This is a genomic window from Agromyces albus, from assembly GCF_004134825.1.
In the GTDB taxonomy this organism is placed as follows: Bacteria; Actinomycetota; Actinomycetes; order Actinomycetales; family Microbacteriaceae; genus Agromyces; species Agromyces albus.
The window spans coordinates 1-47,297 of record NZ_SDPN01000033.1; the positions used below are offsets into that span (position 1 = coordinate 1).

Genomic DNA, 47,297 nt, shown 5'->3' on the forward strand with positions numbered 1-47,297 from the left:
CTTCGGTTCAAGGTTCTCCCATAACGATACCAAACTCGTACTGCGATTCGAGTTTGTGATATCGTCTCTGGAAAGTCGAAACATGATTCGAGTTGTGCTCGATGATGAACACATCTATCCGATGGATTCATCTCGCGGCCCGGCTCGGTCGAATTAGCAGTAGAAGTGTTCTCACTTACGTCTTGAGAGCTTCCGAGCAGAAGCCTCTCCGACTGGCCCACGAAGGGGGCCGGTGAACCACTCAGCTCAACTTCTGAACGAAGGAGTTCCGTTGTCCAATCGCCATTACCCCGAGATCGCGGAAGCATCCGGGCAGACCGGCCCCCCGTTGTCGCTACAGGCCAATATCGCCCTCGGCTCCGAAGAAGTGAGCGAGGCCGTGAGGGGCTTCGAAACGGATCCTCCGAAGATGCGCGCCCGAGAGCTGCTGGCACTTTTTCTGGCTCAGCTCACTGTCTTCATGGCTCTTGTGGTCCCGATGGCGTTCTCGCTCGCCATCAAGATCGGCGTGATGGACCCGGAAAATAAGGACACTCTCCTGGCGGTGGCGATCGGCACCGCCGGAACGGTGGTGCTGTTTACCAATCCGATCACAGGCGTGCTCAGCGATCGCACACGGTCGCGCCTCGGCCGCCGCCGCCCCTGGTTCTTCGGCGGTCTGATTGTGGGAACTGTCGGTTCTGTGATCATCGGCCTCTCGGCGTCGCCCTTGGTACTTATCGCCGGCTGGACCGTCGCGCTTGCCGGCTATTCCATGAGTAACCAGGCGATTCTCACCTATCTCGGGGACCGGCTGCCGGAAAGTCAGCGCGGCAAGGTGATGGGTGTCAGCGGCGCGATCACTCAGGTTGGCCCGATCCTGGGCATCGTCCTGGCAGGGGTCTTCACTTCACACCTCCTGCTGATGTTCCTCATTCCTGCAGGAATCGCGCTGCTGGGCAGCCTCTGGTTCACAGTCGCGATGAAAGACACGAAGTTCGAGGGTGAGCTTCCCGCTTTCCGTCTTGCGAGCCTCACCCGGGGCTTCTATTTCAACCCGCGCAAGCATTCGAACTTCGCTTGGGTGATCCTAAGCAAAGCGTTCATCTTCGTCTACCTTGCATTCACTGCCCTATACGCCCTGTACCTGCTCATGTCGCGGTTCGAACTCGATGCGCCTTCGGCTGCACCACTGATCAGCATCATCAGCCTGGGTGGCATCGTGTTGGGGATTGTCGGAGCGATCGGCGGCGGCATCCTGTCAGACAAGCTGCATTCGCGTAAGCCGTTCCTGATCATCAGCGCGGTTCTACTCGCGGCAAGCGCCGTCATCGTTGGAACCTCGGCCGACGTCGCAGTGTTCATTGTCGGGAGCCTCTTGTCCTCTCTCGGGATTGGAATCTATGGATCGGTCGATCAGGCTCTGGCTCTGGATACGTTGCCTAGCCAAGAGAACGAGAACGGCCGGTACCTGTCGATCTTCGGTCTCGCGAACGCGATCCCGCAGGCTGTCGGCCCGTTCCTCGCAGCCCTCGTGCTGTCCTTGGCTGGTGGTGACTACACCTGGGTCTACTTCGTCGGGGCAGGCGCCGCCGTGCTCGGAGCCTTGGCGATCATCCCGATCAGCGTCGGTCGGCGAGCGCTGCTCTCCACCACCAGTGTCAGAGCGATCTCGTGAAGAACCCTGCCCAGCACCACTAGAAGGTATCGCCAAGCGTTGCAACGCGCTGGAACCGCCACTGCTGCCGTCGCGGACCGCTGACGGTCGTCAATGAAATGAGCTCTAAATGACTACCCCGTCCCCTTCATCTCTTGACCGGGCGAACGAACTTCTCTCTCGGATGACATTGCTCGAGAAAGCCCAACAGGTGTCAGCCGTCATGCCCGGGGCACTCCTGGGGCCGGATGGACCCGACAGCCGGGTTCTCGACGGGCTCATGAAAGACGGCATCGGCCACGTGTCGAATCTCGCGATGATGGGCGCTTCGTCGCCACAGAACATCGCGAAAATCACCAACGTCGTTCAGCGGTATCTTCTCGAGAAGACTCGGCTTGGAATTCCAGCGATGTTCCACGCTGAAGCGCTGAACGGGTTCCTCGCGCCCGGGTATACCTCCTTCCCGACCGCCATCGGGCTGGCTGCGACCTGGAACCCGGATGCGGTCGAGGGCATGGCACGGGTGATCAGTCGGCAGATGCGCTCGGTCGGCTCATTCCAGGCACTGTCTCCCGTCATGGACATCGCACGGGACGCACGGTGGGGGCGCGTCCACGAGACCTACGGGGAGGACGTGTATCTCACGACGGCGATGAGTGTCGCGTTTGTCCGAGGGCTCCAAGGCGATGACCTCCGCACGGGGGTCTTGGCCACCGGCAAACATTTCCTCGGCTACTCCATGACGGAAGCCGGCCAGAACATGGCCGCAACCCAGCTCGGCGAGCGAGAGCTCTACGACGTGTACGCGACCCCGTTCGAGGCCGCCATCAAGCTCGCCGGGCTAGGAAGCATCATGAACTCGTACTCCGAGATCGACGGCGTTCCCGCCGGAGCCAGCCGATCGCTCCTCACCGATCTGCTCCGAGGCAGGATGGGCTTCGACGGCAGTGTCGTGTCCGACTACAGCACAGTGGAGTGGCTCGCGACGCGCCAATACGCCGCCGAGAGCCCTGCGGATGCGGGGGTGCTCGCCATCACGGCCGGGTTGGACGTGGAGCTCCCGCAAGTCGTCGGGTACGGTCACCACCTGGTCGACGCGGTCCAATCAGGGCATCTCGACGAGGACGTGCTTGATGACGCGGTCCGGCGTGTGCTGATGGACAAGTTCAAGCTGGGCCTGTTCGAGAACGCGTACGTGAGCGAAGACCCGATCGAGCTCGGCCGTATCGCGGGGGAGGGACATGCGCTCTCGCGGTCCTTGGCGGAGGAGTCGATCACCCTGCTCAAGAACGACGGTACCTTGCCCCTTTCGCGGGGCATGAGGATCGCCGTGATCGGCCCCAACGCCGACTCCGCGATGGTGAACTTCGCCGCATACACTTACCCGTCAAGCTTGGACATGACGAAGGGGATCGTGACCGGTGAATCCCGAATGGCGGGCGTGAGCACCATGTCCAACGATGCCGAGGTCAGCCCTGAGAAAGCCGCGGCAATGGCTGAGCGATACGCCCAGATCATGGCCATCGATACCGAAGCGCTCGTTCGCCTCGCCGACGGGGCGATGGATCTCGGAGAGGCCATCCTCGCCGCCTCGCCGGAGAGCTACGTCACGACCGTGACCGGCGTCAACATCCACCCCGACGACCCGCAGGATGTAGCGGCGGCCGTTGAGTCAGCCGCTGCAGCGGACGTCGTAGTGCTCGCACTCGGTGGTCGTGGAGGCTGGTTCGGCACTCGGATCACTGAGGGTGAGGGTACCGACGCCGCCAAACTCGAGTTGCCAACACATCAGGTCGATCTTGTTCGCGCGGTGGCCGCCACCGGTACGCCGCTGGTGGGAGTGTTCTATCAAGGGCGCCCACACGCCATAGCGGAGGTCGATGAGCTCCTCGCCGCATCGATCGTTGCGTACTACCCGGGCCCGCAGGGTGGCCAGGCGATTGCATCGGTGCTCTTCGGCGACATCAATCCGAGCGGCAAGCTTCCGTACACGATCCCTCGCGCAACGGGGCAGGTGCCGCTGTACTACAGCCAGAAGCGCGGCAGCGGCTACCGTCGCAGCGAGGGTGACATGTTCCGCAGCTACATCGATCTGGAGAACAGCCCGCTCTATCCGTTTGGGCACGGTTTGAGCTACACCTCCTTCGAGTACTCCAACCTGACCTTGGACAATGAAGCGGTCCCCGCCGATGGAGGCGCCGTCACGATCTCGGTGGACATCCGCAACGTGGGAGAACGCGCGGGCTCCGAGATCGCTCAGTTCTACGTGTCGCAGAAAGCCGTCGGGCTGACACGCCCCGCGCTGCAACTCGTCGGCTTCGCTCGAACCACCCTCCAACCGGATGATGCGGTGACCCTGTCGTGCACCGTGCAGGTCTCCCAGCTGGGCTTCACCGGGATCGACGGGCGCTTCGCCGTCGAACCGGGAACGGTTGAGGTAAGCATCGGATCGAGCTCATCCCAGCTCTCCCACCACTCGAGCTTCAGGATCGTCGGCGGCGCGGTCGACCTCGAGGGTCGGCGCGCGTACCTGAGCACCGCCTCAACCGCCGTCCTGGACCAAGCATCGCGATGACGATCGACCGACGAGCGGTCGTCGCCCGCCACGACGTGCGGCTCATCGCGCCGAACCCTCAGCAGGTGCTCTCTGTCGGCAACGGCGACTTCGCCTTCACCGCCGACATCACCGGCATGCAGACCTTCACGGATCATCACGATCCGCTCGCGGCGATGACCAGAGGCGAGGTGGCCGTGAACACCGCCACGATGTCGACGTGGGGCTGGCACAGCATGCCCAATCCCGAAGGCTTCCGCCTCGAGGATGCGATGACGACCTACGACTCACCTCGTGGACCGGTCGCCTACCCGGACAAGTACGACATGGAAGCAGCGATGGCCGGACGCGTCGACGACAAGCATCGCGCGGGGGCCTGGCTGCATGTCAACCCGCAACGCGTCGACCTCGGCCGAATCGGGCTCGTCCTGCGCCCGAGCGCACATGAGCCGGGGATCACCGATCCAGGTCAGATCACGGATGTCAATCAGCATCTTGATCTGTGGACCGGCACGATCCGGAGCGCCTTTTCCTACCTCGGCGAGCCAGTGGAAGTCATCACCGTCGCGTCGCCTGACGACGCTACGGTGGCGTTCCGCATCACCAGCCCCCTTCTCGTCGATCGGCGGGCCGCCGTGCGGTTCGCGTTCCCCTATCCCCATGACGGGTTCTTCCAGACCGACGATTGGGCCGCGACCGACCGGCATCAGTCGATGCTCACGGAGAACCGACCTGGGCACGCGGAGATCGCGCGAATCGCAGACGACACCCGGTACACGGTCACCGTGAGGTCAACGAACGGGGCCGTCGCTCATGAAGTGGACCCGCACGTGTTCCTCCTCACGGCCGACGCGGAAACCGTCGATGTGGTCGTGACCTTCTCATCCGAATCCAACGACGCACGCGTATCCGACCTGGACGCCGTCGCAGAGAGGGCCGTGCGGTCGTGGGAGGCGTTCTGGGTGTCGGGGGCAGCCATCGACTTCTCCGAGAGCACCGACCCGCGAGCCGTCGAGCTCGAACGCCGGATCGTGCTGTCGCAGTACCTCACTCGCGTGCATTCGGCCGGCGCGATGCCTCCGCAAGAGACCGGGCTCGTAACCAACTCGTGGCAGGGCAAGAGCCACCTTGAAATGCACTTCTGGCACGCCGCACATTTCGCCGCGTGGGGCCGACCTGAGCTCCTTGAACGCAGCCTTCCCTGGTACCGGGGGATCCTGGACGCCGCCCGCGCCACCGCGAAGTCCCAAGGTTATGCGGGCGCGAGGTGGCCAAAGCACGTCGGCCCGGATGGGCGGGAGAGCCCCAGCCCGATCGGGTCCCTCCTCATCTGGCAGCAACCCCATATCCTTCACCTCCTCGAGCTGGTGTGGCACGCCTCAAGCGAGAGCCGACGTACGGAAGTGCTCGACGAGTACGCCGAGATCGTCGAAGCGACCGCGGACTTCATGACGTCGTTCGCCGACCGACGCGACGGGCGGTTCCACCTCGGCCCGCCCGTCATGCCCGCGCAGGAGTTCTACGACGCCCGCTCAACCGCCGACCCCACGTTCGAGCTCAGCTACTGGTGGTGGGGCCTCGAGATCGCGCGCCGATGGTGGAACCGGACTGGACGCCCCGCTCGCCGCGATTGGCAAGAGGTCCAGGAGGCACTGGCCACCCCGCGCGTCGTCGAGGGACGTTATGCCGCCGTGGCATCAGAGGACGAAGTACGACGAGACGACCACCCGTCGATGCTCGCCGCGTTCGGTGTCGTGCCCCCGAACCCCCTGATCGACGCCTCGATCATGTCAGCCACCTTGGATGACGTCCTCGCGAACTGGGAATGGCCCTCCGCATGGGGTTGGGACTTTCCCATGATCGCGATGACCGCCATGCGCCTCGGGCGGACCGACGCGGCCATCGACGCCCTCCTCCGTGACGAGACGAAGAACCGATACTCGCCGGTCGGTCACAACCCGCAGATCGGCGGGATCCTCCCGCTGTACCTGCCCGGCAACGGCGGCGTCCTCCTCGCGGCGGCCCACCTCGCATCTTCCTCGGCGCACACCATGCCTCCCGGTTGGGTGCTGCACGCCGAAGGCTTCCCCCCACTTCCCTGACCGACGATCGGAAGCTGCGGAACCTACAAAGGAGAAGGATCAATGACTGAACAACTGCGCTTCGACGGACGTGTCGCCATCGTGACCGGGGCCGGGATCGGAATCGGCGCGGCCCATGCACGCTACCTCGCGGACCGTGGTGCGACCGTAGTCGTCAATGAACTTCCATCCAATCTGGCCCGAGCGGAGGCAGTACGCGACGACATACGTGCAGCGGGTGGCACCGCCATGGCCGTGGGGGCCAGGATCGGCGATGATGACGCTGCAGCGTCCCTCGTCGAGACGACGATTGCAGAGTTCGGGCGGATCGACATCCTGATCCACAACGCAGGCGTGCCCGCCGGTCATGTCATGGATGGTTCCGAACTCGTCCCCAACGCCCCAGCAGCGGGGTTGGACCTCTATTTCGACATCAACGTTCGCGGATCCCTGCAGCTCAACCGAGCCGCGTGGCCACACATGGTCAATCAGAAGTACGGGCGCATCCTGTTCACATCGTCTGCCGTCGGAACGGGATTCTGGTACGGCCCGACCGGTTACGAGCTCGACTACGCGGTCTCGAAGCTCGCCGTCTTCGCCGCCGCTCGACAGGTCGCAGCCGCCGGCGAAGAGCACGGAATCATCGCCAACACGCTCATGCCGTGGGCGTTCACCGAGACCGTTGGCGCCAGTGGCGGAGGCGAGAAGACAGAACTCATCACCTTCATGAGAAGCACGCTTCAGCCCGACAAGGTCGCGATCGCGATCGCGCCCCTGCTCCACGAGAACGCGCCAACCAGTGGCGAAGCATTCACCGCCGGCGGCGGACGAATCGCTCGCGTGTTCCTCGCCGGCACCCGCGGATACTTCAACCCAGACCTGACCAGCGAGGACGTCATGACGAACTGGGACCAGATCATGGGCGCCACCGATCCGTCAGGCGCCCTACTGGACATCTTCGAACAGAGCCAGCCCCGGGAGGAACGACTCTTCTTCAAAGCTCTCGAGCTCGGGCGCACGCCGGACCTGAAGTGGATCGCCGAGCAGCCGGTGAAGGAGTCCACGCGATCGGCCGCCCGCTGAACACCCCCCAGAACAGCTTCGAAAGGAACCGATGTCGTACACACACTCTGAATCCCTCGCCGGCAAGGCCGTCATCGTCACGGGAAGCGGCCGTGGCGTCGGCCGCGGAATCGCCCGTTCCCTGGCGCGCAACGGTGCCCGGCTACTGCTCACCGACATCCTCGCCGAGGCCGTCGCCGACGCCCGAGATGAGCTGACAACGCAGGGGGCGGAGGTGCGCAGCATCGCTGCCGACCTGCGAGACCCCGATGCGGCGGACAAGATCGTCGATGCCGCGCTTGAACACTTCGGTCGCGTGGACGGTCTCGTCAACAACGCCATGGCGATCAAGCCCCCCTCGCCATTCGCCTCCCAGTCTGCTGACGACTTCGACCTGGCTTCCGACACTGGCCCTCGTGCAACCTTCCTCCTCATGAAGGCCGCCTACCCGCACCTCGTCGCCGCCGGTGGCGGCTCGATCGTGAATTTCGGGTCCGGAGCAGGCTCCGCAGGCGAGCCAGGCTTCGCCGCCTACGGTGCTGCCAAGGAAGCGATCCGAGGTCTCACCCGAGTCGCCGCACTGGAATGGGGTCCCGACAACATCCGCGTGAACGTCGTGCTGCCCTTTGCCAAGACCGAGGGCGTGGAAACCTGGGAGCAGGCCGATCCCGTCGGGTTCCGAGCGGTCGTCGACGCTGTGCCGCTCAAGCGCGTCGGTGACACCGAGAAGGATGTCGGCGCCCTCGTATCGTTCCTGCTCGGCGATGACTCGACGTATCTCACCGCCCAGTCGATCTATGTGGCCGGGGGTTCCGGGGTATTCCGCTGACGATCGCGACGCCCTTCCCCACTAACTAGCTCTCACCCATCTCAAAGAACAAGGATTTGACATGAACCACCTTCCCGCCAGCTTCCTCTGGGGAGCCTCGACCGCTCCACACCAGATCGAGGGCAACAACATCAACAGCGACTGGTGGGCGCGTGAAGCGATGATGCCCGGCATGGAGCCCAGCGGCGACGCCGTCGACAGCTACCACCGTTATCGCGAAGACATGGAGCTACTGGCGCACGCGGGCTTCAACGCGTACCGCTTCGGCATCGAGTGGGCGCGGATCGAGCCGCGTCCCGGACAGATTTCACGGGCCGAGCTCGCACATTACCGACGCATGATCGACACGGCCCTCGAGCTCGGCCTGGAGCCGGTAATCACGCTCCAGCACTTCACGACGCCCGCCTGGTTCGCCGCAGAGGGAGGCTGGCTCAGCGACCGAGCGATCGACCGCTTCCAATCCTTCGTAACCACCGCCACGCAAATCCTCGGCGGGGTCAACTGGGTGGCCACAATGAACGAGCCCAACATGCAAGCGATGACAATCATGATCCAGGAGGCATACCAGTCCGGGCACCTCGCAGAGTGGCAGAGCCCGACCGTGGACGGCGAGGCGCAGCGCGAGCGGATCGCCGCGAACTTGCCTGTGCCGGAGCCTCGGATCGGCCACAGGATGGTCGAACTGCACCACGCAGTCCGGGACATCGTTCGTGAACACACCGATGCAAAGGTCGGCTGGACGATCGCCAACCCGGCGCTGACACCCACTCCCGGGAACGAGGACAAGCTCGTCGAGGTGCGCTACGCACAGGAGGACCTTTACCTCCAGGGGTCACGCGGCGACGACTGGGTCGGCGTCCAGTCTTACTCCAGCCAGCAGGTCGACCAGAACGGCATCGTCCCGCACCCCGAGCACCCTGACAACACACAGACCGGCGCGGCATACCGACCGGACGCCCTCGAGATGGCGGTGCGCCACACCTGGGAAGTCACCAAACTCCCAATTCTCGTCACCGAGAACGGCATCCCCACCGGCGATGACGACCGCCGCATCGCGTACACCACCGAAGCCCTTCGCGGGATGATGGCCGCCATCGACGACGGAGCGGATGTGCGCGGCTATCTGCATTGGAGCCTGCTCGACAACTACGAGTGGGGCCACTGGCACCCGACGTTCGGCCTCATCGCGGTCGACCGGGAAACCTTCGAGCGAAAGCCCAAGCCGAGCCTCACCTGGCTCGGTGACATCGCTCACACGAACGGCGCCTCCCTTACCGAAGCGCTCACGAGCTGATGCCCCTTCGTCCTCTGCGAAACGTGTCCATTGGCTTACGCACGCCACGTTAGAGCCAATGTGGCAGGCACCGACCTACACCGCTAACACCGGAATGGAAATACCCTCATGTCATTTCTGCAGAGACTCATTTACAAGAAGTTCCTGGAGCCTGCCCATCAGATGAAGGTGTCTCAGTTCGAAGAACTCACACCCCCGCCCGGAGCCGTCGTCTTCTTGGGCGACAGCATTACTGCCGGCGGCGCATGGCATGAGTGGTTTCCCACGCACTCGGTCGTCAACCGGGGGATCGACGGCGACACCTCCGCGGGTGTTCGCAAGCGGGTCGGAGTCACGCTTAACAACGCTCTCGCTGCGGTGTCGCTGCTCATCGGGACCAACGACATTACTTGGGGGCGAAAGAATGCCGAGATTCTCGCCGATCTCCGGGCGACCCTGGCGACGATCCGCGAACAAGCGCCCGAAGCACGGATCTTGCTGCATGGCATCATGCCGCGCCAAGCGAAATTCCGCGACCGCATCGACGATCTGAACACCGACTATCGGCGGATTGCTGAAGACACGGACGGCGCCGTGTACGTGGATCTTTGGCCGACGCTCGCGAGCGGTGACTCCTTGCGCGCCGACTTCACCCTCGACGGGCTTCACCTCAACGGCGCAGCCTACCGTGCTTGGGCCGATGCGATTCGGCCGCTTCTTCCGCCGATCGAGCGCTGACTAACGTCCGCGCTGACCATTCCCTCCACCCATACGAATCCAGGCGTCTTCTCGTGCTCGAGACGACCCCGACAGACATTCGAGGAATGCAATGTCCACTTCACAGGCTGCTCAATACCCTTACCAGGATTCCTCCGTCCCGACCGATCGTCGGGTCGAGGATCTCTTGTCCCGCATGACGCTTCAGGACAAGGCCGGGCTCATGTTTCAGCCGCTGGCTCCGATGACGATGGATCTGGAAGAGCAAGGAATGTTCAATTCCCCATCGTTGAGGGCGATTCTTGACAGCCGGATCAATCACGTCAACATCCTGCAGGGATCGACGGCGCGCGAGATCGCGCAGTGGCACAATCTCATCCAGCGGGAGGCATTGAAGACGCCGTTGGGTATTCCTTTCACGGTGTCCTCCGATCCGCGTCATTCGTTCTCTGATAACCCCGCGGCCGCGCTCATCGCCGGCCCATTCTCACAGTGGCCGGAACCTCTCGGCTTTGGAGCGTTGGATGACCCAGAACTCACGGAGAGGTTCGCTGACACGGTCCGACGGGAATATCTGGCAACCGGGATTCGACTCGCTCTCCACCCGCAGATTGACCTCGCCACCGACCCCCGATGGGCGCGGGCAAGTGGAACATTCGGAGAGAGCGCCAATGTCGCCGGTCGACTGGGAGCAGCGTACGTTCGGGGCCTGCGCGGAGACGGTGGTTCGACCAAGTCTGTGTCGTCGATGGTCAAGCACTTCCCGGGCGGCGGCCCACAGCTCGACGGCGAAGACCCCCACTTCGAATACGGGCGGGAACAGGTGTACCCCGGCGGTCAGTTCGACCTCCACCTTCAGCCCTTCCTTGACGTGTTCGCCGCGGGCGCGACGCAGGTCATGCCGTACTACGGCATGCCGGTGGGCACTGAGTATGAAGAAGTCGGTTTCAGCTTCAACAAGGGCATCGTCACGGGTCTGTTGCGGGAGAAGCTCGGTTTCGACGGCATCGTCTGCACCGATTGGGGAATCCTGTCGCGAACCTTCTGGGGGGTGGAGCATCTCTCGGTCGAGGAGCGCATGGTCAAGGCCTTGGATGCAGGCGTGGACCAGTTCGGTGGTGACTCCGAACCGTCGATCCTGGTGAAACTCGTGAATTCCGGCGCCGTGGCAGAAGCGCGACTGGACGTTTCCGTGCGGCGGCTGCTGCGCGAGAAGTTCGAGCTCGGGCTCTTCGACGACGCTAGGTTCGTGGACGTCGACGCTGCGGACGCGCTCGTTGGAGCGGCCGACGCTCTCGAGGCGGGACTGGCTGCGCAGATGGCCGCGCACGTCGTCCTCAAGAATGCGGAGGGCGTGGCGCATCTGCCCCTCTCGGGGCAGCCGAAGTTGTACGTCGAGGGCGTGGACCCCCAAACATTCACCGGATGGGCGCACATCGTGCCGTCGCCGGACGAAGCGGATGTCGCCATCATCCGAACCGTTGCGCCGTGGGAGCAACGCGGCAAGCCGGGGGAGCTGGAGTCCTTCTTCCACGCCGGCTCGCTCGAATTCCACGACGCAGAGCTCGAGCACCTGCGCGACATCGCCAGGAGGGTACCGACGATCGTGGACGTGTATCTCGACCGGCCTGCCATCCTTGCCCCCGTCGCCGATGTTGCTTCCGCGCTCACGGTCAACTTCGGTGCATCCGCAGAAGCATTCGCTGCCATCCTCTTCGGTGCCTCGCAGCCGAAGGGCAAGCTCCCGTTCGACATCCCCTCGTCGATGGCGGCGGTTGAGGCGAGTCGTCCTGACGTGCCGTTCGACACCGCCGAGCCCACCTATCGATTCGGCGACGGCCTTCGCTTTGATGCGTGGGCGCCCGCGGAGCGTCCCGATCTGTCGTCAACTTCGATCCGAATGAACTGACCGAGCGAATCATGGCATTTGACCTCTCGTCCACGGAGCGAGTCCCCCTTTGAGCACGGAAAGTAGGTCGAACCTCATGAAGCCCAATGCCGCCGACTGGAAGGCGAGCTGGACGCAAGCCGTGACCGATATCCGGGGCGCGGCACCTACAGTGCGTGACGTCACCTTGCGGCTGGAGGTTCAGCTCGCGCTCGACGCCACTCCGGTGCGTTTCGTGCTGTCCAATCGCTTCGGCACGGAACCGGTGCTCATCGGCCAGGCCGCCGTCGTGACGGAGGATGCGAGTGCGCAGGCGACCTTCGATGGACGACCGACGGTCGAGATCCCTCCAGGCGTCGACTTGGCGAGCGACCCGGTCGAGGTCACGGCGATCGCGGGGCGCGATCTCTTCCTGCCCGAGGAGACTTCGCTCTCGACCGGGAACATCGGGGGGTGCACATGGAGCATCTCCGAGGTGGGCAACCATGCCGGGCGCACGGACCTCGTGACATTGCCCGCGCCGACAGCGACAAGCCCCGACGGAGTGGAATACGCATTGCCGACGCCTCTGCTTCGGGCTGTTGAGGTAGCGGGTGCCGAAGCCCGCAGCGTGGTGGTTTGTCTGGGCGACTCGATCACCGCGGCGGGCTGGCCGAACCGGGCCTCCGTCCTCCTCGCAGGCCGGGGTGTTGCGCTTGTGAACCGGGGTATTCCGGGGAATCGTCTCCGTCAGGATGGTGCAGGTTCGGCCGGTGGGTTCTTCGGCCGTTCCGGACTGGCGCGCTTCGATGACGATGTGCTCGGCACGTCAGGGGTCACCCACGCGCTCATCGCGCTCGGCACCAACGACCTCGGCCACCCCGGCACTCCGAACGCGCCCGGTGAAGCCGTTCCCTCGGCGAGCGACCTCATCGGTGCCTTCGAGACGCTGGTGAAGCGATGCCGAGAAGCCCGGATCTCCCCGGTTCTCGCCACGATTACACCCTTCTTGTCCGCCGCGGGCTATAACACCCAACGAGACACGATCCGCCAAGAGGTCAACGAGTGGATCCGTTCAAGCGCGCGAGCCGACATCGTGCTCGATTTCGATGGCGCACTTCGTTCTCCGACCGATCACACAGCACTCGCCGCTGAGTACGACAGCGGGGATCACCTTCACCCCAGCGACGCCGGACAGGACCGGCTTGCCAAGGAGGCGGCGAACGCCTTCAGCTGAACCAAACCAAGAGCCGCCGGGCCAGGACCTTGGTCGAGCCCTCATTAGATAGGGCGCCGACCCTCGAATCCAGATTCGAAGAGATGGCCGAACGAGGGCATCTCAAAACGCGAATGAGTCCGGAAGCCCTGGCCTTCGCGGTCATCGCGATACTCCACGGCCTGCAGATCCAGTGGCTCTACGAGAGAGACAACTTCCGCATGGAAGACGTCTTCCAGCAGTTCCTCTCCGGGATCAGCTTCCCCTGACCACTGATACACACGGACCGGGAAGCATCAGGGGTGTCGCGAGATCATTCGAAGGGCCATCGCGCCGTACTCGGCAGACGCATGGTCGAGGCTTGCAAGGGCCGTACCATCGAACATCTGAAGGGCCGTGCCCGAATCGGAGAGTTCGACCCACTCCCGCCGATGAAGGAACGAAGTCGCCAGCCGAGTCCCTAACTCCAACAAGGCGACCGTTGCGAGAAGAGGATCTGCGGTGACTTCGAACTCTCCGCGCCGCTGTCCGTCCTCGACGAGAGACCGCAACTGCGTGAAGTGAGCGTTCTGAAGCTGCTCTACCTTCGCCAGGCTGTCCGAATCGAGAGAGAGTTTCTCCCTGTCTGTGATCGCTGCTTGCCGACCATGCCTGAGCAGATAGCCCAGTCGCGCGGTTGCTGCCGCGTACAGCGCTTCGCTCGCTGTCTCGTGATTTCTGACGGCCTTGTCGTAAACCTCGAGTGTCTCGAGCTCGTAATTGACGATGATGTCGGCAAGAATCGTCTGTTTCGAAGGCCAGTGGTTATACAGGCTCGCGGGAACGAGGCCGACCGCAGCGGCGATCTGCTCCATTCCCGTGCCGGTGTAGCCTTGCTGAGCAAAGAGCGTGATTGCGGCATCTTTGATTTCGGCCCGTCTCGTCCCGGTTCTGCGTCGTTCCGTTACTTCTCCAGCGGGCATGCCGAAATCCTACCTCTCGCGTGCTCCTTCAAACGGGCCTTAATCCCGGTCCCCCACGGCCGAGGCCTAAAGTGCGCCGCTCGCCAATCGTGCCGCTGAAGCGGTGAGGACCGGGGGTCTTGACTCCGTCTCGTCGTTGTCAGTTGCCAGTGGCCATGACGCCCAGAGGAGAGGAAAAGAAGTCCTGCGTGCCGCGAGCCTCGCTCGCTTCGATCGAGTTGGTGTCCAAGCTTGTCGTACGGGTTCGAAGCCGCCCTACAACGAGCCTGGACGACTGGCTACTGGGCGAATTCGAGATCGAGGGGAAGCTGCTCGAGGACAGACATCGTTCGCGTGTAGCCGTCGATGAGCCCCGGCCGGGTACGGTTTCCCCCGGGTCAGGTGCGTTCCAACACGACGGCGAGCCCCTGGCCGACGCCGATGCAGATCGCCACCACGGCTACACCAGCTCCTCGACGAGCGAGTTCGTGCGCCGCATGACCGATGATTCGTCCGCCCGACGCACCAAGCGGGTGTCCGATCGCGAGAGCTCCACCATGGATGTTGAGCCGTGTCGGGTCGAGGTCGCCCCACCCCTTAAGGCACGCCAGCGACTGTGAGGCGAACGCTTCGTTCAGCTCGACGAAGTCGACGTCAGCCCACGATCGGCCCGCTCGGGCTAGGGCCTTATTCGCCGCCTCGATAGGGGCGATCGGGAAGTCCTGAGGATCGACCCCGTGCGCTGCTCGGCTGGCGATCCGCGCTAGCGGCTCGACGTCGAACGCACCTTCGCCGGCGACCAGCACTGCGGAGGCGCCGTCGTTGATGGAGGAGGAGTTCCCTGCGGTGACGCTGCCACCGGCGGCGAATAGGGGCTCGAGCGCGGCCAGCTTGTCAATCGTTGTGCCGTCGCGAATGCCCTCATCGCGCACCAACGGGGCCCCCGGCACCTGCACGATTTCACCGTTGTAGACCCCAGATGCCCACGCTTCTGCGGCGAGCCGGTGCGACCGGGCCGAGAACTCGTCCTGGGCGTCACGCCCGATGTTCCAGGTGCGGGCGATGTGCTCTGCTGCCTCGCCGTTGCTGATCGTCCATTCTGTCGGGAGGGCGGAGTTTGTCATCCGCCAGCCGATCGAGGTATTCCAGAGTGTCTGGTTGCCGGTCGCTGGCCACGGTTTGGGGGACTTCTCCACCACATAGGGGGCGCGGCTCATAGATTCCACGCCTCCCGCGAGAATGACGTCAGCGTCACCAACCTCGACGGCACGAGAACCCTGGATCACGGCTTCGAGCGACGATGCGCAGAGCCGGTTGACGGTGCTGCCGGTCACGGACGTCGGCAAGCCCGCGAGGAGTGCGCCGAAACGGGCGACGTTGCGGTTGTCTTCTCCCGCCTGATTGGCGTCGCCGAAGATGACGTCATCGATTCGGGTCGGGTCCAGGCCGGTGCGCTCGACGATCGACGCAACTACGACAGCGGCGAGGTCATCGGGCCGCACTCCGGAGAGGGCACCGCCGGCCCGCCCGAACGGAGTGCGCACGGCGTCGAACACAAAGCTCGCGGTCATCGGGGTCTCTTCACTTCAGGTTCAGGCCGGTGAGATCCTCGAGGGCCTCCACCGTGTTGTCTCCGAACAGTTCCCGCACCCGGAACGTGTTCCCGATGACGTCGAAGACTGCGTAGTCGGTGTAAACCCGAGACACGCAGCCGACACCGGTGAGCGGATAGGTGCACTCCGTCACCAACTTCGACTCTCCGGATTTTGCGAGCAGGTCGGTCATGATCCACACGTTCCTCGCACCAATGGCGAGGTCCATCGCCCCGCCGACAGCCGGGATCGCGTCGGCCGCCCCGGTGGACCAGTTTGCGAGATCGCCGTTGCTGCCCACCTGGAAGGCACCGAGCACGCAGATATCGAGGTGCCCGCCGCGCATCATGCCGAATGAGTCCGCGTGATGGAAATAGGCGGCGCCGGCGAGGGCGGTCACAGGCTGCTTGCCTGCGTTGATGAGGTCGGGGTCGACAGATCCGACCGCGGGCGCTGGCCCCATGCCGAGCAGCCCGTTCTCGGTGTGCAGGATGATCTCGAGGTCGGCCGGCAGATAGTTCGCCACTAGTGTCGGCGCCCCGATGCCGAGATTCACGTAGGCGCCTTCAGGGATGTCCTCGGCGATGCGCTGTGCGAGCTCCTGCCGACTGACCCGGCTCGAGGCGCTCATCGAGACGCTCCTGACCCGGAAAGGGGATTGCCATCAATATCCACACCACCGACGAATCCGCCATCCCGAACCCACGACCGCGGACCGACTGCCACCACCCGGTTGGTGAAGATGCCCGGCGTCACCACCGCTTCGGGATCAAGTGCGCCGAGTTCAACCAACTCGTCCACTTGAGCCACGGTCGTGCCGGCGGCGGCCGCCATGATCGGGCCGAAGTTGCGAGCGGTTTCGCGGTATACCAAGTTCCCCCACCGGTCGCCCCGGTGGGCGGAAATCAGGGCGTAGTCAGCCCGAACCGGGTACTCGAGTGCGTAGCGACGGCCGTCGATGGTTCGTTCCTCCTTGCCCTCAGCGAGTTGCGTACCCACCCCCGTCGGGCTGAAGAAGCCGCCGATCCCCGCACCCGCGGCCCGAATGCGCTCAGCCAAGTTGCCCTGAGGTACGAGCTCGAGCTCGATCTCTCCCGCCCGGTAGAGACCGTCGAACACCCAGGAGTCGTGCTGACGCGGAAACGAGCAGATGATTCTTCGCACCCGCCCCTTCGCCAGCAGCGCTGCGAGACCGGTATCGCCGTTGCCTGCATTGTTGCTCACGATCGTGAGATCACCCGCGCCCTGCTCGATGAGGGCGTCGATCAACTCGACCGGCTGGCCGGCCCGCCCGAAGCCGCCGATCATTACCGTCGAACCGTCGGCGATGCCGGCCACCGCCTGGGCGACATCGGTCACCGTCTTGTCGATCATCGTCGCTGCCTGATCGCCTGTGTCAGCCGCGCTTGGTGCGGTCGGTAGCAGGAGCGACGCCAGCGAGCACAAGGCCAGCGTCAACGGCGAACACCCGGGATCTGGTGGGGCGGTCGACGAGATCGGCGAGGACGGGGCGGCGAACCGCGGTGGTGATCGACATAAGGTCTCCTTAGGAGAGGACTGGGGGAGTTGCGGAGAGGAGTTCGGTGACGAAGGCAGTGTTGAAATCGCCGCTGCGGAACTCGGGGCTGTCGACGATGCGCTTCTGCAGCGATGCCGTCGTGATGATGCCGTCGACGACGAGATCGTCGAGAGCACGGAGGGTGCGGGCGATCGCTTCGTCGCGGTCGGCGCCCCAGCAGATGAGTTTGCCGATCATCGAGTCGTAGAACGGCGGGATGACGTAGCCCGACTCGATGTGGGTGTCCATGCGGATGCCGAACCCGCCCGGCGGCCGGAAGTTCGCGATGGTGCCAGGGTTGGGAGCGAAGTTGTTGTCGGGATCCTCCGCGTTGATGCGGCACTCGATGGCGTGGCCGCGGATGAGCACGTCGTCCTGGGTGAGGCTCAGGGGAAGTCCACCCGCGATCTGCAGCTGCAGCTTGATGAGGTCGATGCCCGACACCATCTCCGAGACCGGGTGCTCCACCTGGATGCGGGTGTTCATCTCGATGAAGTAATAGGTGCGCTCGATGTTGTCGAACACGAACTCAACCGTGCCGGCGTTCTTGTAGCCGACCTCCCGGCAGAGCGCGATCGCCGCATCGGCGAGACCCTGCCGCAGCTCGGCATCCAGCACCGGCGACGGCGCCTCCTCCACGAGCTTCTGGTTGCGCCGCTGAGCGGTGCAGTCGCGCTCCCCGAGGTGTAGCACGGTGCTGCCGTCGGAGATCACCTGGATCTCGATGTGTCGGATGTCGGTGAGGTAGCGCTCGATGTACACCGAGGGGTCGCCGAACGCGACCTCGGCCTCCGACATGATCTCCGCGAGGTCCTTTTCCAGCGTGGCCGCCGTCTCGACGACACGCATGCCACGGCCGCCGCCGCCGGCGGCGGCCTTGATCAGCAGCGGGTAGCCCACCTCGCTCGCTACGGCGAGAGCCTCGCGGTACTCGGCGATGGCCCCCTCCGAGCCGGGAACGGTGGGCACTCCGGCACGCCGGGCGATCTTCTTCGCCTCGATCTTGTCGCCCATGCTTCGGATGACATCGGCGGCCGGCCCGACGAAGCCCACTCCTTCCTGTTCGCAGAGGGCTGCGAAGTCGGCGTTCTCGGAGAGGAACCCGTAGCCGGGGTGGATGGCGTCGACCCCGTAGGCCAGCGCCGCACTCACCACGGCTTGGGCGTTCCGGTAGCTCGCGTTCACCTTCGCGGGGCCGATGCACACGGCCTTGTCGGCGAATTTCACCGGCAGCGAGAGCGCGTCCGCTTCCGAATACACGAGAACGCTGCGCATTCCGAGTTCTTTGCAGGCCCGGATGATGCGCAATGCGATCTCACCCCGGTTGGCGATGAGCACGCTCCTGAGTTCAGCCATGGCGTCGGATCACCATCAACGGCTGGCCGTATTCGACCGCTTGCTCGTTGTCGACCAGGATGCGAGCGACGCTGCCTGTGACCTTCGCCTCGATGTTGTTCATCAGCTTCATCACCTCGACGATGCCGAGCACGGTGTCGTCGGTGACGGTGTCGCCGATCTGCACGAAAGGCGGGTCGCCCGGCTTGGGCGAGCCGTAAAAGACGCCGACCATCGGCGCCTTGATCAGCACCTCGTCGGCGGCCAGATCACCCGTCGACCCCGGAGTGTTCGATGCGGGGGAGGCCACAGGCGGAGCGACCGGAGCCGCGACCGCTGCGACCGCCGCGGGGGCCGGGGCTACCGGGGCCGGGGCTACCGGGGCCGGGGCTACCGGGGCCGGGGCGGCCCCCGCGGGCGCAGGAACCTGCCGGTCGCGCGAGATGAACAGCTCCACGCCACCGATGGCTACTGAGAGCTCGCGCACGTCCTCGCTGAAGTTCACCCAGTCGACGAGTGCCCGGAGTTCCTTGATGTCAGGTTGGTCAAGCGACATGCTCGCTCTGTCCTTTCTCGATGCGGATCCGCAGATCTCCCGCGGTCAGTGACTGGGTACCTGTGGTGCTCTTGGCCGACAGTGATTTGACGAGGTCGAGCACCGACCCGTATGTCTCGTCGGGGTTTCCTCCGGCGGCGACGGTGCGGAGCATCTCGTCGACCTGCGAGCCTGCGAACATCGCCCGCAGCAGCACCAGATCAATGCCCTCATCCGGATACCGTTCCCGGAGGCCTGGGAGCATCGGTTCGATCGGCGAGGGAACGAGGGCGATCGACGAGGACCCGTTGGCGATGATCTTCTCAAGCACATCGGGAGCGATCGGCCCCAGCAGCTCGCCGTAGTAGCCGAGAGCGTACTTTTTGATCTCGTTTGGCACCAACTTGTAGCGCTCACCCGAGATGACGTTCATCACCGCTTGGGTTCCGACGAACTGTGCGAACGGTGTAATCATGATCGGGAAGGCCAGCTCTTCACGCACCTTTGCCACCTCGTAGAGCAGTTCGGTGAAGCGGTGCGACAGTCCTGCCGTGGCCAGCTGGGAGTGGAAGTTCGAGAGCATGCCACCGGGCAGCTGATGCATGAAGTGCAGGCCGTTGTAGGCCACCGGGTGGCCGACCGGCTTGCCTTCCGCCTCGGCGATGGCGATCAACTGCTGCGAGATGGCTTCAATCCGCTGGTCGTCTACATTCACCACGTAGCCGAGGGCGCGCAGGTCGCTGACGATGTCCTGGGTTGAGGGTTGAGCGGCGCCGTTTGCCATGGGCGCGACCGAGGTGTGCAGCGCATCGGCACCCAACTCCACCGCCTCCAGGTAGACCAGTGGGGCGAGGCCGGTGAGGCAGTGGCTGTGGATTTCGAGCGAGCGGTCGCCGATCACCGCCTTGAGGGCGGGTACCAGGGTGCGGATGCGGTCTGGCGTAAGTAAGCCGCCCGCATCTTTCAGCATGATCGCGTCGACATCAGCCTTCTCGATAAGTTCGATGGCCTTTGCGACGAAGAGGTCGTCGGTGTGCACCGGGCTCTCACAGAACGAGACAGCCCCGAAGGTCGAAGCCCCGAGCTGCTTGGCGCGGATGAGCCCTGGTGCGATGTTGTCAACGTCGTTGAGCCCGTCGAACGATCCGATTACCCGGAAGCCGTTCCGGTAGAGGTTTTCCACCCACGCGTCGATTACGTCATCAGCGAGAAAGTCGAAGGCGGCAATGTTCTTGGACCGGATCAGGGCCCGGAATGTGCTGTCCGGAGCGTGCTGGTGCGCGAGCCGCACACGCTCCCACGGGTCCTCTTTGAGGTAGCGCACGGCGACATCGAACTGGATGGGCGCCACAAGGTCGACGTGCGCGAATCCCACCTCATTGAATTCGGGTGCCATCTGCACAATGTGCTCCGTGCGCATCCGCGTCGCCCACAGGCTCTGGTGAGCGTCGCGCAGTGTGGTGTCAATGATCCTGATCTCGCGCCGGCTGCCAGCAGGCCGCCCTCCAGCGGCCATCACCGTGGTGATCGACTCGCGTTCGCCCGTCGCCATGGGTTCAACTCCCTTGTTGGATGCCGTACCTTCAGATAATGCAAGTTAGTTCGGTTATCTGCCGAAATGATAAGGCACTACGCACGACTGTCAAGGGGAGAGATCATGGTCACGACCATTCAGTCCGTCGAACGCGCAGCGAGGATTCTCCTGCTCGTTGCGGACCATCCGAGAGTGCAGGCCACAGAGATCGCCGAGCGGCTAGGTCTGTCTGCGCCCACGACGCATCACCTACTCAGCACGCTCGTGCAAGAGCGCCTTCTGCAGAAGGACTCCAATCGGCGTTACGACTTGGGCGACGCGAGCGAACGAATCGCCGACGCCGTGACACGCCAACTCCGCCCGCCTGCCGAGCTGCGAGCTGCACTGTCCGAACTTGCGCGGCGAACCGGCGAGTCCTGCTATCTCACCGCGTGGCGGGGTGACCGTATCCGAGTGATCGCCGTCGTAGAGGGCGAGCATGCCGTGCGAGTCTCCGGCCTCGAGGTCGGCTACTCCGACGACATTCACGCGCGCGTCGGCGCACGGGTTATGCTCGCCCACGCCGATCCCGAGCTGCGCGATTGGGCACTTTCCGGCTATGAGTTCCGCCCACTGACTCCCAACACGGTGCGAAATCGAGATGAGCTCGACGCCGAGCTGGAGCGGATCCGCGCGTCGGGAATCGCGCACGACGAGGAAGAACTTCGCGTAGGTGTGCACTCGGCGAGCGTCCCCGTCTGGCTGGGCGGCCGCGTGCGAGCAGCGCTATCGCTGACAGCGCCAGTTGACAGGTTCCGCCTCAACGAGGACAACTATGTCGCTGCGCTGCGGGAATGCGCAACGCGCTAGACCTTCGAGCTTCAGGCCACATGAGGGCCGGTCGGCGAGTTGCCTGCCGAACCGCCCGCGACGTAATCGCGCTTGACAACGACTACAACCCCCATTACGTTACGAATCACTGTTCGTGCGAATGGCCATTCGTGTGTTTCGCGCTGGGAGTGCCCACCCTTGGGTGGCATGAAATTTCAGACCAACGTCGTTCAACGCACCCAGTGAGGGGAGCATCATGTCAATTGCCGATCGGGTGGATTACGGGGCAAACCAGAACCCTGCGGGGGTGTCGAACGTCCTGGGTGCGCGGCCAGGAACATCGGCGATGCACGGTTACGAGGAGCCCCAGCACGGTGACATGACGCGTGTGCAGTTCACGTTCGAAACGACTCACACCGCGCTACAGAAGCTCATTGCCCCGCCGCCCCTGGAGGTGGATCGTGAGGCGCCCGCGCTCTGCACGATCATGGCATTCACGTCTCCGAACTTCCGCGGACGAGACGGCAGGTTGGCTCCGTACACGGGATTCTCGTTCTGGGCGTCTGTCGATCACAGGGGCACGAAGGCGCAGGCTGGATGGGAGTTCGTTGACGGTGCCGGTCCAGCACACGACAAGACGATCCCGGAGATGCTGATCTTCTCGGGGCAGGTCTACGGCATGTTGAAGAAGTTCGGGGACATCCGGTTCTACCAGAACGGGCTGGAAGTGGCCGGCGACCTCTCATCGGTCGAAGAGGGGGACGAGATTCTGATCACGGTCGACCGAAAGAATCGACGCATAGCAAGTCTAGGAGTCCGAGTCGCGGCGCCGGTTGGCCGCGCGGTCGCACAAGACGAGCCCACGCCGCGTCTCGGGGCGGTACCGGTACTTGCCGTGCGCGAGATCCCAACCGTGGACTACAAGGGCTATGTCGACCGCAGCATCGTCTCCAGCGACGTCAACGCAAACAAGGCGCAGCTGCCAAAGAAGGAGTTTGCTGCGCAGCCGCTTCACCTCAAGTTCTGGCCCAGCGAATCGGAATCCCTCGACCAGCTCGAGGTGGGCGAGTTCATCGCCGCCAGCGTCGTCGTCGCAGACTCGCCCCACGAGACGATCAGCAGCATGTTCGTCGTGGAGCGACTTCCTCTCACCGTCTAGAGCTTCCGCCGGTTAATCAGGCGCAAGCACATGCCTCCGCCGACTACGACACCTGAAGAAAGTCTGTCTTATGGAAGAAGCCTTCGAAACCGAGTTCGAGAGATTCGAAGTTACCCGCGTTGAGGCAATCGCAGATCGTGTGAAGTCTCTTCGTTTCGAACCACTCGATCGCCGGCCTGTAGCTTCGTGGACCCCGGGGGCGCACCTCGATTTCCGGCTGAGCTCAGGCTTGGTGCGGCAGTATTCGTTGTGCAGTGATCCAGCTGATGACCAGGGGTATACCGTCGGCGTGCTTCTCGATCCAGCTAGTCAGGGCGGTTCCGCCGCGATGCACCAACTCGCAGAAGGCGACACCGTCGAAGTTCGAGGGCCAAGGAATAACTTCGAACTCGTTCCGGCCCCGCAGTATGTCTTCTTCGCCGGCGGAATCGGTATCACGCCGATTCTGCCAATGGTTCGGCGTGCCGCTGAATTGCTCGTTCCATGGCGTCTGGTCTACGGAGCGCGAAACCGCGAGGCAATGGCATTCCGGAACGAGTTGCGGTCCGTTCAGGGCGGGGCGCTGAGGCTTGTGCCGGAGGACACCGAGGGCCGGACGGACTTTGGTTACGAGCTCTCCCTCATCGAACCCGGCACGGTTATCTATGCGTGCGGCCCCGCACCAATGTTGGACGCACTGGCAGCTGCATGTTCCACTCTCGGGCTTGACTCTCAGCTCCACGTCGAGCGGTTCAAAGGTTCGGGCGAAGTACACGCTCACCAGCCGGCAGACGGAGCCTTCGAAGTCGAGCTCGCCCGAACCGGAGAAGTGGTGCGGGTGACGGCCAGTCAAACAATCATCGACGCGATACTTCCGGTCCGTCCTGATCAGCCCTATTCCTGCCTCGAGGGGTACTGCGGAACCTGCGAGACGAAAGTGCTCGCCGGTGTGCCGGACCATCGAGACGAATATCTTTCCGACGACCAACGAGAAGCGAACGACACCATGATGCTCTGCGTAAGCCGCGCCAACAGCCGACGCGTCGTTCTCGACCTGTAACAACCATTCAACGAAGAAAGGATCAACATGACAACCGACACTCCCTCGGCCGCACGGCCCTCCATCCAACCCTTCACCTACGCCGACGCACCGGAGCTTCTCGAATCCGGAGTCATGGAGTTCAAGGACGTTCCGGAGGCGTCCATCGTCAATGCGAAGGACGACAGCCTCGGAGTGGGTCTCGTCTCGCGAGTGCTGTTCCGCGACACGCCACTCGAAGGATCTGACCGAACCGACGGGCTCAGCCTCGTACACGCGTGGCTCGCGCCTCACTACCAGCTCCCGCCGCACAGCCACGACGGCGATTGCCTGTACTACATCGCGTCGGGCACGCTGATCCTGGGCAAGCGCACTCTAGGTGCCGGCGACGGATTCTTCGTGCCGAAGGACTCGCCCTATCGCTACACGGCCGGCCCCGACGGAGTCGAGGTCATCGAATTCCGCACCTCCATCAAATTCGACTACAAGTTTGCGGACAGCAACGATGCTCGTTGGAAGGACCGCTACTCGTACGCCACGAATCATCGAGAGGAATGGATCGCAGCCCGAGACGAGTTCCTGAAAGACAAAGCCCCGGAAACGGACGTGGCCCGATGAGCCGCGCTGTAGTCGTTGGCGGGGCCTCGGGAATTGGCTTCGCCACTGCCCAGGCACTGCACGACGACGGATTTCGTGTCACGATCGCAGACGTCAATTTGGAAGCAGCGCAGGCAGCCGCAGCACAGATCGGCGGCGACACCTCCGCGATTCCAATGGATGTCACCGACGAAGCGTCCGTCGCCGCTGGGTTCGCCGGGATCGACGACCTGACCTCCGTGGTCAGTTGTCCGGGCCTGACCTTCGTGGGCGCCATCACCGAGCTCTCTTTCGCCGCGTGGCAGAAGACCGTGGATGTTTGCCTCACCGGAACCTTCTTGGTTCTCAAACACGCCGGGCTGGCGATCGCCGAGGGCGGAAGCATCACCGTGATCTCGTCCCTCAATGCACGTCAGCCGGGAACTGGGATGGGTGCATACTGTGCTTCTAAGGCGGGAGCCACGATGCTCGTCGAAGTGGCTGCTCTAGAGTCGGCAGCGCGTCGAGTCCGCGTCAACGCGATCCAGCCAGGAAGAGTCGAGACCCCGATGACCGCGGGTTCGGACATGGTGCCAGGACTAATCGACCAGTTCACGGAGAACACGCCGCTCGGTCGCTCCGGCCAACCGAAGGAGATTGCCGACGTCGCAGCCTTCCTCGCCTCCGACAAGGCGACTTGGATCACCGGCGCAACCTTCGACATCAACGGTGGCGCTCACCTCCAGAAGTACCCCGACATGCTGGAACTCACGCGGCCCTTTGCCACCCAGCCATAAGTCGTGGCGCACCTGCGATGAGGTGGTCTTTCCCTGCGGGCCTGAGGGTGGCCTTCGATCGTTGTGTGCGCATGCCCAAAGGTGATCGCCGTCACCGATTCGATGAAATCAAACAATCTTGATGTGAGGAAAGACAATGACTGAAACCAAGGGCGTGGATGCGAAATCTCGCGAGCTCGCGTTGCACTTCTACGATTACTTCTGCACCTTCGATCCCGCGGTTTACGAGCACCTGGTGGAACCGGACGCTTACTACAAGGTGGGTCATGAAGAGTATTTCGGACACGAAGGCTTCGCCACAGTGGCCAAGGTTGCGAAGTTCTTATACCCCAACGGGTTGGAACCCGAGATCACGGACATCATCGTCGAGGGCTACAAGGTAGCCCTCAAAGTGACGACCCGAGCTGTCACCAACGCAGGCTTGGACTACGAGAACTTCTACGCCGTCCACTTCCGCTTCTCCGAGGCCGGCCGGGTAGCTGAGCTCAACGAGTTCCCCGACACGGCTTACGCCCTGCAGAAGTTCTCCCAGGAAGGCATCGAGGAGTTGTTCGCTAGCTGATCCAGCTCAGGACGACCCAACGATGGGGTGCGGCGGGGGCGGCATCGGGTCGCTCTCGGTGACACGAGTAGTGCTGCGTCGCACCCCATCGGATCCAAGCGGACCGGACCACGGACGATGACAGTCGAGATCTAGCGCCCCATCGCGGGTGCTGGACATGAAGGGAACATAGATGTTCGCACTTGATGGAAAGATCGCACCGCACTAGCCCTGCCTACCTTGCCGTCTATCTCTCGTCGGACGAAGCGGACTGGGTCATAGGTCAGACCATCGGCGTCAACGGCGGCAGTCTAATCATCTGACCCAACCTCGCCAGGCAGCCCAACGAAACCCGTTTGAGGCCCATTGCCGCAACAGAACGTGCAATCAAAACCCCAGCCGATGCCGAGATGCCCAAGGATTGGCGGTCGCCGTGACGTACCCGCTACACGTGCCAGGGGCCTGACCTCAACCGCGTGACAACCCCTAAGTGCCCGGTTCTTCATCGGTCACGAAACCAATCGAGCTTCGGAAAGTACACGACTAACCACCGAGGTCCGGTCGAACTTCATCGCCGAAGAGCAGATCCGGACCAGCTCGCAGTCACCGATGACCGTGAGAAACATGTGACGCACGCGTGATTCGCTTGCGCTGCAACGATGAAAGGCTTCTAATGACCAATGAGCAACAGCCCGGAAGTACCGCCGAGATTCGCCGGTCAAGACCCCAACTGTTGATAGCTACGCTGGCGCTTGCCGTCATGCTGAGCGCATTCGAAAGCTCCATGGTGTACGTCGCGCTTCCGTCGTTACTGGGAGTCTTCAACGTCGGTGCCGACCAGATCGCCTGGACGGTGACGGCGTACTTACTCGTGTCCGCGTCCTCGGCCGCTCTCGGCGGTCGGCTGGGAGACCTGTACGGACGTCGACGCGTGCTGATTATCGTATGCGTGCTCGCGGGCTTGGGTTCGATTGTCAGTGTCATCGGGGGAGGCCTCTTCATGCTCATCCTGGGGCGCGCCATTCAGGGCACGGCAGGGGCCGTGTTCGGCTTGGCCTTCGGACTCGCCCGTGAGCACCTCCCATCGAATCGTGTTCCGGTCGCCGTCTCCACGATCGGCGGGTCCGCCCTCCTTGCTGGAGCCGCCGGTGGCCTTGTCGCCGGTGCAATGCTGCAAGGGTTCGGCTGGCACTCGATCTTCTACTTCTCAGCGGCTTTCGCGATCTTCACGGTCGTTGTCAGCCTCATCGTCCTGCCTCGAGACACCGGAACGCGCACGAAGGTTCAGCTTGACCTCGTCGGCGCCGTCCTGATGCCTGTAGCTGTCAGCGCGATCCTGCTCGCGGTCTCACTGGTCCAGTCTGTGGGAGCTGCGAGCATCACTTTCATCGGCCTTCTCCTCTTCGCGGTGGCGGCGCTGGTCGGATGGGTAGCTTGGGAGCTGAGGGTGAAGCATCCCATCGTGAACATCCGACTGTTCCGCCACCGATCCGTCGCTGTCCCGATGAGTTCCGCCTTCCTCGTCGCGCTCGGCCCGGCAGGTGGTGCGGCGATCGTGCTCCAGATCATTCAGCAGTACCCCACGACGGCGGAGGGCGGACTAGGACTCAGCCCAGCCGTCGCTGGTGGCCTTGGCGCGGTGGCGGCCTTCATCGCCTTCGGGTTGAGCCCGGCAGGCGGAATCATCGCGCGTAAGTATGGAGCCCGCAGCGTTTACATCCTTGCCGCCTCATTGATGACATTTCCGCTCCTTCTCGTCATGTTCTTTCTCGGTAGCTTCTGGATAACGATGGTGGCTGTTCTTCTCGTGACAATCGGAAACGCCCTCGGCGTCGGAGCAATCGCGAACGTCCTCTTCGATTCAGTCTCCGCCGCTAACTCAAGCGAGATCACCGGCACGAGCACCACGGTGACGAGTATCGGACTATCCGCGGCGACCGCGATAGCAGGCGTGGTACTTGCCTTCTACGCCGCGCCTACCACCGGGCTCATCTCCGGTACGGGATTCGTTGTCGCACTGGGATATATGACTCTGATCGGCGTGCTGAGCGTAATTCTGGCCGCTTTCATTCCGAAACGCAGTATTTCCGAACACCCGATCGAAGGCTTTGAGCTGGTAACAAATCTGCCAGGCACGGCTTGAACCTGGGGACGGTTTCCGGATCAAGGGCGATCTGGGCCGACTTAACCGTCAGAGGAAGTGCCCCTTGCGGGCGCGAATCGAAAGGAACTGATGTCGTACACACACCCCGGATCTCTCGCAGACAAGGTCGTGATTGTCACAGGAACCGCACGAGGAGTCGGGCGAGGCATCGCCCGTACCCTTGCACGCAATGGTGCTCGACTGCTTATCACCGACATACTTGCCGATGAACTCGCGACCTTGCGCGACGAGCTCGCGGCTCAAGGAGCGGAGGTGCGCAGCGTTGTTGCCGACCTACGGAACTCCGCTGCGGCTGAAGAGATCGTAGAAGCCGCTCATCGACATTTCGGAGGTCTCCACGGACTGGTCAACAATGCGATGGCAATCAAACCGCCATCCCCCTTCGCCTCGCAGACAGCGGACGACTTCGATCTAGCGATCAGCACAGGGCCTCGTGCGACATTCTTGCTCATGAAAGCGGCGCACCCTCACCTCGTGGCGGCAGGTGGGGGCTCGATAGTCAATTTCGGGTCTGGAGCGGGTGCCGCCGGAGAACCCGGCTTCGCCGCCTATGGTGCGGCGAAGGAGTCCATTCGCGGGCTGTCCCGCGTGGCGGCTCTCGAGTGGGGTGCCGATAAGATTCGGGTCAACGTGGTCCTTCCGTTCGCTCGAACGGAAGGGACGGACTTCTGGGAGAAGAGTGACCCGGAAGCCTTCAAAGCGGTGGTGGATGCTGTTCCGCTCAGACGAATCGGGGACAGCGAGAAGGATGTAGGAGCGCTCGTGTCTTTCCTTCTGGGCGATGATTCCACGTACATCACAGCGCAGTCCGTCTTTGTCGCGGGCGGATCCGGTGTCTCCAGGTGACAGTGATTAACTCGTAAGCCCCGGAGTCGGTGCCGCGTTGTCCCAGTGGAGGAGCGCGGACCCCCGATTCAGAACGGATGCAATGGAGGCATCCGATAGAAGGGACCTGCAGCCGGTCTGGGATCCACGGCAGGAGCACTTGGCTCGATGACCGTAACGGCGGCGAGCTGCCGGGATTCGACACCTCCCGCCCCGTTGCGGACATCACCGATGACGTTCACGAGGGTGAGAACTGGGTCACCGTTTGTGTCGCAAGTTCACTCAACAACGGTCTCCCTGCGCGGAGCTACTACGACCGAGTTCTCGACGTCGCGGGGATGCTCGCGGGGGACCCGAGTCTTACGCAGCGGACAGAGGTCGATGATCACGGACTGCTCGGGCCGGTGCGGGTCCTGCGCGAGGTGAACGCGGCGAGCCCAGCTCTGCTCGATCGGTAGGCCGTGAACCCTTCGGCCTGACGTGTTAGCTAGATGAACGGCCATCGGCGTCCACGCCGCGGGAATGGCCGACCGAGAGCCCGCTGGCAATGACAAGGAGCTCAGACAATCTCCGACGTCGCAGCAGCTCCGATGTCAGGATGTCAGGACCGACGGAACTCGGCTTCCGCTGCGTGCCGACTGGCAACGTCGTCGATGACGAATCGTACGAAGTCCTCATCTCGGTCGGTGATCACGACGTCCTCGACGGTGTCGGTGGGCGGCTCGCCTGGCCAGGCGGTTTGCCGTGTCGGGCGGTCGCGGTCGAGCCGGGTACCCGACGTGGCGACCCAGTCGTGGAGGCGTTGGCGGGCGTCGGCGAAGTCGCGGTGCCATCCGAATGGTGCGGAGCCGTGTTGGTCGGGGTCGTAGGCGCAGAGCCAGTGCAAGTGGAGTGCGGAGAGTTCCCAGACGAGTTCAGGGTGGCGGTGCCAGAACGGCGGAATGACAGACGCCGGGAGTCCATAGGTCCGTCGGAGCCAGTTGACCCACCGGTTGAGCTCCACCCATTCCGTCTCGGCTTCTTCGGCGGTGAGTAGGTTCCAGTTGATCGGATGTGGCGGTTCCGAGGTCAGCGGCCCGTCAAGGTCATCAAGCGAGCCATCGTCGAGCGGGGAATCCTGCGTGGCGGCCCACCAGCGGCTCGAGGCATCCGGCATCGTGGCACTCAAATCCCGAGCACGGTGGAGTCGTCTCGAACCTGCGCCGGCGCGACGACTTGCCGCGGGCCTGGGGCATCCTGTTCGATCCCGCCGCCCGATCGGCGGTTGCGCTCGACGTCGTAGTTGGTGCGGGCGAGGTCGTGGCCGATCTTCTTCGCGACGAACTCCTCCCGTTCGATGATCGCGCCGTCGCGTTCGACTTGGAAGGTACGGACGTAGCCTTCGGCAATGAAGCTGTCGCCCTTCGCGAACCGTGTGAGTGCGCGATCGGCGGTCGCGCGGTAAGCGACAAGGTCGTGGAACGTCGGCGCGAGCTCGGAGAAGCTACCGTCGTCTTCGCGGCGGAAGTGCGGCTGGCCGACGCGGACATAGAAGCGGGTGTCGCCGTTCTCAGTGACCGACTGCTGCGGCTCCGAGGCGATGAAGCCGGAGAGTGACTGCTGGGTGTGAAGTGCCATGGGACTGTCCTCCAGAGATCTGTGGATCGTTCGATCCGCTCATCTGGGAGGTGCGCCGCAGGTTCCACGTCGGTGGTGCCGCCGACGCTGTTACGCCCCTGGAGTGACGGGCGCTTCGTAGTCGTCGTCGCGCGTCGGTTCGCGCAGCCGTGCTTCGATCTCTGCGCGATGCCGGCGTAGCTCCGGGGCATCCGCTCGCCTGGTCCAGAGACGCAACTGCGCGATGACTGGCGAGGCGGCGCGGAGCAGGATCAGGCCGGTGCCGAAGGGCAGGGTGCGGATCGTGTCGGGTGGCATGATGGCGACGCGACGGATCGAGCGCTGGGACGAGCGTGAACCGCGATCGCCGATTGTCGTCGAGTCAGTCGTTTCGTCGCGGTCGCCGATGAGGGACGAGAGGTCCTGGAGATCTCGCGAATTGGATGCTCCGCCGAGCACGATCTTCACGATGGAGGAGTCCCATATGGCGTTGGCTGCGTTGTCACTCCACTTCGTGCGTGCCTGTGCGAGCGATTGGAGAACGGGCATGGTCGTGATGCCGGTGCCGCCGCCTTCGGCCATGAGGTTGGGGAGCGAGGGGAGGGGCGCGAGATTGCCGATCTCATCGAGCGCGAGGAGTAGCGGCGGGTCGAGGCGCGCGCCGGCGCTGCGCGCGGCGATACGTCGGGCCGTCTCGACGAGGTCTTCGACGAAGGCTGACACGAGAGCGGCCGAGTTGTTCGAGCCGGCGCCGGTCGCGAGCAAGTAGAGGGTGCCGTTGTCTCGCAGGAACACATCAGGATTGAACCCTTCGCCCTCGCTCGGGGAGACGGCGTCCAGTACGCGCGGGTCGGCGAGGGCTCCCAGTGAGAGCGAGACGCCCTGCCAGATGGAATCCCGCGTTCGCGGGTCGGCCTCGAGCATGGCCTGGAGGGAGTCGCCCCAGCCCGTGGCAGCGGTTGGGGTGCTGAGCAGGATGGAGACGGCGTCGTGGGCGGCAGCCGGGTCCAGGGTCCAGCGGAAGAGTTCGGATGGCGGACGGCGATCGAGCGCTGCGGCGTGCAGGAGCGACTGGAGAGCGCTGCGGGTCTTGGCTTCCCAGAATCCACCACCGTCGACACCGCCGGAGGTAAGCCCGGTGCCGGCGGCGAGGCCGGTGGCGCGGATCATCGCAGTCAGCGGATCCTCGCAACCGCGGATGGGTGACCAGCGAAGACCCGCGGGCACGCCGGCGGCGAGCTGCTGGGGGTCGAAGACAGCAACGGGGCCAATCCGCTGGCGGGCGCGCAGTGTGGCGGTCAGGTTGTCGGGTCGTGTCGACGTGGTGACGACTGGGCCGGGCGCGTCGAGGATGGCGTTGATCACGATATGCGCGCCCTTGCCCGAGCGCGGCGGGCCGATGACCAGCATCGAGTCTTCGACGCTGGCCCAAACGCTGATACCGCGGGAGCGGCCGAGGAGATAGCCGACATCGGTCGGGCGGGCATCCGTCGTGGAGGGGCGCAGGTGGGCGGCGCGTTTCATCAGTGCTGTGCGGGATGCCGCCCGCGTGACATCGGAGCGGGTGGCGATCCCAGCGATGTGGCGCGGGTCCGTCTTCGTGGTGCGACTGGTGTCGCGGAGCATCCGCCACACCCAGACGACCGCCACGGCGGCTGCGCCGATCAAGATCGCCGCTGTGATCCAAAACGCGACCGGATGAAGGCCAGGTGCGTCGAGCGCGGCGGATGGATCGCCCGGGTTCAGGAGCACCGCGAGCCCCGCTTCCGGTCCGCCGGCAGGCTGGGAGGTGCCGGTCGCCCACGCGGCGGCCGCGCCAGCGGCGCGGAGCAGCATCGCGAGAATCACTGCGCCGATCAGGAGGGCGATGCCGAGGTTGGCGAGCTCATCGCCGATGGTGCCTTGCGCTCGTGTCGTGCTCATCGATCCCACCGCATCACGCATAGCCGAGACTGTTCAGAGCACCAGGTCGGCGCGGCTGTGCGTGAAGTGTCTGGTGGTCGAGTAGGCGAAGGTGCGGTCGCCGGAGAAGCCGGCGGTGGAGTCGAGCAGGTCGGAGATGTCCTGCGCGTCGGTGACGAGGCTAGCGACTCCCTCCTGGATGAGTCGGTGACAGCCGGCGCTCGCCGGGCTAGTTACAGGGCCGGGGACAGCGCCGACCGGTCGGCCGAGCGAGTGTGCCTGTCCGGCGATGTTAAGCGACCCCGATCGGTGACCGGCCTCGACGACGACCGTCGCCCCGGCAAGTGCAGCCAGGATTCGGTTGCGTTGCTGGAAACGCCAACGGGTGGGGGATGCACCTGGCGGGAGCTCGCTCACGACCAGGCCGCCGGTCTCGACGATCCGTTCGAACAGCTGTTCATTGCCGGCCGGGTAAAGACGGTCGAGACCGCTCGCGAGGACCGCGATCGTCGAACCTGGCTGCGAGCTGGTGGCGGCACGGTGGGCGGCCCCATCGATGCCGTACGCGCCCCCCGAACAGATCAGTCGGTGCTGGGACGCGAGATCGGATGCCAGTTCTCTGGTGATGTGCTCGCCGTACCCGGTTGCGGCGCGAGATCCGACGATCGCTACCCTGCTCGAGAGCGGTGACGCGAGCCGGTGGCCGTTGCCCTTGAGCCAGAGCGCGAGCGGGGCGCTCGCGCCGAGCTGCTGCAGTTCGCCGGGCCAGTCGACGTCTTCCGGAGTCAGCAGCCGCAGGTCATGCCGCTCCATGTCCGCGCGGATCCGGTCGACTTGACCCGGGTTGATCCTCGGCGCGAGGCGTCGCCGCCAGAGTTCGCCCTCCGCAGGGTCAACGCCGTTCGGTAGCCGATCTCCGCTCGTGATGAGTTCGACCGTCTCCGCGGCACCGAGCCGTGCGACGAGGGTCCCGGTGATAATGTCGCTCGGCTCGGATAGCGCCGCGAGCGTCATCCTCGCGTCGCGCTGCCGGTCCCCGCTATCGGTCATCGAATGCCTCCTCGATTTGCTTGGAAAGTGCACAGCCGGCACCTTCCGCTACGGCGTGCCGGTCATCCGCGCCGTCGTGTCGAATGCGGCGAGCTCGTCGGGGTGCAACTGGTGCTGCACGACGAAGCTGCGGTCTTTGACCCGCCACAGCCCCTGCCCGAGCCCGAGCGCCGGCAGCAGCTTCTGTTCGGTGCCGGAGAGCCCGAGCGCGGTCGCGGTGGAACCGAGCTGGTCGGGCTCCTGCCGGTACACAATCCGGGTTTCAGCGTTCGCGAGCAGGGATGACGCGAGCGCACGCATCGCGGACCCGGAATCGCCGACGTTGTCGAGGTCGCTCAGCTTGTGGAACACGAGCATGTTCGCGATCCCGAAGTGTCTGGCGAGCCGCCACTGCGCGTCCATGCGGCGCAGCAGTGCCGGGTAGGCCATCAGCCGCCACGCTTCGTCGTAGATCACCCAACGCTGCCCGCCGGCGGGGTCGGCGAGCGCGGACTCCATCCACGCCGACGAGCAGGTCATCAGCACCGAGATCAGGGTCGAGTTCTCCGCGACACGGGACAGGTCGAGCGACACCATCGGCAGCGATGGATCGAATCGCACGGTGGATGGCCCGTCGAAGAGTCCGGCGAGATCGCCGGCCACGAGCCGCCTGAGTGCGTGCCCGACGAGCCGGCCGTCTTCGGCGAGCCGCCGGTCGGGGTCGTCTTCGGAATTCGGTGCCAGGATGCGGTCGACGACCATCGGCAGGATCGGGACCTCGGCGCTTCGAACTGCGTCAGCGAGGGCGAGGTCGATCGCGGTGTGCTCGAGCGGTGTCAGGATGCGGTCGAGGACCGTTTCGGCAAGGGCGCCGATCAGCTCACGCCGGCGTGCCGCGAGCTGCGCGGCCCATTCGGCATCCGATGCGGATGCGGCGCGATGGCCTTCATCGAGCGGGTTCAGTCGGTTCCGGAGCCCATGGCCGAGGATGATCGCCTTCCCGCCCACGGCTTCGGCGACCGGGGTGTGCTCGCCCTTCGGGTCCCCGGGCACGTACACCCGCCGCCCGAACGGCAGCGACCGCGTGTAGAGCGACTTCGCGAGCGACGACTTGCCGGACCCGACGATGCCGGCGAGCACGATGTTCGGCGCGGTGATCATGCCGTGCTGGTACAGCACCCACGGGTCGTAGACGAACGAGCCGCCGGAGTACAGGTCCTGCCCGACGAACACCCCGGCCGATCCGAGGCCGGCCTCGGCGAGGAACGGGTAGTGCCCAGCGAGTACCGCGGACGTGTCCTGGTGCTTGGGCAGCTTGAGCCGGCCGGGCATCCGAAGCTGGCTGGAACCGGCCTCGCCACCCGCGGGGAGATAGGCCGCCGAGCGCGCCTCTGCCCGCTCGGCAAGCCATCGAGCGCGTTGCTCGCGCGACCTCGCCTTGCGGGCGGCGGCCTCGATCTGCCCTGCCGAACGCTTCCGCGCGCGACGATCGCTGCCGCGCTCGTGATGCGGTTCGACCAGCGCCGCGGTGTGCAGGCGCTCCTGCGTGTCAGCGTCGCTCATCGCGTCACGGAATGCGTGGCGAGATCTGCGCGGAGATCGTGTGCAGAGAACCACTGGTCGGGGTGCTCGGCCATCGCCCGCTCGCCCGCCGTCGCAGGCCGCTCGAGCGCGACGGCGAGTGTTGGTTCGAGGTCGGGCTCGTAGCTGCGCAGCAGCGAAACGTAGCCGAATTGCGCACTGTATGTCAGCGCGTATCGCCCACCGTCATCGTGGATCGTGCGGTCGGTGCTGCCGGCTGGTATCGCGTCATACACGTACCCGTTCTCGAGCGCAGCTTCGGTCGTCTCGTCACCGAAGTCCCACCGCTGCAGGTACTCGATCGCCGCTCTCAGCCCGGCGCGGTCGATCATCTCGAGTATGGCGTCGGCCTCCTCGCCCTGGAGGAATACAACACTGATCCACCGGGAGTCGGGCACGTGTTGTACAAAGGTGGTCATGACGAGCTCCAATCAGGATGCTTCGTCCTAAAGGTGCACGAGCCGCGTCACCGTGGAGCCGCGCTGGTGCGGTCGGCTGAGTGATCCACATCGATGCAGGAAGATCGACTCGGCCTCCACCGAGGCATTCGTCGTCGACCCGTGGTCGCCGCAATCTCAATCACGCGCCGGGTGCCGTCGACCTGGTCTAGGGGCTGGGGCGACCGCGCTGCTTCGGCGGTGACGCCGCACTCCTTCGGGATGGTCGGTGGGTAGGGTGCGCGGCGGCGCTATGCGACGGGGGCGCAGAGCTTCGAACGCGCAGGCGAGCCGCAGGAGCGCGGCGTCATCGTAGGAGCGGCCGGCGATGGTGAGGCCCACCGGCATCCGAGTGTCGGCCATCGTTCCCAGTGGCACGGTCACGGTCGGGATGCCGAGGTGGCGGATCGCGAGGTTGCCGTTAGCGATCCACGTGCCGTTGCGCCAGCCGAGGGACGCCGAGTCCGGGTTCACGTCCATGTCGGCCGGGCCGACGTCGGCCACTGCGGGGAAGACGACCGCAGCGAGGCAGAGTGCGTCCATCCACTCCTCGAGGTCGACACGTCGCGTGCGTTCGAGACCCTGCAGACCCTCGGCGAGTTCAGGCATGTCGTCGAGCGTGGCATCTCGATGCCGCCGGACCCAGTCGGGGTATTCGGCGATGTCGTCGTCGAAGCCGGTGTAGCGGTCGGGTAGCGCGCCAGACGGGGCGGGGAAGATTCGCTCGCCGTCGACTGCGGCGAGCGAGGCGAGGGCGGGATCACCGTTGGCGGCGAGGAAGTCCTCCCATGCCCATGCGGAGAGGTCGACGATCTCACGCCGCAGGTATGCCAGTGAGACGTACCCGCGCGTCGCGATGGTCGGCGCACCCGCGCGGTCTCCCTCATAGTTCGTGATCACCGGAAAGTCGATCTCTACGACGGTCGCGCCGGCGGCCTCGAGGTCAGCGCGAGCCGTGCGCCACAGCTCGAGGATCGATGCGCGCGTCTCGATGCGCTCCCCGGTGGGGCCGCCGATGCCGGTCCCGGTCCCGGCATCCGGATCGGCACCGATGTACATCCGAGGAATGCCGATGCGGGTGCCGTCGAGGGACGCCCCGCGTGCAAGCGCCGGGTACGACGCCGGTCGCACAGCGGATGCTGCCGGTATCACCACCCAGGGCTGCACTCGCCAGAAGTCGCCGCGGCTGTCAGGGTCGTCGGCGACGATGACGTCGAGCACCTCGAGCAGGTCCGCCATGGTGCGGGTGTGCGGCACGACGACGTCCATGGTCGGCACAAGTGGCCAGTTGCCGCGGACCGAGATGACCCCGCGCGAGGGCGTGTACGCGCAGAGCGCGTTGTTCGACGCCGGTCCGCGGCCGCTCGACCACGTCTCCTCGGCGAGCCCGAACGCGGCGAAGCTCGCGGTCGTGGCGGTGCCCGAGCCGTTCGAGGAGCCCGATGCAAACGGGGCGGTCAGATAGTCGGCGTTGTACGGACTCTCGGCGCGTCCGTATAGGCCGCGCTGCATGCCGCCGTTGGCCATCGGGGGCATGTTCGTCAGGCCTAGACAGATCGCTCCGGCATCCCGCAGCCGCTCGATCGTGAACGCGTCCCGCTGGGCGACGAGGTCCGCGAACGCGGGAGACCCGGCGGCGGCGGTGAGACCGCGCACGAGGTAGCTGTCCTTCGCGGTGTACGGGATGCCGTCGAGCGGCCCCAGTGTCTCTCCTCGCATGCGCCGCCCGTCGGACGCGGCGGCTTCATCGCGCGCGGCCGGATTGTGCACGATCACCGCGTTCAGAGCGGTCGGAGTGTCGGGTGCGTCGTATGCGGCGATGCGTGCGAGGTAGGTGTCGACGAGTTCCACGGCCGTCGTCGTGCCGGCTTCCAGCGCTGAACGCAGGTCGGCGATCGTCGCTTCGGTGACGTCGATCACGGGACCACCGTCGGCTGCTGCTGCGTGATGCAGTGGATGCCGCCGCCGCGAGAGAACAGCGGTCGGGCGTCGACGGTCACGACCTCACGTTCCGGGTACGCCTCAGCGAGGATTCGACGCGCCGTAGCGTCCGCCCGCGCCTCGCCGAAGCCGCACGCGATGACGCCGCCGTTGACGACGAGGTGGTTGACGTAGCTCCAGTCGACCGGGCCGTGGGCGTCGGTGAGCGTCGCCGGCGCGGGAAGGTCGATGATCTCGAACGTGCGCCCGGCGGCATCTGTTTGTGCCGCCAGCTCTGCGCGCAGCTGCGCTGTGACGGCGTGGTCGGGGTGCGAGGCGTCGCGTTGGTCGTGGAGCAGGACTCGGCCGGGTGAAGGGATCGCCGCGACGATGTCGACGTGTCCGTTTGTACCCATGTCGTCGTAGTCTCGAGTCAGGCCGCGGCTCAACCACACCGCGCGCGTCGCGCCCAGGGTGCGTGACATCTCCGCCTCAACGCGGGTCCGGTCGGCGAATGGGTTGCGCCGCGGGTCGAGTTGCACAGACTCGGTGAGTAGGACGGTGCCCTCGCCATCGACGTGAATGCCGCCGCCCTCGTTCACCAGCACCGACGACACCAGTTCGGCACCAACATGCTCCGCGATGAGGCGGGCATGCGCCGCCGAGTCCTGCCACCGGGCCCAGTCAGGAGCCCCCCAGCCGTTAAAGATCCAGTCGACTGCGCCGAGCACGCCCGGACGCGCGTCATCGACGACGAACGTCGGTCCGTGATCGCGCATCCAGAACTCGTCGACGGGGGCCTCTAACAGGGTTACATCGCCCGGGAGCGAGCGTCGGGCGCGCTCGACCTCGCTGGGGTCCACAACCATGGTTACCGGCTCGAACCGGGCTACGGCGGCGGCGACCGCCGTCCAGGTCACGTACCCCTCTTCGCGTTCGGCGGCGGTCTCGCCCAGCGTCAGACCCTCGCGCGGAAACGCGATCCACGTGCGATCGTGCGGGTGGGTTTCGCTTGGCATCCGCCAGCTCATGGCGTTCTCCTTCGTGGTTCAGTAGCTTGCTACTCGAGGGGCGCTGCATGACCGCGTTTATGAACAGTTGCTCTGCCGCCGCGACAATTGCAGCTCCGGTGGATGGTCTAGTCATGCCGCGGATGGGTGTTCGTCTGCGGCCCACACTCGCTTCCCGCCAACGAAGGTACTCACGGGGGCAATCGTGTGGAGATCGAGCGGTGCCGTGGCGAACGGGTCGCGGTCAAGGATAGTGAGGTCGGCGAGCATTCCGGGGGCGATCGTGCCGGTGCGGTCCAGCCGGTTCACGTACGCCCCACCAGCGGTGTAAGCGGTCAGCGCTTGGGCGAGCGACAGCTTCTGTCGTTCGATGAATACCGGCGCGTCAGGCCCGGATCCGGGCGCGACGCGGTTGACCGCGACGTGGATGGCGTTGATCGGTGAGGGGTCGCTGACGGGCCAGTCGCTGCCGGCGGCGAGGCGCGCGTGCGCCCGCACGAGGTCGGCGAACGGGAATTGCTGATCCGCGCGTTCCGCGCCGATCAGCGGGATGCACAGGTGGTCCATCTGCTGTCCGTGCGCGGCCCAGAGCGCTTGGATGTTCGCGGTGACGTTCAGCGGCGCGAACCGGGCAATGTCAGCTGGGCGCACGGACTGGAGGTGCGCGATCTGGTGGCGGAACTGATCCGGCCGCGACGTCTTCTCGAGCGCGTCGAGCACCTCGGTGAGGGCGCGGTCGCCCATGGTGTGGAAGTGCATGTCGAAGCCGGCCGACTGCAGCGCGTGAACGACCTCGTTGAGAAGGTCCGGTGAGATGAGGGAACCGCCGGTGATTTCGGTGGGGAGTCCGGTCACGTCCAGGTACGGCGCGTGCATGGCGGCCGTGTGGTTCTCTGGGATGCCGTCTTGCATGATTTTCACCGTGTGAGCGGTGAACTTCCCGGTTGCCGCGTCTCTTCGCGCGGCCATCCCGGCGATCTGATCGACACCGAGCGCGGGTTCGTAGAACAGGGCACCGTTCACCCGAGCTGTGAGATGGCCCTCGGCCGCGGCGCGCTGGTACGCGTCGTAGACGTCGGCGATGTCGCCGAAGTTCCCGACCAGTGCGTCCTGCCAGGCCGTGACGCCGTGGGCGAGCAGTGTGCGCTGTGCGGCGATCAGCGCGGTATCGAGATCAGCAGGCGACGGTGTGGGTTTCACGCCGTCGAGGAGTGCCATCGCGGCTTCGTGCAGTACTCCGCTGGGGGCCCCGGACGGGTCGCGCTCGATGCGTCCCCCGACCGGATCGGGGGTGGCGGAGGTGATGCCGGCGCGGTCAAGGGCTGCGGTGTTGACCCATGCGGCATGCTCATCCCGTACGACCAGCGCAGCGGGGTGGTCGCCGCAGATGGCATCCAGTAGCTCTTTGCGGGGGCCGCCGTCGGGGAAGGCAGCGAAGGTCCATCCCGCCCCTGTCACCCACTCCCGGTCGGGGTGCGTGCGAGCGTACCGGGCGATTTCGTCGACGAACTGCTCCGCGGTGTCTAGGGCATGCAGTGTGCACTCCTGCATGTGGACGCCCGCCATGACCGGGTGCACGTGTGCATCCTGGAAGCCAGGTAGAAGAAGGCCGTCGCCACTATCGATCACGTCGCGGGCAGAAGTGGTGAGCTCCTCGATGGCGGCGGGTGCGTGTTCGACAGCAGTGATGACGTCCCCGGTGACTGCGACCGCGCCGGTCACCGGTACAGGAAGACCTGCCGTCCAGTAGGAGCCGGTGAAGACGATATCGACGCGCGACGCGGCCATGCGGCTCAGGCTCCTTCCACGGGCTCGACCTGCCGAGCTATGGTGTCAGGGGCGGTGGATCCGCGCGTCCGGCGCCGGACCGCGCTGCCGATGAACGCGGCGAGAAACACGACAGCGGGCGTGAGCACGACGACGGTGTTCAGGATGCCTCCGGTCCCGGTGAGTAACTCGATGTTCAGGATCATCATTGTCACCACCGCGGCCAGGAGCACCGCCGCGACTGCCGCGAGGACGCTGAACAGGACGCGTCGTGCCGTGGTGATACCCGCGCGGGGACGGGCGAAGAACACAGCAGCGGCGATGGATGCCAGTGCCATCAGTGAGATGAGTCCGAGTGCTCCCGGGCTGGAGAGCCAGACGGTCAGCTGCAGGTACGGGTCCAGTCCGAGCACCCCGAAGAACAGCACGAACGCGGCCGTGATGATGCCCTGCACGTTGCCGAAAGACGGGGAGCGGAACTTCGGGTGCACGCGCATCGCCGGCTTTGGAAGGATGCCGTCGGAGCCCATGGAGTGTCCGTAGCGGCTGACGGCGTTGAAGTACGCGATCCCGGAGGCAATTGAGCTGGTCACGAGCAGGGCTTGTGCGGTCAGGCCGGCCCACGGGCCGAGGTAGTAGTCACCGATGATGTAGATCAGCGCGGTCGGGTTCTCGCCGATCGCTGCGGCCAGGTCTGGGACGGTGAACGCCTGGGCGATAGCCCACGCAACGAAGCAGTAGAACACAGCGAGGAACACCAGCGAGATGATCGTGGCCCGCGGGATGGTCCGGGTCGGGTTCTTCGCTTCCGCCCGGTAGATGGTGGTCGATTCGATGCCGAAGTACGCGCCGAACCACACCAGTGCTGCGGCGGCCATCCCGGGAGTGAACACGTTGGCGGGCTCGAATGACGCGAAGCTGAGATATGCCGGGGCGGTGCGAGCCAGGACGGCGATGGCGATCACGACCAGAATGCCCACCTCCGCCACCAGGAGCAGCACCAGCACTTTCACGCCCACGTCGATGCCACGACGGCAGACGTACCAGATCAGCGCGGTGATGATCAGGCCGAGCACCCACCAGGGAATATCGACGCCGGTGGCGACCAGGATGAGGTTCTGTGTGGTGGCGCTGACGATCCCCATCCCGCCGATATTGATGGTGAGGTAGGCAGTGATCGCCAGCGAAGCCGCGGCGGTTCCGGCGGCCGGGCCGAGGCCTTCGCCGATGTAGGCGTAAAACGTGCCGGGTTTGGCGACGAAGCGAGTCATCGCGAGGATGCCGACGACGAACATGGCGAGCACGACCCCCGCGACCAGGAATCCGGCCGGGGCGCCGATGCCACCGACGAGGAACCCGATGGGCCCGTATCCGGCGATGAGGCTGAGCGGGGCGGCGGCAGCGACCACGATGAGGGCGATCCCGCCAGCGGTCAGCACCCCGGACTTGAGCGTGACGACGGGAGCGGGTGAGTCTTCTTGAGTCATGACGGGCTCGACAATCTGGTTCGGTGGTGATTGTTAGCGGACAGGAGTGGACGCAGCGCGCTGTTCCACGTGGGCCCGGGCGGCCATGAAGCCTTGCGGGTGATTGATGGCGACGGCGCCGACGAGTTCGCCGCCGATGAGGTAGCGGGCGAGCAGGCCGGGCTTCGGCCCGGTGCCGGGAACGACGTCGATGTCGGACACCTGCGGGTCGACGTGCCCAATGCCTTGCAGCAAGCTGCCGTGCTGCATCGACCAGAAGTACGGCGGCTCCAGGAACGGGGTGTGCGTGCCCGCGACGAGGTCGAACGCGATATGACGTCCGTGGGACCGGGCCGTGGTCCAGTGTGCGGATCGCATCAAGGATCCGTCGAATCCGATCCAGCTGACGCTGTCACCGGCAGCGTTCACACCGGGAGCGGACGTGCTCAGGCAAGCGTCGGTGCGGATAGTGTCGTCGTCGGCGAGGAGCTCGGTGTCGCCAAGCCACCCCGTGTCGGGGTGAGAGCCGATTCCCGCCACGACGAGATCGGCGTACAACGTCGTTCCGTCCGTGAGGTGAACAAGGGCGGGCTGGCGGGGCTGCACGTCGGCGACCGTCGCGCCGTGGATGAGTTTCACGCCGGCCTCGGCGTGCAGGCGCGTGAGGAAGTCCGACGCGGCCTCTCCCAGACGGTTTCGAAACAGGGCGTCTTCGCGGAACACAAACGTGGTCGGCACTTTAGCGCTCACCAGTGACGCGGCCAATTCTGCGCCGACGAAACCGCCGCCGATGACGACAGCCGAGCCAGCTGCGCTCACGGCCTGCCGCAGGCGACGGCTGTCGTCCAACGAGTGCAGTGCGTGGACCTCGTCGGAAACCCATTCGGGGCGGTGCGGACGTGATCCCGGAGCGAGCACCAGCTCGTCGTATGCGATGTCACCACCACTGGTGTGCAGCACCCGGGCGGCGGTGTTCAGACTGAGCGCGGCACCGAGGACCACGTCGATGCCGGCCTTGATTAGCTCGTCCGCGCCGCCGCTAACTGGCCCGGCACCACTCAGCGCTTTGGACAGCGGGGGCCGCTCGTAGGGAACGTCCGGATCCTTGTCCAGCACCGTGATCGTGCGTGCTTCGTCCAGCTGCCGAAGATGCTTGGCGCAGCTGAGGCCTGCGGCTCCTGCTCCGACGATGACTGTCCCGTTCATGGCTAGCCTTGCGCCCAGGCCAGCGCTTGTGCCGGGCAGATCGCGATCGCGGCGTCCACGGCTTCCACGTCGGCGGGATCCACGTCGACGGTTCGAAGGCGCACCAGCCCGTTGTCGTTCAGCTCGAACACGCTGGGCGCGGTGTTGGTGCAGATGCCGGCGCCGATGCAGGCGTGCGTGTCGGGGTTGAGTGTAGGCATGAGGTGTTCCTTCGGGTCTTTCAGGCGGGCACGGATGCCGCGGCGCGGTGCACTCGCAGCGGCAACTGCTGCTGCACAGACAGGTAGGGGGCGGCGGCGGCCGCCGCCGGGTCTTGGTGTTCGATGCGTTCCCAACGCTGGGAGGTTGCGAGGAGCAGTTCCTCCAGTTCCATGACGGCGAACATGCGGCCCATGCAGAAGTGACGGCCGACCCCCCAGTTCAGCGGCATCCGCTCCGAACGGCCGATGTCGAACTGGTCAGGGCTGGTGAAGACACGCTGGTCCCGGTGCGCCGCGCCGATCAGGGCGAAAACGTGGTCGCCGGCGTGCACCGGGACATTGTCGATGTGGGTGTCAACGGTCGCGACCCTGAAAATCCATGCGTCCCCCGGACGGTACCGAGCGGATTCGGTCACCGCAGACGACGCCAGCTCGGGGTGTTCCCGCAGCCGCTGCCACTGGTCGGGATTCGCCGCGAACGACCAGAACATCAGCGCAGCAAGGATCTGCGTCGTGTCAGTACTCGCAGCCAACAGCGTGACAAGAGCCGAGCGGATGTCGTTCGCGGTGACGTTTCCCGCGGCCTGTTGAGCCAGCAGATGGTCGATCACGTTGCTGTCCGGAGTGCCGGGCGTGTGAATGGCGATCAGATCGTCGACCCAGTTCGTCAGCTCGGTCCACGCAAGAGTGACATGCTCACCGAGCGTCGGGTCCATCTCGAACACCCGAACGGACTCCTCCGAGATCCGGCTGATGAAATCGCCGTGCGCGATGGGGTCCACGCCCAGCAGACGAGCAAACACCCCCGCCGGCACGTCGCGAATCAGTTGACCGACCAGCTCGACCTCTGCCGCGTCGCCGATATCGTCCAGCGCCGCCTCGATGTCAGCTCGCACGTCGGCACGCATCGCGGCCACCCGCGCGGGGGTGAAGAACGAGCCGATCGCTGCGCGCAATCGCGTATGGGCGGCCCCCTCGGCGTAGTTCACGCTGCTCTCCACGAGATCGCGGAAGGTCGCGTCGTCCACGCCCGAGTGATCGAAGAGCTCGAGAAGGCCAGTGCTGAAGTCAGTGTTCCGCAGAAGCGCCGAGCTCACGTCATAGCCGAGCACCTCTACCCCGCGCGCGGAGCGCACGACGTTAGTCTCGGGTGCCACCCGTTCCCACGGAAGCCAGGGCGTCTGCACCAGCTCATCGACAGTGAACGACTCGTTTGCAACCATCATCTTCCTCCTTGAAATATGACAGTGTCATACTAAAGCATGGTTAGGAGGCGCTAGACAAGAGTTGTAACGAGCGATTTACATCGGCGACACACGAGCAAATGCGTCGATCGACGCGCGACGAGAGGAACTGTGACCCCGGGTGCCCAAGATCGTGGACTATGAGGAGAGACGAAAGGAGCTCGGCACAGCACTGCTCGAAGTCCTCGCACGCGACGGCATCGAGGGCGTATCCGTACGGAGCGTCGCGGCCCAAGCCGGCTGGACTCGCGGGGTCATCGCTCACTACTTCTCTGACCGAGACGAACTGCTGCTCTACGCATATCGGCTTGCCCTACAGCGAGAGCACGCCATGGTTCGGAACCGCGACGGAGACCCGGTGGGCCGGCTCGTCGCGCTCCTCGTGCGCGCGCTCCCGATCGACGAAGCGAGCTCGCTCGACTACCGCATCTTCCTCGGCCTGCTCGGCCGCCTGGCCGATCGACCAGACCTCGCCGCATCATTGGCATCGGACCACGCCGCCTACGAGGCCAGAGTCCTCGACGCCGTCGGCTTCGCCATCGACTCCGGCGCCATCCGTACTGCGCTTTCCGCCGAAACGCTGGCAAACATGCTCTCCATCTACGTCGACGGACTTACCGTCGGCTGCGCCATCAACCCCCATCAGATCACCCAAGCGAACCTCGAAGCACAGATCACCGCCTTCCTCCGCACTGTCGCACGCACCGACACAACGCAGACCGAACCCTCGGACGCGCCGCATTAGCGCGTGAGGTCGAATATCTACGGTCACGAATACGGGACGCTGCCAGGTATCCGTCCCGCCCGGGAGATGTCGGAGAGGCAGAACCAAGCTCGGAGGACCACCAGAACTAGGTCCGTCGCGTCACGGCATTGGCGTATACCCAGACGAGCCGATCCTGCCGCGTCATCGGGTCTGGGTACTTCACGAGCACGGCGCCACGGGTCCAGGCCACAGCCTCGCCTTCCACCCTTCGTGGTTCCTCGTAGACGACCCGATACCGGACGGATGCGATAACGGGCACCGGTTCGGGGGCCTCGGCGCGGGCGCCGGTGTGTCGAACTTCTGCAGTCGTCAGGCTGACCGGATTCCCGAGCTTTTCCTGCTCGAGGCGGATCTCGTCGGCGCGTTGGTCAGCAGCGTCGGGGTACCTGCGGTTGCCGCCCACGTCAGGCGTAGGTCGCTTCGACGGTCCAGCCGTTCGGCGCGTGGCGCAAGTCGAAGACAAGAACCGTGCCGGCGTCGGTCCGTCCGGTGACCCGCCACCCAGGTGCCAGGATCACGTCTGCCGGTGGGTGAGAGATACCGCTGGGCCATTCGGGATTTCGCGGGAGCGAGGTCGGCTGGTCGATGACTCGGTAGCGCGTACCGTGATGGACGAGTCGCGCCGGAAGGTCAGTGCCGTCCAGCCAAACGGTGACGGGCTCACCGTGGGTTCTGAGCATGGGGCCTCCTCAGAGATTCGAAACTATGTTCGATGGTAGGCCTGGGCCGCGCGACACGCAATCTCGGGTCTGCGGCCATATAACGGTCGGACGTTCTCGCCGACTACACGCTCCGACAGAGCGGCAGTGCCGCCGCAGTGAACGCCTGCGCCTGCTGTCCGACGAGTCGCCTGACCTCGCACGACGCCTGAATAGCCGCTTGCTCGATCGCCGCGACTGCGGCATCCAAGTCGTCGATGGTCGGCGCGGTAACGCACACGAGCCCGGTCGTCCGCAGCACTCCATGGCCGGCCGTCAGATCGGCTTCCTGCTGCAGCACGTCGTCGTACTCGGCGGTGGCGGTGGCGTCCTCGATCTGCCCGATGCGGCGGCGTTGGTGGGCGTCGCTGATGAGCTCGGTCTTCTTCTTGCGTATGTCGCGCGCGGCCTGATCGGCCCGAACCGGCAGGTAGTACAGCGACACTGTCCGGAGCACCCCATTCGTGAAGACCACCGGTGAGAGGAAGCCGGGGAACACTTGCGATCTGGGCCATTCGCTGATCCAAAGCACGGCATGGAATGCGCTGTCGGAGCGAAGCCGGTCCCACGACTCGGCGACGGCGACCGGCCCAGCGGTTGCGAGGTCGCGCCCGATCACGCGATGCCGTTCGAGTTCGACGCCGACATCGGGGTCGTATGCGGTGCGGAGGACGCTCGCGAGTTGGTCCGCGGTGAGCCATCCGTCGACGACGAGGTCGGCAGCCCGGAGCGCTCCGGTGAGCGCTGTCATCTCCTGGCGGAGCACGGTTGCGGCACCGCGCATGCCGCCGCCCGATGTGCGGATCTGGCGAGCGGCGGCCCGCAGATCGAGGGCGAGGCTGATGGTAGTCGCGTGCCGCTCGCCGGCCGGCCCTGCGCGCTCGATGAGCTCGCGGTAGGTCGACGCGGCCCAGCTGTCGTCGTGGATGCCGTGCCGTTCCCACCATTCCGCGAGCCCGCTGCCGGAGTCGGGGAGAGTGCGTTCGGTGACCTGAAGGCGCGCGATGCGCCCGGAGCGGCAGGCGCCCGCGAGTACTCGACCCCAGCCAGTGACGCGCCGGTGTTGTTCGCCGGGGTCGAGAAGCGCGAACGCGGGGTGCGAGACCGCAACGATCGCGGTGAGGGTCTGGGCGTGCGGGTCGTGAATCATCACCGCACCGGACTCCGGGTCGTGCCATTCTCGCAGCGGCGCGGCGTCGCCGGGCAGGGCGAGGGTGCCGGCGGGGCGCGGGCGGATGATGCGGCGCCGATAGGTGAGCTGTCCGAGGGCGGTGCGCAACAGCCAGCGGCCGGTGATCGGCACCCATTCGACGATCTTGCGTCCGCCGATCGGGATGGCCGCGACGAGTGCGGCCGTGCCCCAGATCGGGGACGTCCACGCGATCCCGGACGCGCCCGTTGTGTAGAGCGCGCTGACGATGGTGAGCACACCGATCGAGAGCGCGACGAGCTGGGGGAGCGAGAGACCGAGCAGGACCCCTCGTCGGGTGAGCCTCGAGAACTGAACCGGGGCGAGCGTGTATCCGGGCCGCGTTGTGTCGGTGTCCATGGTCAAACATCCTTTCGTGCGCGAGCAACCGCTCCCGACGCGGCATCCGGCCACGGCGAAGGGGTCGGATGCCGCGTGGATCCGAGAACCGGTGGTGGCGCGGTCGAGGGAGCGGATGCCCCGCTGTCGCCAGCGGCGTCGACGTGTGTGTCGCTGATGCTCCCGACCGCGTTGCCGGCGCGGGGGCCGGCCTGCGCTGCGGCACCCGCGACGGCCGCACCGGCCGCGACACCTGTCCCAGCGGCCCCGGCTGCTGCACTCGCACCTGCCCCAGACGCCCCGGATCGTGCCGCCATGCCACCGGCC

42 protein-coding genes and 1 pseudogene are annotated in these 47,297 nt (G+C 65.1%); 20 read left to right on the forward strand and 23 right to left on the reverse strand.

Translation table 11 applies throughout. The features are described 5' to 3' along the window. Positions 1-271 precede the first annotated feature (271 nt). From ESP51_RS14965 to ESP51_RS21195, 10 genes are all read left to right on the forward strand, one after another. Positions 272-1,657: an MFS transporter gene (locus tag ESP51_RS14965; RefSeq protein WP_129521696.1), complete on the forward strand. Its 1,386-nt coding sequence runs from the start codon at positions 272-274 to the stop codon at positions 1,655-1,657. Positions 1,658-1,766: 109 nt separating this feature from the next. Continuing rightward, entirely contained in the window at positions 1,767-4,211 is a 2,445-nt protein-coding gene (locus ESP51_RS14970; protein WP_129521697.1) for a glycoside hydrolase family 3 N-terminal domain-containing protein, read from the forward strand. After that, positions 4,208-6,292 carry a hypothetical protein gene (locus ESP51_RS14975; protein WP_129521698.1) on the forward strand — a complete coding sequence of 695 codons (2,085 nt, stop codon included), beginning with the start codon at positions 4,208-4,210 and terminating at the stop codon, positions 6,290-6,292. Before ESP51_RS14970 ends, ESP51_RS14975 begins: the two co-directional genes overlap by 4 nt. A gap of 42 nt (positions 6,293-6,334) precedes the next feature. Beyond that, the gene (locus tag ESP51_RS14980; protein ID WP_129521699.1) at positions 6,335-7,354 is read left to right on the forward strand and encodes an SDR family NAD(P)-dependent oxidoreductase; all 1,020 of its coding nucleotides are present in this window, start codon (positions 6,335-6,337) and stop codon (positions 7,352-7,354) included. Between the two features lie 31 nt (positions 7,355-7,385). Next, positions 7,386-8,162, forward strand: a complete 777-nt coding sequence (locus tag ESP51_RS14985) for an SDR family NAD(P)-dependent oxidoreductase (protein WP_129521700.1) — start codon at positions 7,386-7,388, stop codon at positions 8,160-8,162. A gap of 61 nt (positions 8,163-8,223) precedes the next feature. Continuing rightward, positions 8,224-9,456: a glycoside hydrolase family 1 protein gene (locus tag ESP51_RS14990; RefSeq protein WP_129521701.1), complete on the forward strand. Its 1,233-nt coding sequence runs from the start codon at positions 8,224-8,226 to the stop codon at positions 9,454-9,456. A gap of 108 nt (positions 9,457-9,564) precedes the next feature. Continuing rightward, positions 9,565-10,173: a GDSL-type esterase/lipase family protein gene (locus tag ESP51_RS14995; RefSeq protein ID WP_129521702.1), complete on the forward strand. Its 609-nt coding sequence runs from the start codon at positions 9,565-9,567 to the stop codon at positions 10,171-10,173. A gap of 91 nt (positions 10,174-10,264) precedes the next feature. Further along, positions 10,265-12,061: a glycoside hydrolase family 3 protein gene (locus ESP51_RS15000; RefSeq protein WP_129521703.1), complete on the forward strand. Its 1,797-nt coding sequence runs from the start codon at positions 10,265-10,267 to the stop codon at positions 12,059-12,061. Positions 12,062-12,137: 76 nt separating this feature from the next. Further along, entirely contained in the window at positions 12,138-13,256 is a 1,119-nt protein-coding gene (locus tag ESP51_RS15005) for a GDSL-type esterase/lipase family protein (protein ID WP_129521704.1), read from the forward strand. A gap of 113 nt (positions 13,257-13,369) precedes the next feature. Further along, positions 13,370-13,504: a hypothetical protein gene (locus ESP51_RS21195; RefSeq protein ID WP_277871085.1), complete on the forward strand. Its 135-nt coding sequence runs from the start codon at positions 13,370-13,372 to the stop codon at positions 13,502-13,504. Between the two features lie 27 nt (positions 13,505-13,531). Here the strand turns inward: ESP51_RS21195 and ESP51_RS15010 are convergent, their stop codons facing one another. From ESP51_RS15010 to ESP51_RS15040, 8 genes are all read right to left on the reverse strand, one after another. Continuing rightward, positions 13,532-14,197 carry a TetR/AcrR family transcriptional regulator gene (locus ESP51_RS15010; protein ID WP_129521705.1) on the reverse strand — a complete coding sequence of 222 codons (666 nt, stop codon included), beginning with the start codon at positions 14,195-14,197 and terminating at the stop codon, positions 13,532-13,534. 377 nt (positions 14,198-14,574) lie between these two features. Beyond that, the gene (locus ESP51_RS15015) at positions 14,575-15,747 is read right to left on the reverse strand and encodes a thiolase family protein (protein ID WP_129521706.1); all 1,173 of its coding nucleotides are present in this window, start codon (positions 15,745-15,747) and stop codon (positions 14,575-14,577) included. A 10-nt stretch (positions 15,748-15,757) separates the two neighbouring features. Then, positions 15,758-16,399: a 3-oxoacid CoA-transferase subunit B gene (locus tag ESP51_RS15020; RefSeq protein ID WP_129521707.1), complete on the reverse strand. Its 642-nt coding sequence runs from the start codon at positions 16,397-16,399 to the stop codon at positions 15,758-15,760. Next, positions 16,396-17,142: a 3-oxoacid CoA-transferase subunit A gene (locus ESP51_RS15025; RefSeq protein WP_129521708.1), complete on the reverse strand. Its 747-nt coding sequence runs from the start codon at positions 17,140-17,142 to the stop codon at positions 16,396-16,398. The genes ESP51_RS15020 and ESP51_RS15025 overlap by 4 nt, the downstream gene beginning before the upstream one ends. A gap of 22 nt (positions 17,143-17,164) precedes the next feature. After that, the gene (locus tag ESP51_RS20670) at positions 17,165-17,305 is read right to left on the reverse strand and encodes a hypothetical protein (protein WP_164990541.1); all 141 of its coding nucleotides are present in this window, start codon (positions 17,303-17,305) and stop codon (positions 17,165-17,167) included. A gap of 9 nt (positions 17,306-17,314) precedes the next feature. Then, positions 17,315-18,682, reverse strand: a complete 1,368-nt coding sequence (accC, locus tag ESP51_RS15030) for an acetyl-CoA carboxylase biotin carboxylase subunit (protein ID WP_129521709.1) — start codon at positions 18,680-18,682, stop codon at positions 17,315-17,317. Beyond that, positions 18,675-19,217, reverse strand: a complete 543-nt coding sequence (gene accB / locus ESP51_RS15035; RefSeq protein WP_129521710.1) for an acetyl-CoA carboxylase biotin carboxyl carrier protein — start codon at positions 19,215-19,217, stop codon at positions 18,675-18,677. Before accB ends, accC begins: the two co-directional genes overlap by 8 nt. Further along, positions 19,207-20,748: a pyruvate carboxylase gene (locus ESP51_RS15040; protein WP_129521711.1), complete on the reverse strand. Its 1,542-nt coding sequence runs from the start codon at positions 20,746-20,748 to the stop codon at positions 19,207-19,209. The genes accB and ESP51_RS15040 overlap by 11 nt, the downstream gene beginning before the upstream one ends. Before the next feature lie 105 nt (positions 20,749-20,853). Between ESP51_RS15040 and ESP51_RS15045 the strand changes: the two genes are divergently transcribed. From ESP51_RS15045 to ESP51_RS15080, 8 genes are all read left to right on the forward strand, one after another. Beyond that, positions 20,854-21,579, forward strand: a complete 726-nt coding sequence (locus ESP51_RS15045) for an IclR family transcriptional regulator (RefSeq protein ID WP_164990542.1) — start codon at positions 20,854-20,856, stop codon at positions 21,577-21,579. 217 nt (positions 21,580-21,796) lie between these two features. Continuing rightward, entirely contained in the window at positions 21,797-22,699 is a 903-nt protein-coding gene (locus ESP51_RS15050) for an acetoacetate decarboxylase family protein (protein WP_129521713.1), read from the forward strand. A gap of 70 nt (positions 22,700-22,769) precedes the next feature. Then, positions 22,770-23,738, forward strand: coding sequence for a PDR/VanB family oxidoreductase (locus ESP51_RS15055; RefSeq protein ID WP_129521714.1), 969 nt, complete (start codon positions 22,770-22,772; stop codon positions 23,736-23,738). A gap of 27 nt (positions 23,739-23,765) precedes the next feature. Beyond that, positions 23,766-24,335: a cupin domain-containing protein gene (locus ESP51_RS15060; RefSeq protein WP_129521715.1), complete on the forward strand. Its 570-nt coding sequence runs from the start codon at positions 23,766-23,768 to the stop codon at positions 24,333-24,335. Next, the gene (locus ESP51_RS15065) at positions 24,332-25,090 is read left to right on the forward strand and encodes an SDR family NAD(P)-dependent oxidoreductase (RefSeq protein WP_129521716.1); all 759 of its coding nucleotides are present in this window, start codon (positions 24,332-24,334) and stop codon (positions 25,088-25,090) included. Before ESP51_RS15060 ends, ESP51_RS15065 begins: the two co-directional genes overlap by 4 nt. Before the next feature lie 136 nt (positions 25,091-25,226). After that, positions 25,227-25,652, forward strand: coding sequence for a nuclear transport factor 2 family protein (locus ESP51_RS15070; protein ID WP_129521717.1), 426 nt, complete (start codon positions 25,227-25,229; stop codon positions 25,650-25,652). A 652-nt stretch (positions 25,653-26,304) separates the two neighbouring features. Continuing rightward, the gene (locus tag ESP51_RS15075) at positions 26,305-27,774 is read left to right on the forward strand and encodes an MFS transporter (protein ID WP_129521718.1); all 1,470 of its coding nucleotides are present in this window, start codon (positions 26,305-26,307) and stop codon (positions 27,772-27,774) included. 90 nt (positions 27,775-27,864) lie between these two features. Next, the gene (locus ESP51_RS15080) at positions 27,865-28,641 is read left to right on the forward strand and encodes an SDR family NAD(P)-dependent oxidoreductase (RefSeq protein ID WP_129521719.1); all 777 of its coding nucleotides are present in this window, start codon (positions 27,865-27,867) and stop codon (positions 28,639-28,641) included. 580 nt (positions 28,642-29,221) lie between these two features. Here the strand turns inward: ESP51_RS15080 and ESP51_RS15085 are convergent. From ESP51_RS15085 to ESP51_RS15145, 13 genes are all read right to left on the reverse strand, one after another. After that, complete coding sequence (locus ESP51_RS15085) at positions 29,222-29,776, reverse strand: hypothetical protein (RefSeq protein WP_129521720.1); 555 nt, start codon at positions 29,774-29,776, stop codon at positions 29,222-29,224. Positions 29,777-29,784: 8 nt separating this feature from the next. Continuing rightward, a complete protein-coding gene (locus ESP51_RS15090) occupies positions 29,785-30,237 on the reverse strand; it encodes a single-stranded DNA-binding protein (protein WP_129521721.1) in 453 nt (150 codons plus the stop codon). Positions 30,238-30,327: 90 nt separating this feature from the next. Beyond that, positions 30,328-32,139 carry a type IV secretory system conjugative DNA transfer family protein gene (locus ESP51_RS15095; RefSeq protein ID WP_129521722.1) on the reverse strand — a complete coding sequence of 604 codons (1,812 nt, stop codon included), beginning with the start codon at positions 32,137-32,139 and terminating at the stop codon, positions 30,328-30,330. A 33-nt stretch (positions 32,140-32,172) separates the two neighbouring features. Then, complete coding sequence (gene dprA / locus ESP51_RS15100) at positions 32,173-33,168, reverse strand: DNA-processing protein DprA (protein ID WP_129521723.1); 996 nt, start codon at positions 33,166-33,168, stop codon at positions 32,173-32,175. A gap of 48 nt (positions 33,169-33,216) precedes the next feature. Further along, on the reverse strand, positions 33,217-34,710 hold the full coding sequence (locus ESP51_RS15105) for an ATP-binding protein (RefSeq protein ID WP_129521724.1): 1,494 nt from the start codon (positions 34,708-34,710) through the stop codon (positions 33,217-33,219). Further along, on the reverse strand, positions 34,707-35,147 hold the full coding sequence (locus ESP51_RS15110; RefSeq protein WP_129521725.1) for a hypothetical protein: 441 nt from the start codon (positions 35,145-35,147) through the stop codon (positions 34,707-34,709). Before ESP51_RS15110 ends, ESP51_RS15105 begins: the two co-directional genes overlap by 4 nt. A 156-nt stretch (positions 35,148-35,303) precedes the next feature. Beyond that, on the reverse strand, positions 35,304-37,085 hold the full coding sequence (locus ESP51_RS15115; RefSeq protein ID WP_129521726.1) for an amidase: 1,782 nt from the start codon (positions 37,083-37,085) through the stop codon (positions 35,304-35,306). Continuing rightward, positions 37,082-38,116 carry an agmatine deiminase family protein gene (locus ESP51_RS15120; protein WP_129521727.1) on the reverse strand — a complete coding sequence of 345 codons (1,035 nt, stop codon included), beginning with the start codon at positions 38,114-38,116 and terminating at the stop codon, positions 37,082-37,084. The genes ESP51_RS15115 and ESP51_RS15120 overlap by 4 nt, the downstream gene beginning before the upstream one ends. Before the next feature lie 111 nt (positions 38,117-38,227). Next, a complete protein-coding gene (locus ESP51_RS15125) occupies positions 38,228-39,883 on the reverse strand; it encodes an amidohydrolase (protein ID WP_129521728.1) in 1,656 nt (551 codons plus the stop codon). 5 nt (positions 39,884-39,888) lie between these two features. Next, complete coding sequence (locus ESP51_RS15130; RefSeq protein ID WP_164990543.1) at positions 39,889-41,301, reverse strand: APC family permease; 1,413 nt, start codon at positions 41,299-41,301, stop codon at positions 39,889-39,891. A gap of 81 nt (positions 41,302-41,382) precedes the next feature. Next, positions 41,383-42,534, reverse strand: coding sequence for an NAD(P)/FAD-dependent oxidoreductase (locus ESP51_RS15135; RefSeq protein WP_129521730.1), 1,152 nt, complete (start codon positions 42,532-42,534; stop codon positions 41,383-41,385). A gap of 2 nt (positions 42,535-42,536) precedes the next feature. Beyond that, positions 42,537-42,734 (reverse strand): ferredoxin, encoded by a 198-nt coding sequence (locus ESP51_RS15140; RefSeq protein ID WP_129521731.1) that lies wholly within the window; start codon positions 42,732-42,734, stop codon positions 42,537-42,539. Between the two features lie 20 nt (positions 42,735-42,754). Continuing rightward, positions 42,755-43,957, reverse strand: a complete 1,203-nt coding sequence (locus ESP51_RS15145) for a cytochrome P450 (RefSeq protein WP_164990544.1) — start codon at positions 43,955-43,957, stop codon at positions 42,755-42,757. A gap of 154 nt (positions 43,958-44,111) precedes the next feature. On the opposite strand from ESP51_RS15145, the pseudogene ESP51_RS21270 reads away from it, so the two are divergent. Continuing rightward, positions 44,112-44,264 (forward strand): annotated as a pseudogene (locus tag ESP51_RS21270) (TetR family transcriptional regulator); the annotation flags it as partial. A 72-nt stretch (positions 44,265-44,336) separates the two neighbouring features. Beyond that, positions 44,337-44,723, forward strand: coding sequence for a TetR family transcriptional regulator C-terminal domain-containing protein (locus ESP51_RS21105; RefSeq protein WP_241843191.1), 387 nt, complete (start codon positions 44,337-44,339; stop codon positions 44,721-44,723). Positions 44,724-45,148: 425 nt separating this feature from the next. On the opposite strand, the gene ESP51_RS15155 is transcribed toward ESP51_RS21105, so the two are convergent. Further along, positions 45,149-45,424, reverse strand: coding sequence for a hypothetical protein (locus ESP51_RS15155; RefSeq protein WP_129521734.1), 276 nt, complete (start codon positions 45,422-45,424; stop codon positions 45,149-45,151). A 103-nt stretch (positions 45,425-45,527) separates the two neighbouring features. After that, on the reverse strand, positions 45,528-46,991 hold the full coding sequence (locus tag ESP51_RS15160; RefSeq protein WP_129521735.1) for an SCO6880 family protein: 1,464 nt from the start codon (positions 46,989-46,991) through the stop codon (positions 45,528-45,530). Positions 46,992-47,297: the final 306 nt, after the last annotated feature.

Bases quoted from the DNA above. Each gene is read 5' to 3' on its own strand.
- ESP51_RS14970 (WP_129521697.1), top strand. From the start codon at position 1,767: ATGACTACCCCGTCCCCTTCATCTCTTGACCGGGCGAACGAACTTCTC.
- ESP51_RS14975 (WP_129521698.1), top strand. From the start codon at position 4,208: ATGACGATCGACCGACGAGCGGTCGTCGCCCGCCACGACGTGCGGCTC.
- ESP51_RS14980 (WP_129521699.1), top strand. From the start codon at position 6,335: ATGACTGAACAACTGCGCTTCGACGGACGTGTCGCCATCGTGACCGGG.
- ESP51_RS14985 (WP_129521700.1), top strand. From the start codon at position 7,386: ATGTCGTACACACACTCTGAATCCCTCGCCGGCAAGGCCGTCATCGTC.
- ESP51_RS14990 (WP_129521701.1), top strand. From the start codon at position 8,224: ATGAACCACCTTCCCGCCAGCTTCCTCTGGGGAGCCTCGACCGCTCCA.
- ESP51_RS14995 (WP_129521702.1), top strand. From the start codon at position 9,565: ATGTCATTTCTGCAGAGACTCATTTACAAGAAGTTCCTGGAGCCTGCC.
- ESP51_RS15000 (WP_129521703.1), top strand. From the start codon at position 10,265: ATGTCCACTTCACAGGCTGCTCAATACCCTTACCAGGATTCCTCCGTC.
- ESP51_RS15005 (WP_129521704.1), top strand. From the start codon at position 12,138: ATGAAGCCCAATGCCGCCGACTGGAAGGCGAGCTGGACGCAAGCCGTG.
- ESP51_RS21195 (WP_277871085.1), top strand. From the start codon at position 13,370: ATGAGTCCGGAAGCCCTGGCCTTCGCGGTCATCGCGATACTCCACGGC.
- ESP51_RS15010 (WP_129521705.1), bottom strand. From the start codon at position 14,197: ATGCCCGCTGGAGAAGTAACGGAACGACGCAGAACCGGGACGAGACGG.
- ESP51_RS15015 (WP_129521706.1), bottom strand. From the start codon at position 15,747: ATGACCGCGAGCTTTGTGTTCGACGCCGTGCGCACTCCGTTCGGGCGG.
- ESP51_RS15020 (WP_129521707.1), bottom strand. From the start codon at position 16,399: ATGAGCGCCTCGAGCCGGGTCAGTCGGCAGGAGCTCGCACAGCGCATC.
- ESP51_RS15025 (WP_129521708.1), bottom strand. From the start codon at position 17,142: ATGATCGACAAGACGGTGACCGATGTCGCCCAGGCGGTGGCCGGCATC.
- ESP51_RS20670 (WP_164990541.1), bottom strand. From the start codon at position 17,305: ATGTCGATCACCACCGCGGTTCGCCGCCCCGTCCTCGCCGATCTCGTC.
- accC (WP_129521709.1), bottom strand. From the start codon at position 18,682: ATGGCTGAACTCAGGAGCGTGCTCATCGCCAACCGGGGTGAGATCGCA.
- accB (WP_129521710.1), bottom strand. From the start codon at position 19,217: ATGTCGCTTGACCAACCTGACATCAAGGAACTCCGGGCACTCGTCGAC.
- ESP51_RS15040 (WP_129521711.1), bottom strand. From the start codon at position 20,748: ATGGCGACGGGCGAACGCGAGTCGATCACCACGGTGATGGCCGCTGGA.
- ESP51_RS15045 (WP_164990542.1), top strand. From the start codon at position 20,854: ATGGTCACGACCATTCAGTCCGTCGAACGCGCAGCGAGGATTCTCCTG.
- ESP51_RS15050 (WP_129521713.1), top strand. From the start codon at position 21,797: ATGTCAATTGCCGATCGGGTGGATTACGGGGCAAACCAGAACCCTGCG.
- ESP51_RS15055 (WP_129521714.1), top strand. From the start codon at position 22,770: ATGGAAGAAGCCTTCGAAACCGAGTTCGAGAGATTCGAAGTTACCCGC.
- ESP51_RS15060 (WP_129521715.1), top strand. From the start codon at position 23,766: ATGACAACCGACACTCCCTCGGCCGCACGGCCCTCCATCCAACCCTTC.
- ESP51_RS15065 (WP_129521716.1), top strand. From the start codon at position 24,332: ATGAGCCGCGCTGTAGTCGTTGGCGGGGCCTCGGGAATTGGCTTCGCC.
- ESP51_RS15070 (WP_129521717.1), top strand. From the start codon at position 25,227: ATGACTGAAACCAAGGGCGTGGATGCGAAATCTCGCGAGCTCGCGTTG.
- ESP51_RS15075 (WP_129521718.1), top strand. From the start codon at position 26,305: ATGACCAATGAGCAACAGCCCGGAAGTACCGCCGAGATTCGCCGGTCA.
- ESP51_RS15080 (WP_129521719.1), top strand. From the start codon at position 27,865: ATGTCGTACACACACCCCGGATCTCTCGCAGACAAGGTCGTGATTGTC.
- ESP51_RS15085 (WP_129521720.1), bottom strand. From the start codon at position 29,776: ATGCCGGATGCCTCGAGCCGCTGGTGGGCCGCCACGCAGGATTCCCCG.
- ESP51_RS15090 (WP_129521721.1), bottom strand. From the start codon at position 30,237: ATGGCACTTCACACCCAGCAGTCACTCTCCGGCTTCATCGCCTCGGAG.
- ESP51_RS15095 (WP_129521722.1), bottom strand. From the start codon at position 32,139: ATGAGCACGACACGAGCGCAAGGCACCATCGGCGATGAGCTCGCCAAC.
- dprA (WP_129521723.1), bottom strand. From the start codon at position 33,168: ATGACCGATAGCGGGGACCGGCAGCGCGACGCGAGGATGACGCTCGCG.
- ESP51_RS15105 (WP_129521724.1), bottom strand. From the start codon at position 34,710: ATGAGCGACGCTGACACGCAGGAGCGCCTGCACACCGCGGCGCTGGTC.
- ESP51_RS15110 (WP_129521725.1), bottom strand. From the start codon at position 35,147: ATGACCACCTTTGTACAACACGTGCCCGACTCCCGGTGGATCAGTGTT.
- ESP51_RS15120 (WP_129521727.1), bottom strand. From the start codon at position 38,116: ATGAGCTGGCGGATGCCAAGCGAAACCCACCCGCACGATCGCACGTGG.
- ESP51_RS15125 (WP_129521728.1), bottom strand. From the start codon at position 39,883: ATGGCCGCGTCGCGCGTCGATATCGTCTTCACCGGCTCCTACTGGACG.
- ESP51_RS15135 (WP_129521730.1), bottom strand. From the start codon at position 42,534: ATGAACGGGACAGTCATCGTCGGAGCAGGAGCCGCAGGCCTCAGCTGC.
- ESP51_RS15140 (WP_129521731.1), bottom strand. From the start codon at position 42,734: ATGCCTACACTCAACCCCGACACGCACGCCTGCATCGGCGCCGGCATC.
- ESP51_RS15145 (WP_164990544.1), bottom strand. From the start codon at position 43,957: ATGGTTGCAAACGAGTCGTTCACTGTCGATGAGCTGGTGCAGACGCCC.
- ESP51_RS15155 (WP_129521734.1), bottom strand. From the start codon at position 45,424: ATGCTCAGAACCCACGGTGAGCCCGTCACCGTTTGGCTGGACGGCACT.
- ESP51_RS15160 (WP_129521735.1), bottom strand. From the start codon at position 46,991: ATGGACACCGACACAACGCGGCCCGGATACACGCTCGCCCCGGTTCAG.